This is a genomic window from Rhodoferax sp. LS1P39 (assembly GCF_056521425.1).
This window is the reverse complement of record NZ_JBWMAV010000015.1, coordinates 1-57407: the sequence shown is the minus strand read 5'-3', so window position 1 is coordinate 57407 and position 57407 is coordinate 1. Positions and strand designations below refer to the sequence as shown.

53 protein-coding genes (1 of these 53 running past the window's edge) are annotated in these 57407 nt (G+C 58.9%); 17 read left to right on the top strand and 36 right to left on the bottom strand.

The features are described 5' to 3' along the window. The 3 genes in view from AC097O_RS19965 to AC097O_RS19955 are tightly spaced (at most 18 nt apart) and all read left to right on the top strand, a layout consistent with a single transcriptional unit that may run on beyond the window. Positions 1–54, top strand: partial view of a DUF4178 domain-containing protein gene (locus AC097O_RS19965; protein WP_479594604.1) — the 3' end only. 1455 nt of this gene lie to the left of the window's left edge; 54 of the gene's 1509 nt are visible here — the last part of the coding sequence; its start codon lies off the left edge, out of view; its stop codon occupies positions 52–54. 18 nt (positions 55–72) lie between these two features. Then, positions 73–291, top strand: a complete 219-nt coding sequence (locus AC097O_RS19960; protein WP_315191573.1) for a DUF350 domain-containing protein — start codon at positions 73–75, stop codon at positions 289–291. Next, positions 291–1835, top strand: a complete 1545-nt coding sequence (locus AC097O_RS19955; RefSeq protein ID WP_479594603.1) for a polyamine aminopropyltransferase — start codon at positions 291–293, stop codon at positions 1833–1835. Before AC097O_RS19960 ends, AC097O_RS19955 begins: the two co-directional genes overlap by 1 nt. Here AC097O_RS19955 and AC097O_RS19950 read toward each other — a convergent pair. From AC097O_RS19950 to ygiD, 3 genes are read right to left on the bottom strand one after another with little or no spacing between them, the layout of a single operon-like run. After that, positions 1832–2743 carry a delta(1)-pyrroline-2-carboxylate reductase family protein gene (locus tag AC097O_RS19950; protein ID WP_479594602.1) on the bottom strand — a complete coding sequence of 304 codons (912 nt, stop codon included), beginning with the start codon at positions 2741–2743 and terminating at the stop codon, positions 1832–1834. The two genes, AC097O_RS19955 and AC097O_RS19950, sit on opposite strands and share 4 nt — an antisense overlap. Positions 2744–2751: 8 nt before the next feature. Beyond that, positions 2752–3762 (bottom strand): trans-3-hydroxy-L-proline dehydratase, encoded by a 1011-nt coding sequence (gene lhpH / locus AC097O_RS19945; protein ID WP_479594601.1) that lies wholly within the window; start codon positions 3760–3762, stop codon positions 2752–2754. A gap of 27 nt (positions 3763–3789) precedes the next feature. Further along, complete coding sequence (ygiD, locus tag AC097O_RS19940; protein ID WP_479594600.1) at positions 3790–4653, bottom strand: 4,5-DOPA-extradiol-dioxygenase; 864 nt, start codon at positions 4651–4653, stop codon at positions 3790–3792. A 140-nt stretch (positions 4654–4793) separates the two neighbouring features. Between ygiD and AC097O_RS19935 the strand changes: the two genes are divergently transcribed. From AC097O_RS19935 to AC097O_RS19920, 4 genes are all read left to right on the top strand, one after another. After that, the gene (locus AC097O_RS19935) at positions 4794–6416 is read left to right on the top strand and encodes a DUF4139 domain-containing protein (protein WP_479594599.1); all 1623 of its coding nucleotides are present in this window, start codon (positions 4794–4796) and stop codon (positions 6414–6416) included. Positions 6417–6453: 37 nt separating this feature from the next. Further along, positions 6454–7644 (top strand): DUF418 domain-containing protein, encoded by a 1191-nt coding sequence (locus AC097O_RS19930; protein ID WP_479594598.1) that lies wholly within the window; start codon positions 6454–6456, stop codon positions 7642–7644. Next, positions 7644–9218, top strand: a complete 1575-nt coding sequence (locus AC097O_RS19925) for an FAD-dependent oxidoreductase (RefSeq protein ID WP_479594597.1) — start codon at positions 7644–7646, stop codon at positions 9216–9218. Before AC097O_RS19930 ends, AC097O_RS19925 begins: the two co-directional genes overlap by 1 nt. 87 nt (positions 9219–9305) lie before the next feature. Further along, on the top strand, positions 9306–9734 hold the full coding sequence (locus tag AC097O_RS19920; RefSeq protein WP_479594596.1) for an Hsp20/alpha crystallin family protein: 429 nt from the start codon (positions 9306–9308) through the stop codon (positions 9732–9734). 39 nt (positions 9735–9773) lie between these two features. Here AC097O_RS19920 and AC097O_RS19915 read toward each other — a convergent pair whose 3' ends face one another. From AC097O_RS19915 to AC097O_RS19895, 5 genes are all read right to left on the bottom strand, one after another. Next, the gene (locus tag AC097O_RS19915; RefSeq protein ID WP_479594595.1) at positions 9774–11222 is read right to left on the bottom strand and encodes a subtype B tannase; all 1449 of its coding nucleotides are present in this window, start codon (positions 11220–11222) and stop codon (positions 9774–9776) included. Between the two features lie 16 nt (positions 11223–11238). Next, on the bottom strand, positions 11239–12120 hold the full coding sequence (locus AC097O_RS19910; protein WP_479594594.1) for a universal stress protein: 882 nt from the start codon (positions 12118–12120) through the stop codon (positions 11239–11241). Next, complete coding sequence (locus AC097O_RS19905) at positions 12117–13598, bottom strand: APC family permease (RefSeq protein WP_479594593.1); 1482 nt, start codon at positions 13596–13598, stop codon at positions 12117–12119. Before AC097O_RS19905 ends, AC097O_RS19910 begins: the two co-directional genes overlap by 4 nt. A gap of 250 nt (positions 13599–13848) precedes the next feature. Continuing rightward, positions 13849–15144 (bottom strand): gallate dioxygenase, encoded by a 1296-nt coding sequence (locus AC097O_RS19900; RefSeq protein ID WP_479594592.1) that lies wholly within the window; start codon positions 15142–15144, stop codon positions 13849–13851. A 38-nt stretch (positions 15145–15182) separates the two neighbouring features. Further along, positions 15183–16865, bottom strand: coding sequence for a subtype B tannase (locus AC097O_RS19895; RefSeq protein WP_479594591.1), 1683 nt, complete (start codon positions 16863–16865; stop codon positions 15183–15185). Between the two features lie 192 nt (positions 16866–17057). On the opposite strand from AC097O_RS19895, the gene AC097O_RS19890 reads away from it, so the two are divergent. The 7 genes from AC097O_RS19890 to AC097O_RS19860 all read left to right on the top strand — a co-directional run bounded on the left by AC097O_RS19890 (position 17058) and on the right by AC097O_RS19860 (position 23061). Continuing rightward, positions 17058–17966 carry a LysR family transcriptional regulator gene (locus AC097O_RS19890; RefSeq protein WP_479594590.1) on the top strand — a complete coding sequence of 303 codons (909 nt, stop codon included), beginning with the start codon at positions 17058–17060 and terminating at the stop codon, positions 17964–17966. 45 nt (positions 17967–18011) lie between these two features. Beyond that, positions 18012–18962 (top strand): prolyl aminopeptidase, encoded by a 951-nt coding sequence (gene pip, locus AC097O_RS19885; protein ID WP_479594589.1) that lies wholly within the window; start codon positions 18012–18014, stop codon positions 18960–18962. Between the two features lie 48 nt (positions 18963–19010). Beyond that, the gene (locus AC097O_RS19880; RefSeq protein ID WP_479594588.1) at positions 19011–19334 is read left to right on the top strand and encodes a TA system antitoxin ParD family protein; all 324 of its coding nucleotides are present in this window, start codon (positions 19011–19013) and stop codon (positions 19332–19334) included. 14 nt (positions 19335–19348) lie between these two features. Further along, entirely contained in the window at positions 19349–19966 is a 618-nt protein-coding gene (locus AC097O_RS19875; RefSeq protein WP_479594587.1) for an ATPase, read from the top strand. A gap of 170 nt (positions 19967–20136) precedes the next feature. After that, positions 20137–22407: a hypothetical protein gene (locus tag AC097O_RS19870; RefSeq protein WP_479594586.1), complete on the top strand. Its 2271-nt coding sequence runs from the start codon at positions 20137–20139 to the stop codon at positions 22405–22407. Positions 22408–22409: 2 nt separating this feature from the next. Next, positions 22410–22847, top strand: coding sequence for a DUF1360 domain-containing protein (locus tag AC097O_RS19865; RefSeq protein WP_479594585.1), 438 nt, complete (start codon positions 22410–22412; stop codon positions 22845–22847). Next, on the top strand, positions 22777–23061 hold the full coding sequence (locus tag AC097O_RS19860; RefSeq protein ID WP_479594584.1) for a hypothetical protein: 285 nt from the start codon (positions 22777–22779) through the stop codon (positions 23059–23061). The genes AC097O_RS19865 and AC097O_RS19860 overlap by 71 nt, the downstream gene beginning before the upstream one ends. Before the next feature lie 103 nt (positions 23062–23164). On the opposite strand, the gene hisF is transcribed toward AC097O_RS19860, so the two are convergent. The 8 genes from hisF to AC097O_RS19820 form a co-directional block, all read right to left on the bottom strand. After that, positions 23165–23944: an imidazole glycerol phosphate synthase subunit HisF gene (hisF, locus tag AC097O_RS19855; protein ID WP_479594583.1), complete on the bottom strand. Its 780-nt coding sequence runs from the start codon at positions 23942–23944 to the stop codon at positions 23165–23167. Positions 23945–23965: 21 nt separating this feature from the next. Beyond that, on the bottom strand, positions 23966–24808 hold the full coding sequence (locus tag AC097O_RS19850) for a D-hexose-6-phosphate mutarotase (RefSeq protein ID WP_479594582.1): 843 nt from the start codon (positions 24806–24808) through the stop codon (positions 23966–23968). Then, positions 24801–25544, bottom strand: a complete 744-nt coding sequence (gene hisA / locus AC097O_RS19845; RefSeq protein ID WP_479594581.1) for a 1-(5-phosphoribosyl)-5-[(5-phosphoribosylamino)methylideneamino]imidazole-4-carboxamide isomerase — start codon at positions 25542–25544, stop codon at positions 24801–24803. The genes AC097O_RS19850 and hisA overlap by 8 nt, the downstream gene beginning before the upstream one ends. A gap of 30 nt (positions 25545–25574) precedes the next feature. Further along, positions 25575–26237, bottom strand: coding sequence for an imidazole glycerol phosphate synthase subunit HisH (hisH, locus tag AC097O_RS19840; protein WP_315202605.1), 663 nt, complete (start codon positions 26235–26237; stop codon positions 25575–25577). Between the two features lie 60 nt (positions 26238–26297). Further along, positions 26298–26897 carry an imidazoleglycerol-phosphate dehydratase HisB gene (gene hisB, locus AC097O_RS19835; RefSeq protein ID WP_479594580.1) on the bottom strand — a complete coding sequence of 200 codons (600 nt, stop codon included), beginning with the start codon at positions 26895–26897 and terminating at the stop codon, positions 26298–26300. After that, positions 26894–27958 (bottom strand): histidinol-phosphate transaminase, encoded by a 1065-nt coding sequence (gene hisC / locus AC097O_RS19830; RefSeq protein WP_479594579.1) that lies wholly within the window; start codon positions 27956–27958, stop codon positions 26894–26896. Before hisC ends, hisB begins: the two co-directional genes overlap by 4 nt. Beyond that, positions 27955–28923: a bile acid:sodium symporter family protein gene (locus tag AC097O_RS19825; protein ID WP_479594578.1), complete on the bottom strand. Its 969-nt coding sequence runs from the start codon at positions 28921–28923 to the stop codon at positions 27955–27957. The genes hisC and AC097O_RS19825 overlap by 4 nt, the downstream gene beginning before the upstream one ends. Before the next feature lie 65 nt (positions 28924–28988). Continuing rightward, on the bottom strand, positions 28989–29492 hold the full coding sequence (locus tag AC097O_RS19820) for an Lrp/AsnC family transcriptional regulator (RefSeq protein ID WP_479594577.1): 504 nt from the start codon (positions 29490–29492) through the stop codon (positions 28989–28991). A 107-nt stretch (positions 29493–29599) separates the two neighbouring features. Between AC097O_RS19820 and AC097O_RS19815 the strand changes: the two genes are divergently transcribed. After that, the gene (locus AC097O_RS19815; protein ID WP_479594576.1) at positions 29600–30766 is read left to right on the top strand and encodes a M20 aminoacylase family protein; all 1167 of its coding nucleotides are present in this window, start codon (positions 29600–29602) and stop codon (positions 30764–30766) included. 21 nt (positions 30767–30787) lie between these two features. Then, entirely contained in the window at positions 30788–31999 is a 1212-nt protein-coding gene (locus tag AC097O_RS19810; protein ID WP_479594575.1) for a diaminopropionate ammonia-lyase, read from the top strand. Here the strand turns inward: AC097O_RS19810 and AC097O_RS19805 are convergent. Continuing rightward, the gene (locus tag AC097O_RS19805; RefSeq protein ID WP_479594574.1) at positions 31984–32787 is read right to left on the bottom strand and encodes an NUDIX hydrolase; all 804 of its coding nucleotides are present in this window, start codon (positions 32785–32787) and stop codon (positions 31984–31986) included. The two genes, AC097O_RS19810 and AC097O_RS19805, sit on opposite strands and share 16 nt — an antisense overlap. Next, positions 32784–33770 (bottom strand): quinone oxidoreductase family protein, encoded by a 987-nt coding sequence (locus tag AC097O_RS19800; protein WP_479594573.1) that lies wholly within the window; start codon positions 33768–33770, stop codon positions 32784–32786. The genes AC097O_RS19805 and AC097O_RS19800 overlap by 4 nt, the downstream gene beginning before the upstream one ends. 64 nt (positions 33771–33834) lie before the next feature. Between AC097O_RS19800 and AC097O_RS19795 the strand changes: the two genes are divergently transcribed. Beyond that, complete coding sequence (locus tag AC097O_RS19795; protein ID WP_479594572.1) at positions 33835–34734, top strand: DMT family transporter; 900 nt, start codon at positions 33835–33837, stop codon at positions 34732–34734. Between the two features lie 59 nt (positions 34735–34793). Here AC097O_RS19795 and AC097O_RS19790 read toward each other — a convergent pair whose 3' ends face one another. From AC097O_RS19790 to AC097O_RS19705, 18 genes are read right to left on the bottom strand one after another with little or no spacing between them, the layout of a single operon-like run. Further along, on the bottom strand, positions 34794–35759 hold the full coding sequence (locus AC097O_RS19790; RefSeq protein WP_479594571.1) for a polysaccharide deacetylase family protein: 966 nt from the start codon (positions 35757–35759) through the stop codon (positions 34794–34796). After that, positions 35752–37083 (bottom strand): putative O-glycosylation ligase, exosortase A system-associated, encoded by a 1332-nt coding sequence (locus AC097O_RS19785; protein ID WP_479589190.1) that lies wholly within the window; start codon positions 37081–37083, stop codon positions 35752–35754. Before AC097O_RS19785 ends, AC097O_RS19790 begins: the two co-directional genes overlap by 8 nt. A 20-nt stretch (positions 37084–37103) precedes the next feature. Further along, positions 37104–38444, bottom strand: coding sequence for a phenylacetate--CoA ligase family protein (locus tag AC097O_RS19780; RefSeq protein WP_479594570.1), 1341 nt, complete (start codon positions 38442–38444; stop codon positions 37104–37106). Between the two features lie 54 nt (positions 38445–38498). Then, positions 38499–39581 carry a glycosyltransferase family 4 protein gene (locus AC097O_RS19775; protein WP_479594569.1) on the bottom strand — a complete coding sequence of 361 codons (1083 nt, stop codon included), beginning with the start codon at positions 39579–39581 and terminating at the stop codon, positions 38499–38501. Next, entirely contained in the window at positions 39581–40795 is a 1215-nt protein-coding gene (locus AC097O_RS19770) for a TIGR04063 family PEP-CTERM/XrtA system glycosyltransferase (protein ID WP_479594568.1), read from the bottom strand. The genes AC097O_RS19775 and AC097O_RS19770 overlap by 1 nt, the downstream gene beginning before the upstream one ends. Further along, positions 40792–42726: an XrtA/PEP-CTERM system amidotransferase gene (locus AC097O_RS19765; RefSeq protein ID WP_479594567.1), complete on the bottom strand. Its 1935-nt coding sequence runs from the start codon at positions 42724–42726 to the stop codon at positions 40792–40794. The genes AC097O_RS19770 and AC097O_RS19765 overlap by 4 nt, the downstream gene beginning before the upstream one ends. A gap of 16 nt (positions 42727–42742) precedes the next feature. Continuing rightward, positions 42743–43903 (bottom strand): TIGR03088 family PEP-CTERM/XrtA system glycosyltransferase, encoded by a 1161-nt coding sequence (locus AC097O_RS19760; RefSeq protein ID WP_479594566.1) that lies wholly within the window; start codon positions 43901–43903, stop codon positions 42743–42745. 17 nt (positions 43904–43920) lie between these two features. Beyond that, a complete protein-coding gene (locus AC097O_RS19755) occupies positions 43921–45201 on the bottom strand; it encodes a nucleotide sugar dehydrogenase (RefSeq protein WP_479594565.1) in 1281 nt (426 codons plus the stop codon). A 35-nt stretch (positions 45202–45236) separates the two neighbouring features. Further along, on the bottom strand, positions 45237–46793 hold the full coding sequence (gene xrtA / locus AC097O_RS19750; RefSeq protein WP_479594564.1) for an exosortase A: 1557 nt from the start codon (positions 46791–46793) through the stop codon (positions 45237–45239). Between the two features lie 8 nt (positions 46794–46801). Further along, positions 46802–47992, bottom strand: coding sequence for a TIGR03087 family PEP-CTERM/XrtA system glycosyltransferase (locus AC097O_RS19745; RefSeq protein ID WP_479594563.1), 1191 nt, complete (start codon positions 47990–47992; stop codon positions 46802–46804). A gap of 25 nt (positions 47993–48017) precedes the next feature. Further along, positions 48018–49058 (bottom strand): FemAB family XrtA/PEP-CTERM system-associated protein, encoded by a 1041-nt coding sequence (locus AC097O_RS19740; protein WP_479594684.1) that lies wholly within the window; start codon positions 49056–49058, stop codon positions 48018–48020. A gap of 9 nt (positions 49059–49067) precedes the next feature. Next, positions 49068–49907, bottom strand: a complete 840-nt coding sequence (locus tag AC097O_RS19735) for an XrtA system polysaccharide deacetylase (protein ID WP_479594562.1) — start codon at positions 49905–49907, stop codon at positions 49068–49070. An 18-nt stretch (positions 49908–49925) separates the two neighbouring features. Continuing rightward, the gene (gene wecB, locus AC097O_RS19730; RefSeq protein WP_479594561.1) at positions 49926–51053 is read right to left on the bottom strand and encodes a non-hydrolyzing UDP-N-acetylglucosamine 2-epimerase; all 1128 of its coding nucleotides are present in this window, start codon (positions 51051–51053) and stop codon (positions 49926–49928) included. A gap of 12 nt (positions 51054–51065) precedes the next feature. Further along, positions 51066–52127: an XrtA/PEP-CTERM system-associated ATPase gene (locus AC097O_RS19725; RefSeq protein ID WP_479594560.1), complete on the bottom strand. Its 1062-nt coding sequence runs from the start codon at positions 52125–52127 to the stop codon at positions 51066–51068. A 3-nt stretch (positions 52128–52130) separates the two neighbouring features. Beyond that, on the bottom strand, positions 52131–53687 hold the full coding sequence (locus AC097O_RS19720; RefSeq protein WP_479594559.1) for a TIGR03016 family PEP-CTERM system-associated outer membrane protein: 1557 nt from the start codon (positions 53685–53687) through the stop codon (positions 52131–52133). A gap of 28 nt (positions 53688–53715) precedes the next feature. Continuing rightward, positions 53716–54636: an XrtA-associated tyrosine autokinase gene (locus tag AC097O_RS19715; protein WP_479594558.1), complete on the bottom strand. Its 921-nt coding sequence runs from the start codon at positions 54634–54636 to the stop codon at positions 53716–53718. A gap of 2 nt (positions 54637–54638) precedes the next feature. Next, entirely contained in the window at positions 54639–56216 is a 1578-nt protein-coding gene (locus AC097O_RS19710) for an XrtA system polysaccharide chain length determinant (RefSeq protein WP_479594557.1), read from the bottom strand. Positions 56217–56266: 50 nt separating this feature from the next. Continuing rightward, positions 56267–56860, bottom strand: coding sequence for an XrtA/PEP-CTERM system exopolysaccharide export protein (locus tag AC097O_RS19705; RefSeq protein WP_479594683.1), 594 nt, complete (start codon positions 56858–56860; stop codon positions 56267–56269). Positions 56861–57407 lie beyond the last annotated feature (547 nt).

The window sequence follows — 57407 nt, the reverse complement described above, 5'->3', positions numbered from 1 at the left end:
CGCAGCTCGGGGGGCTCGTACGGCGGGTTCTCCAGCGGTGGCGGCCATAAATAATTTTTGAAGGAGATCCCCATGGAAATCGAATGGTTGAAGGCCGGAGTCGTCATGGGCTCCATCGTGTACGCGCTCATCGGCGTGGCAATTTTTGGGCTGTGCTTTGTGCTGATGGACAAGCTCACGCCCTACAAGCTGTGGGAAGAAATCATTGAAAAGCAAAACCTGGCGCTGGCCTTGGTGGTGGCCGCCATGTCGCTGGGCATCTGCATCATCGTGGCGGCAGCTATCCACTGATGCGGACTGAGAACGCCGGGCCGCGCCCGGTCGAGGTGGCGCTGCTGGCCAGCGTGTTTGTGGTGTCGGCCTGCGGGCTGGTGTACGAGCTGGCCGCGGGGGCGCTGGCGTCTTACCTGCTGGGCGACTCGGTGCTGCAGTTCTCCACCATCATCGGCACGTACTTGTTTGCCATGGGCATTGGCTCGTATCTGTCGCGGTTTTTTGAGCGCCAGCTGCCCGCCCACTTTTTACGCATAGAACTGCTGGTAGCGCTTATCGGTGGGGCGCTACCAGCTCTTCTTTTTATAGCAAACGCCTATATGCCGGGGGCTTTTCGCCCGCTGCTGTACAGCCTGGTGGTGCTGGTGGGCACGCTGGTGGGGCTGGAGATTCCGCTGGTGATGCGCATCCTGCAGCGCAACGTGGCCCTGAAGGACCTGGTATCGCAGGTGCTGACCTTCGACTACCTGGGCGCGCTGGCGGTGTCGCTGGCGTTTCCGCTGCTGCTGGTGCCGCACCTGGGCCTGATCCGCACCGGGCTGCTGTTTGGCCTGATGAACGCCGCCGTGGCGCTGTGGGCGCTGTGGCTGTTTCGGCACGAGCTGCGCCAGTTCAGGGCCCATGTGCTGGCCTGCTTTTTCACACTGGCCGCGCTGGCCGCGGGCATGGCCGCCGCCGACCAAATCACCACCTGGGCCGAAGACAAGCTCTACCAGGACCGGGTGGTTTTTGCCAGCACCTCGCCCTACCAGCGCATCGTGCTCACCCACGGGCCGGGCGAGGGCAAGGCGGGCTACCGGCTGTTTTTGAACGGCAATCTGCAGTTTGCCCAGCGCGACGAATACCGCTACCACGAGGCCCTGGTGCACCCGGTGATGTCGGCCCAGGGTGCGCCCAAAAAAGTGGCGGTGCTGGGCGGTGGCGATGGCATGGCGGTGCGCGAAATCTTGAAATACCCCGGCGTGGAAAGCATCACACTGGTCGAGCTGGATCCGGCCATGACCACCCTGTTCAGCCAGCAGCCCGCCCTGGTGCAGCTCAACGGCGGCGCGCTACTGTCCCCCAAGGTGCACACCGTCAACACCGACGCGTTCAACTGGCTGCAAACCACCACCGAGACCTTCGACGTGATTGTGGTGGACTTCCCCGATCCCACCAACTTCGCCATCGGCAAGCTCTACACCAATTCGTTCTACAGCCTGCTCGACCAGCGCCTCTCGGCCAGTGGCTACGCCGTCATCCAGACCACCTCGCCCCTGGTGGCCCGCCGCAGCTTCTGGACCGTTGCGACCACCATCGAGTCCGTGGGCCTGACCGCCACGCCCTACCACGCCCACGTGCCCAGTTTTGGCGAATGGGGCTTCACCATCGCCAGCCGCCGCCCGTACCGCCTGCCCACCACCCTGCCCGATGGCCTGCGCTTTTTGAGCCCCCACAGCCTGCCCGCGCTGTTCGACTTCCCGCTGGACATGGCCCGCGTACCGACCGAGGTGAACCGCCTGTCGAACCAGGTGCTGGTGACGACGTACGAGGCGGAGTGGGGGCGGGTTGCCGCGCGTTAAATAAAACCGACCGCCACGCGTGCCGCGGCCAAATCCCAAGCCGCCTGGCCCACGGTTTTGAACACCGGGGCCAACTTGGATGGCGGCAAGGACGTGGCCAGCACCGATGCCAGGCAACGCACCTGGCTCCAGTCCACGCCCGCTTGCAGCAGGTCGCCCGCTTCGTGCCGTGCGCCGCCCAGGTCGTCCACCACGATCTGGCGGCTGTGCAGCAGCGCAGGGGGGAATTCCGCCATGTCCGGCTTGAAAGCCCCCACGCCGATGGCCAGGGTGTGGGCAGCGATGTGCGCGGGAATGACCGGGGTGCGCGAGGTGGTCAAGGCCAGCACCAGGTCGGTGGTGGGTAAGGCGCGGTCCAGATCGTCCACCACCTGCGCCTGTACCTGTGGATGGCGAAGCTGCAGCGCCGTGCAAAACGCCTGGGCCGATGCCAGGCTGCGGGCCGCCACCCAGAACTGGGCGATTCCCAGGTGCTCTACCAGCGCATCCGCATGGGCGGCCGCCTGGGCACCGGTGCCGATCAGCAGGGCGGAAGCGGGCTTGTGCTCCGCCAGCGTCTGGATGCCCAGCAACGTGACGGCAGCCGTGCGGCGGGCGGTCACGGTGGGGCCGTCCAGCAGGGCCAGGCGGCGGCCGGTGGCGGTGTCTATCACTACGACCTCGCCCTGGATCACCGGCAGGCTGTGCACGGCATTGCGCGGGTGCACGGTGACCAGCTTGGTGACGCTCAGGTCGTGCGCCACAGCGGGCATGGCCAGCAGCACACCGCCCTCGGCCATGGGCACCACCAGGCGCTCGGGGGCATTGATCTGCTGCTGCGCCAGCTCCTGTGCGGCCTGGGCCACGGCGGGCACCAGTTGGGCGTAGGGCAAGGCGCGGGCGGTCTGTTCGGCGTTGAGTATCTGCATAGCGGCTTTCAGCGTAAAAAGAATCCGGTGGGGAACGGGTCCAGCTCTTCCAGCACCCACTGGTGGTGGCCCATGATGTGGGCGCTGCCGGTGACTTCGGTGAGCGCGCCGTCAAAGTCGCCCACCTTCACCGCCTGCGTCACCTTGACCTCGAACTGGCTGCCCACGATGCTGCCATTTACATAGGTCTGCCCCAGCGGCAATTGCCCGCGCAAAAACAGTTGCGCCGCCCGTCCCGAAGTGCCGGTACCGGTGGGCGAGCGGTCGACCTCGCGGTCGGCAAACACGCAGACGTTGGACTGGTCTACCCCCTCGCAGTTTGGGGCGCTGTCGATGATGCTGCCGTAGAGCTGGTCCAGCCCCGGCTCCAGCGGGTGCTGGATCTTCACCTGGGCAATCACCGCCGCCTTGGTTTCGGCCCCCAACTGGATCAGCGAACGGACCAGTTCAGGCTTTACCGTCAGGCCCGCCTGCTCGGCATTCAGGTAATAGTAAAACGCCCCGCCAAACACGATGTCGCCGCGCACCCGGCCAAAGCTGGGCGTGTCCACCTCCAGGTCGCGCAGGTAGATAAAGGCCGGCACGTTCTTGAACGTGACCTTGCCCGCGCGCTGGCCGTCCCACTCCACAAAGGCTTCGATGAAGCCCGCCGGTGCGTCAAAACCGATGCGCGTCAGCGGACTGGTGCGCTGCACATAACCCAACTCCACCAGCACCTTACCCAGGGCAATGATGCCGTGGCCGCACATGTCGCTGTAGCCCTCGTTGTGGATGAAGATCACGCCAAAATCGGCACCGGGCGTGGTGGGCGGCAGCAGGTAGGCACCGTACATGTCGGCATGGCCGCGCGGCTCGTTCATCAAAAACTGGCGCAAGTCGTCGCGGTGGGTTTTGAGCCAGGCGCGTTTTTCCAGAATGCCGGTACCGGGCACGGCAGGCAGGCCGGAGGTCAGGATGCGCAGCGGCTCGCCACCGGTATGCGCGTCCACGGTCTGGACGGTACGGACAAGGTTCAACATGGCTTGGCTTAGGGTAAAGCCGCAAGCCTACCCGAACCGCACCGAGCGCATCGACAGCGAGGCCTCCTCAAAGCCCTGGAACGGGAAGCTGACCTTGTCGGCCTCGGTGCTGGCCCCCAGGGCGTACAGCAGGGGCACGTAGTGTTCAATGCTGGGATGGGCCATGCGCCACAGGGGGTGCTTGGCTTTGTCCTGCGCCAGCAGAGTGGGCATATCGCGCTGCAGCAAGGCCTCGGCGGCCATGCCGTCGAACTCTTGCGCCCAGTCATAGGCCTTGGCACCGGGGGCCTCGTTGGTCAGGCGCAGGTTGTGCACGATGTTGCCGCTGGCCAGAATCAGCACGCCTTCGGACCGCAGCGCCCTCAGCCCGGTTGCCAGGGCCACATGCTCATCCATACGGATGCGGGCGGGCATGGCGAGCTGGAGCACGGGGATGTCGGCTTTGGGATACAGATGGTGCAGCACCGTCCAGGCTCCGTGGTCCAGGCCGCGCTGGGTATCCACCGCCGCATTCGGCAGGCTGCGGGCAAGCTGTTGGGCCAGCGCGGGTTGGCCGGGGCTGGGGTAACGCACCTGGTACAGGGCTTGGGGGAATCCGCCAAAGTCGTAGATCGTCTCGGGCTGCGCGGTGGCGCTGAGCATCGGCTGCTCGGCCGCCCAGTGCGCCGACACCACCAGAATCGCCCGGGGCCGCGGAAGCTCGCGCCCCAGCTGCGCCAGGTGCCGGGTGAACGGCGTGTCGCGCAGTGCATTCATCGGCGAGCCGTGGCCGATAAACAGCACCGGCATCTTGCCGCGCGCGGGCGGCTGGGCAGCGGCTGCTGCGGCCTGGGCCAGGGGGTGGGCGGCGATCAAGGCCAGGGCGGTTTGGAAGAGGTGGCGGCGGGTCATGGCGGGGTGGGAGTGCGGCGGGGGGCGATAGTTCCGGGCGGTCGCTGCCTATACTGGCGAGCAGCCGCCTCCTAGCACCCGCACGCCATCCGGTATGCCGGGCAGATGCGCAGTCGGCCCCCTATAGCGCTCTACAAACTATGACCCTCCACGCCCATTTCCCTCATCGCCTCGGTGCCCTGTTAGGCCTGTCCCTGGCTTGCGCAGGCCTGCCGCTGGCGGCCCAGACGGCAATGGATACGCCCACCAGCAGCCGCATCACCGATGTCACCCTATACCCCGGCAGCGCCAAGGTCGAGCGGGTCGCCCGCGCGGCGGCGGGCAGCCACAAGCTGGTGTTTGCCTGCCTGCCCGGTGATCTGGAGGTGCAAAGCCTGGCGGTGGCGGCGGATGCCTCGGTGCAGGTGGGCGAGCTGTCGGTAGAGGTGCAAGACGGTGCGGCGCTGGGCTGCGCCACCAGCCCGCTGGATGCACGCATCCGCGAACTGGAGGATAAAAAGAGCCAGCTCGGTGCAGAAAACGATGCCCAGAACCTGGTGCAAAACTACCTCAAAACCCTCTCCAACCCCGAGTCCGCAGCGGGTGCCAACCGCGCCGCCACCGACCCCAGAACCATTGTGGCCGTGGCCGACGCATTGCGCCGCACCGGGCAAGACGGCCTGCTGCGCCAAGCCCAGATCCTGCGCCTGCAAGAGGACCTGGACCGCCAGCTCAAACCGCTGCTGGCCGAGCGCACCCGCAACCAGGAGGGCCTGGACCGGGTGCTGCGCGTGGCCGTCACGGTAAACACACCCGCCGATGCGCCGGTGCGCCTGAGCTACCAGATCCAGGGCCCCGGCTGGACCCCCAGCTACCGCGCCCTGCTCGATACCGCCACCCGCCAGGTGCGGCTGGAGCGGCAAGCGCTGGTGGCCCAGGCCACCGGGGAGAACTGGCAGGGCGTGCGCCTGCGCCTGTCCACCGGGCAACCGCGCCAGGGCACCACCGGCCCGGTGCCCCAGCCGTGGCAGATCGGCATCCAGCCGCCGCCACAGCCCCAGACCACCGGCATGCTTGCGCGGCCTATGGCTGCGGCGGCCCTAGTACCCATGGTGTACGCGAAAAAAGTCAACCCGCCCTTGTTCGATGTGGGTGTGTTCAACAATGCCTTCGCCACCGAATTCAGCGTGCCGCAGGCCATCGACGTACCCAGCAACGGCCAGCGGGTGGCGTTGGCACTGGGCCGGGTGGAGGCCACCGCCCAGTTGTTTGCCCGCACCACGCCCAGCCGCGATGCCAGCGCCTGGCTGGTGGCCGAGCTGGCGCTGCCCGAGGGCGTGTGGCCCACGGGGCCGTTGCAGTTGTACCGAGACGGCGCGTTTGTCGGCACCGACACCTTGCGCACCCCCGACAGCGGCCCGCTGACGCTGTCGCTGGGCCGCGACGAGCTGGTGCGGGTGCAGGTCGATCCGCAAAAGAACATGCAGGCCACCGCAGGCTTTGTGGGCAGCCGCGCCGTGCGCACCCAATCGCGCAGCTACAGCATTGAGAACCGCCACCGCAGCGCCGTGCAACTGCAGGTGCTGGAAGCCACCCCGGTCGCGGTGGACGAGAACGTCAGCATCAAAGCCACCCTGGATCCGCAGCCCACCACCACCGCCTGGCGCGACCAGCCCGGCGTAGCGCTCTGGAGCCAGCGCCTGGAGGCCGGTACCACCGCCCGCTTCAGCGCCGCCTACGAAGTCAGCTACCCCAAAGATGCCCGGCTCAGCGAGTCCCGGTAAGGCGGCAGACGGCTGGGCCCTGGGCTGCAGTGGCGGCATGGCGACAGCCGCCCGCAGCCTGCGCAACCCCTGGGCCGATGCCTTGCGGGCGCTGGCATTGCTGGGGGTTTTTATCGTCAACGCGGTAGGTTATGCCCAGGCCCCCGACTACCCCCAGCCCGTGGGTGGGCCGCTGCCTGCCGGTGCGCCCCTGGCGCTGGTGCTGCACGGCCTATTGGTAGGCCTGGTGCAGGGCAAGGCCTGGTCGGTGCTGTGCTTTTTGCTGGGCTTCAGCCTGGGCGATATGGCGCTGCGGCTGCGCGCTGCGGGCCACAACGTATGGCGGGGGCTGCGGGCGCGTTACCGCGCATTGCTGCTGGTCGGCGTGCTCCATGGCGCGCTGCTGTACTTTGGCGACATCCTCACCATGTATGCCCTGTGCGGCGGCTGGGCCGCCCGGTGGGCTTTGGTGCGGCCTGCCCGCTTGCTGCGCATCTGGCGGCACACCACGGTACTGGCCATAGCGATGCTGCTGGCCTTGGTCGGCAGCCTGTGGCTGGCGCAATACGCCCCCAGCGATGCACAACCCACGCCGATCGTGCTGATGCACGCGCCCACGCCGTGGGACTTCATGGTGGCCAATGCCGATGCCTATCTGTGGGCGCAAGTGGGCTCGGTGTTGTTTTTCCTGCCCATGCTGCTGTGGCTGACGGTGGCGGGCATGCTGGCGCGGCGGTTCGGGTTGCTGGGCAGGCGGCGCTATGCCCGCCAGTTCTGGCGCCGCCACCTGGGCCCCATGCACCTGGTGCTGGCCTTGGCGCTGAACCTGGGCCTGGCCCTGGCCACCGTGCGGCTGCATGCGCTGGGCCAGGCCGATACCACGCAGTTGGGCTTGGCCACGGTGCTGATGGGCCTGCCCGGCATCTGGCTGGCCGCTGCCGCTGTGGGCTGGTGCATGCGCTACCAGCACCGCCACCCGTCCCCACCGCGCTGGGTGACCTGGCTGGCCCCGGCGGGGCAGCAAACCCTGGCGATGTACCTGCTGCTGTCGCTGGCGCTGGTGCTGGGCCGCACCGCTTTGCAAAGCCTGGAAGGCGCCACCGCCCCCAGCCTGGCACTGGCGATAACGGCCTGGTGGGTAGCGGTGTGCGCGGCCCGCTGGGCCACCCGGCGCGGTCTGCGCGACCCGGTCAGCCGGTGGTTGTCGCAGCGCACGAAAACCGCCCTGTTGAAGCACGGCCCCCATTGATGCACCGCCGCCACTTCCTCGCCAGCACCACACTGCCCCTGCTGGGCTGCGCGCCCACCCATGACATCACCGGCGGCTTCACCGGCATCGCGTTGGAACGCGGCCATGGTTTGCGGGAGGCGCGCGCCTGGCCTGTACCCTCCACCACCCGCCGTACCGACGTGCTGGTTGCGGGCGGTGGCGTGGCCGGTTTGGCGGCGGCGCGGGCCTTGCGGCTGCAAGGCATTGAAGACTTCGCCCTGCTGGAACTGGAAGACCGCGCGGGCGGCAACAGCCGGGGCGGCGCGGTGGGCGGCATTACCTGCCCGCTGGGCGCGCACTACCTGCCGGTACCCGGCGACGATGCGCCGGATGTGCAAAACCTGCTGGAAGAACTGGGCGTGCGCCAGCGCGTGGCGGGGCGCTGGGTCTTTGACGAACGCCACCTGTGCCACAGCCCGCAAGAGCGGCTTTTTGTGCACGGCGCGTGGCAAGACGGCTTGCTGCCGGTGCAGGGCGTGGGCGCGGCCACCTTGGCGCAGTACCAGAAGTTTGCCGCGCTGGTGGCGCAACTTCGGCAACAGGCCCGCTGGACGATTCCTATGCCAAATCGGCCCCTAGCACCCATTCAACAAGCGCAAGCAGCTATCACTTTCGCAGCATACCTCGACCAGCACAGGCTGGATGACCCCCACCTGCGCTGGTACCTGGACTACTGCTGCCGCGACGACTACGGCGCGGGCACGGCCACCGTGTCGGCCTGGGCGGGCATCCACTACTTCGCCAGCCGCCACGGCTTCCACGCGCCGGGAGCCGACGGCGGCGAACGCGAGGGCGGCGTGCTCACCTGGCCCGAGGGCAACGGCTGGTTGACCCAGCGCCTGGCCGCGCCCTTGGCCGACCGGCTGCACACCGGCCAGGTGGTACTGCGCATCGCCGAGACCCGCCAGGGCGTGGAGGTGGACGTGTTCGACACCGCCACCCAGGCGGTGGTGCACTGGCAGGCCCGCCGGGCCATCATCGCCCTACCGGTGTTTGTGGCCGCGCGGGTGGTGCAGAACCCGCCAGACTTTTTGCGCCAGGCCGCCGCCCGCACCACCTACGCACCCTGGCTGGTAGCCAATATCCACATCGCCCAGCCGCTGTTTGATCGCCCCGGCCCGGCCCCCAGCTGGGACAACGTGCTCTACAACACAGCGGGCCTGGGCTACGTGGATGCCATGCACCAAAGCCTGCTGCCCGTGCCCGGGGCCACGGTGCTGACCTACTACCGGGCGCTGGGCGATGTGCCCAATGGCCGCCAACAACTGCTGGAAAAACCGTGGACCGCCTGGCGCGACGAGATCCTGGCCGAGCTGGCCACCGCCCACCCGGATCTGGCCGCCAAAGCCACCCGCATGGACATTACCCGCTATGGGCACGCCATGGCCATACCCACCCCAGCAGTTTCAAGCCAAATCGGCCTCCATCGCTTATTCCATCAGCGTGAGCAGCTACGAAAACCGCAGCGCCTGGCCTATGCACACAGCGACTGGGCGGGGTACTCGGTGTTTGAGGAAGCTTTTACGCTGGGGCACCGCGCAGGCAGCTCTTGAAATCTGTGGCGGCGGACATTAATTGGTGGATGCGGTGGCTTGCAGAGCGCGCCACCGGCTTATCAACCATTTATTCAGGAGAACGACATGAATGCCATGACAAGCCGCAGCAACAACCTGTTTGACGACTTTTTCACCGACCTGGCCCCCGGCTTCTTCATCCGCCCCCTGCACGGCGACCCGCTGCCCTCGCCCGCGCAGATCAAGGTCGATGTGCAAGAAGACGCGCAGGCCTACAACGTGGTGGCCGAGTTGCCCGGGGTCAAAAAAGAGGACATCCAGGTGTCGGTAGAGGGCAGCACCGTCACCCTGCGCGCCGAAATCAAGCAGGAAGACCAGCGCAAAGATGCCCGCACCCTGCGCAGCGAACGCACCTTTGGCGCAGTAGCCCGCAGCTTCCAGCTCCCGCAAGAGGTGGATGCCAGCCAGGCCCAGTGCCAGTACCTGGACGGCGTGCTGAGCGTGGCCCTGCCCAAAAAGGCCAGTAACAGCGTGCAGCGGCTGACGATCAACTGAGCATCCACCGATCGTTGGGGGCCGGGCTGGGTCAACCGGTTACGGCGCGGTGCTGATCCGCGCCATCCAGGCGAACAGCTCGGCCAGATCGTAGTCGCCGCTGTGGGGCACATCCCAGGGCAGCGCGAAGTCCACCGCGTAGCCCTGGTTCTGCAAGCGGGTAGCCAAAATCACCGGAATCGCCAGCGAGGTGTCGCGGTCTTTGGTGCCGTGGCGGATGCGCCAGTGGCGCGAGGTGCTGGCTGCGCCGATATAGGCCATGGCGTTCATCTGCTTCAACGTCTGCGCGTCGGCCTGGGTGGCCCCTGGCGCAGTGTTGCGCTGGGTGGCCAGGGTGGTGAAGTGTTGCTTGTCGATGCTGGCCGTGCCGAAGAGCTGGTTCTCACCACTGCCCAGGTCCAGCGCGTCGAAAGCGGGCGGCAGCTTCATGCGCCCGGCATAGCGCACATAGGCATCCCAGTCCAGGTCGCGCACCACCTTGTTCTGCACAGTCAGCCAGGCCAGGCTGGACAGGTCGGCTCCCTGGTTCAGAGCAGTCTGAGCGGATGCGATGACCAGCGACTTGACGTACGCCTGGAAGCTGTCCAGCGCCAGCAGCCCACCTTGCGGGCTGCGCAGCGCCAGGCTGTTGAGGTAGGCGGGGAACTGCGCTTTCAGCGCAGAAGACAGGCGGATCTGCTCGGCCCCCAGGCTGCCCGCCACCTCTTTGCGCTGCACCTGGAAGTCGAGCATGGAGATGTCGATCTTCTTGTAGTCATTCACCCCGTTGAACAGCCATTCGTAGGCGCTGTCGGCATGCTCCAGGTTGGTGATGGGACAGTAGGCCGAGACGGCGAAGATGTCGTCGCGCGCGTCCGCAGCGCCCAGGGCGGCCAGGTCGGCGGCGTAGTCGGGGCTGTTGCCGCTGGCCCCCAGCAGGGCCGACATCGCGCCGCCCGCGCTGGTGCCGTTGGAGATGATTTTTTCGGCATCGCCGGGCATGCGCGCATCGTTAAAACGCAGGTAGCGTACGGCGGCTTTCAGGTCAACGATGGCCGCCGGGGCCTTGCCGGTGGCAGAGGTGCGGCCCCGTGCGCCGGGCGAGGCGACCACATAGCCTTTGGAGAGGGCCACGGCGATGGTGCTGGCCCGCGCGCTCTCACCGGGTGGCCCGGCGCGGCCCGTCGCCGTGCCGGGCTTGGCGGGCATGTAGCCGCCAATCTGGTTGGGCAAAAAGATAGGTGCGGTCTGTGCCGTGAACGGGCCCACCGACTCGCCGTGGAAATAGGCCTCTGGCACGTAGATGTTGATGGCCTGGTACGCCGCCTCCACCGGGCGGGCCACGGTGGTGAGGTTCTCGTAGGCCCGCACAGTGAAGGCCTGGCCTTCCACCGTGAGCTGCTGGGTCTGGTAACGGTGAGGGTCGAATGGCATGGACGGGGTGGACGGCGGTGGCGTGCTGCACGCCACCAGCAGGCAGGCAGCCAGGACGGTAGTGGGAAAGCGCATGGTGTGCGGATTATGCTCAGCTCTGGCGCGGCAGCACCACCACGGGCACCGGGGCGGCGCGCAGAATTTTGGCGGCGTTGGAGCCCAAGAACACCCGTTGCAGCGGCCCCAGGCGGCTGGAGCCCAGCAGCAGCAACTCGCCGTCCAACCAGCCCACACCGGCCATGGCGGTGTCCCAGTCGGGGCCTACGCTGACCTCGGTTTGCACCGGGTAGCCGGTGACGGCAATTTGCCCGCGCACAATGTCCAGCCCGGCCTGGGCCTGCTCGACCCAGCCGGCCACCACCACGTCTTCGGCCCCGCCACCGGCCAGCGGCGGGAACATTTGCCGGTCGCGCACCGCAAAACTCACCAGCCGCAAGGGCACGCCCAAAGCCCCCGCCAGGCCCAGCGCATGCAGCACGGTGCTGCGGGCCGCGTCGCCGCCCGAATAGGCCACCGTGATGCGGCTGGGGCGGGCGGCCCCGGTGTAGTGGCTGGGGGCGATGGCCACCGGCACACTGGCCAGGTGCAGGATTTCCTCGCTCACCCCGCCCAGTGCGGCCCGGCCGATGGCGCTGCCGCTGCGGGCCGAGCCCAGCACCACCATGTGGGCCTGTTCGCGCTCGGCCAGCTGGGTCAGGCCCACCGTGGCCGAGCGGGCGCTCACCCGCTCAAAACGCAGGTGGGGAATATCGCCCAGCGCGGCCCGTGCCTGGGCCATGGCCGCAATGGCGTATTCGTTCAAGAACTTGCCGTACTCCTGGTCGACGTTGGCCAGCGACGGGTAACCCCACACCTCGGGGGTGACCACGCAGACCAGAATGGCGGTGTCACCCGCGCCCGCCAGGGTTTTGGCCAGCACCAGCGCCTCTTCGCCACGCGGGTCGGGGGTAAAGCCCACTACCAGCGTCTTCATGGACGGCCTCCGCGCAAGTTGGAGCGGCCTGCGGCCTGCGGGGCCTCTTGACCGCGCAGTTTGGAATGGCGCATGCCGTAGGCAAAGTAGCCCACCAGTGCCACCGCAATCCAGATGAAAAACACGGTGAACGTGGTGGCCGACAGGTCGCGGATGATGTACAGGCAGGCCGCAATGCTCAGGCCAGGAATCAGGTACGGGCCAAACGGCACGCGAAAGTTGCCACGCGGGTCGTCCAGGCCCTTGGCCCGCAGCACCGGCACGCTGGCCGACACCGCAATAAACGCCACCAGCGTGCCCATGCTCACCATGTCCCACAGGTAGGTGGAGTCCACAAAGCCCCCCACCAAGCCCACCAGAATGCAGACGATGACGGTGTTGTTCACCGGGGCCAGGGTGCGGTGGCTGACCTGCTGGAAGGTCTGCGGAATCAGGCCATCGCGGCTCACGGCAAACAAAATGCGCGTCTGGCCGTAAATGGTGACCAGTGTGACGCTGAACACCGAAATCACCGCCCCGGCGGCCAGCACGATGGACGGCCAGGTTGTGCCCGTGACCTGCTGCAGGATGAGCGACAAACCGGCCTCCTGGTCTTTGAACTGCGCCGCAGGCTGCGCCCCCAGCGCGGTAAATGCCACGGCGAGGTAGCCAATGGTCACCACCACCAGCGACAGCAAAATGCCCAGCGGCACGTTGCGCCGGGGGTTCTTGACCTCGCCGCCCGCCGTGGCCACCGTGTCCAGGCCCACGAACGAGAAAAACACCGTGCCCGCCGCTGCCGTCACGCCGTGCCAGCCGCTGTCGTTAAAAAACGGGGTGAAGTTCGCGCTGTTGTAGCCCGAGTAGGCGACGACGCAAAAGAACAGCAGCACCGCCAGCTTGGTGATCACCATCACCGCGTTGGCCGTGGCCGATTCTTTGGTACCCCGCAGCAGCAGAAAGCAGCACAAGACCACCAAAATGATGGGCGGCAGGTTGATGCGCCCGGCGTGGATCTCCAGCCCCTGCGGGCCGCTGACCAGCATGGGGCTGCGCAAGGCCTCGGGTATGGACACTCCGAAGGCGTTGCTTAAAAAGTTGTTCAGGTAACCCGACCAGCCGATCGAGGTGGCACTGGCCGCCAGCGCGTATTCCAGCATCAGACAAGCCGCCACGATGTACGCCACCAGCTCCCCCAGCGCCACGTAGGTATACGAATATGACGAGCCCGATGCAGGGATGGACGACGACAGTTCGGCGTAACACAGCGCCGTCAGGCCAGCGGTGATACCGGCCAGGATAAACGCCAGCATCACTGCAGGCCCGGCCTTGGGCACGGCTTCGGCCATCACAAAGAAGATGCCGGTGCCGATGGTGGCCCCCACACCCATCATGGCCAGCGAGAACAAACCCAGCGAGCGGTCCAGGCCGCCGCTGCCGTGGCCGGGGTCGTCTTTTTCAATGCCCTTGGTGCGCAGTAGTTGTTGCAAAAGTCCCATCGATGTGTCCCTCCATGGGCGGATGCAGGGGTGATTTACCCGGGCAGACCCGCTGAGCACTTCTGCAAGTTTTAGCCCCTCAGGCTTGCAGGAAGTGGGAAACATCGTATGGCCGTATACACATGTACTGCCCATGTATCAAAGTAACAAAGCGTTCCAGTTGCGCATCGGTGGTAGGTCTGGAAATTTATAAAAAATCAGCCTCCCGTGCTTATTCCTCCAGCACGAGAAGCTATAAAAAACAGAGCAATCAAGATGTTGCAGGTGTATCCCAGGATGGCGGCGCGGCACCACCACCGGCCACCGAGTACAGGGCGTTGGGAGCGTTGCGGGTTTGCTGGAATACCTCCAGCGTCTCGCCGCGCATGGCGGCATAGATGTGCAGGTTGGACACGCCCAGCACCGCACCCAGCTTCTCCAGCAGAAAGAAAATCACGCCGTAGTGGATCAGCCCGCGCCAGTCGCGCCGCTGCAGCAGACCGCATTCTTCCGCCGTCAGGCCCGCCTCGGCCATGCAGGCGGCAGCGTCGGCCAGAAAGCGCTGGCGCTGGGCGGGAACAACCAGGCCGTGCAGAAAAGTGTTCAGCCGAAAAGCCTTCACGCTGCGTTGCAGGTTGAAGGGGTAGGAGCCCTGCAGGCGCTCGGCCCCGGCCAGTTGCACGGCCATGGCCTGGCGGTGGCGCTCCACCTCGCCCGCAACCACCGGCCCGGCCAGGTTCTCGTACACCGCGGCGGCGATGCCGGTCATGGACGGCAGGTAGTAGGCCTGGTGCAGCTTGCGCACCTGGGACGACAGGGCGCCGCGCATGGTCAGCCACATCATCACCTCGGCCCCCTCCACACCGCCCAGCTCGGCCAGTTCGGCGTGGGTGAGCGAGGCCAGGCGCTCGGGGTCGTTCTCGAACAGCTCCAGAAACTGCATGTCCCAGGGCGTGTTGTTGAAGCCCGCGCGCTCGCCGTGCACCTGGTGCGACAGGCCACCCGTGGCCACGATGACCACGCGCAGGTCTTGCGGATAGCTCTCGATGGCGCGGCGCAAGGCCTGGCCCAGCTTGTAAAAGCGCCGGGCGCTGGGCACCGGGAACTGCAAAATCCCCATTTGCAGCGGCACGATGCGCACCGGCCAACCCTGCCCATGCTCCCACAGCACCGACAGCGGCGAAAAACAGCCGTGGTCCAGCGGCTTGCCCTGGAAGAACGACATGTCGAACTCCTCGGCCACCAGCGACTGGCCGATGTGCGCGGCCAGCGCGGGGTGGCCGTCTATGCCCGGCAGGTCGCGCGCGCCGCCGCCCTCGTCGGCAACCGCGTAGCGCTCGCCCACGCCCAGCGCGAAGGCCGAGTAGTGGTCCAGAAAAAACGAGGTGATGTGGTCGTTGTAGGTGACGATGGCCACATCCGGCTGGACATCCGCCAGCCATTGCTTGACCGGCTCCATCGCCTCGAAGATGGGGGCCCACACCGGGTCGGTTTGCTTGTCGCGGTCGACGGCAAAGCCGATGGTGGGGGTGTGCGAGACGGCGATGCCGCCGATGATGCGGGCCATGGAGGCTCCTTTGAAAGTCTTGCGCGGGAGTCAGGGAATCAGGGGTTGGCGGCCAGCTTGGCTTTGATCCAGGTAAAGGCTTCCTGCACGTCGTAGTTGCCGCTGTGGGGCACCAGGTAGGGGTACTTGAAGTCCACCTCTTTCACCGACGCGTCTTTTTTGATCGCGTAGTACAGCAGGGTCTGCATGGCGAACGCGGTGTCGCGGTCGATCATGCCGTGGCGCACATACCAGTACGGTGCGGTGTCGGCCGTGGTGTTGAGGTAGGCGATCGGGTTGATCAGCTTGAGCTGGGTGGCCAGTTTGTTGCTGGTGTTGGCCAGAGCCGCATCCCAGGCCAGGCCGGTGTCGTCCACGCCCGAGCCGTCGCCCTTCACGGCGTTGTTGGCCCAGCTCCAGGCGGTGAAGTTGGAGTAGCCGTAGTAGTCGGAGCCAAACAGGGTGGATTCGCCGCTGATGTTGGGGTTGCCAGTCACGCCCACCGGGTCGAAGGCCACCACGGTTTTGAGCGCGCGGATCTTGGTCACGAAGGCCAGGTACTTGGGGTAGTCGATGCTGGACACCGTGATACCCGATACGGTCAGCCAGTCGTTCAGGTACGCCACCCCGCCGATGGTGAAGTTCGCCCCCAGCGCGGGCACAGCTGTGCCCTTGGCAAGCTGGGCTTCGATTTCCTTTTTCAGGAAAGCCTGGGTGCTGTCGCGCATATTGGTGGCGGTCAGTGCCGAGCCGTCTTCGCGGGTCAGGCCCAGGCCGTTCAGGTAGGCCGCAAACGTACCGGCAATCGCGGTGGACGCGGCGGGTTGTGGGCCCGCCGAGTAGGCCACGCCGCCCAGGGCACCGGTGTTGGCATCGGTGCGGGTGGCGTTGTATTCCCACTCGTAGCCGGCATCGGCGTTGCCCAGGTTGTTGATCGGGCAATAGGCCACCGCCGCAAACACATCGTCCTTGAGGGTGCTGGTGGCCGTGCTGCCCGTGCCCTGGATGCCCGCTGCGCCGATATCGGCCAGATACGGCAGAAAGTCGGCGCTGTTGCCGCTGGCGGCCACAGCCGATGTCAGCCCGCCACCGCCGCTGGTGCCGGTGAGGATGATGCGGTTGGTATTGCCCGGCAGCAGGCTGTCGTTGAGCCGCAGGTAGCGGATGGCGGCCTTGGTATCGACCACCGGGGCCGGGGACTTGCCTGCCCAGCGGCCATCTTCGGCGCGCGCGCCCCGGCTGCGGGTGCCCAGGTTGACCACCACAAACCCGGCCTTCAGGGCCGCGCCAATGGCATCGGTGTCGCTGGTGCTCACCAACGCCCGGCCCTCGGTCACGGTGGTGGCCACGGCGCTGGTCATCCAGCCGGAGTTGTTGACCACCACGTAGATCGGCTTGGTCTGGTCGGCCACCAGGTCCTCGGCCACCGAGATGAACATGGTTTGGTACACATACGGGTCGGCCAGCGTGGTGGTGGTGGTCGAGCCGAACGACTGCTGGGTCAGCGCCATCTTGATGGGCTTGGCCACGTACACGCGGCGGTACTGGCGCACCTTCAACGCCACGCCGTCCAGCGTGAGGTTGACGGTGGTGTAGGTGCTGGCGTCGAACTTCAGCGCGGTGTCTTCGGCGCTGACCGCCGCTGCGTCATCGCCGCCACCGCAGCCGGCCAGCAGGCCGCCACTGGTAGCCATGAAGGGCATCGCAGCCATCAACGAGCGGCGTGTAAGTTTGAATGCCATGAATGTCTCCTCCACCCTGAGGGGTGTTTTTGTGGTGAAAAAATAGTGCGCTCAAAATCTGGATGCCAGGCCGACCATCGCGCCTGGAAAGGACTCTTTGCGGGGCGGATTGTGCGAAGCGCGCCGCGTTTTGGGGAGATGTTGATTTCAGGCCCGTGATAACCTGCCGTTATCGCAACCCAGGGGTCCACCATGAAGCTCGCCACCCTGCGCGCCCTGATCGCCACCATCGACGAAGGCAGCCTGCGCAGCGCCGCCCGCCGCCTGCAACTGTCGCAACCGGCCATGACCAAGATGGTCCGTGAACTGGAGCTGGAGCTGTCCACCACCCTGCTGGTGCGCACCTCCAAGGGCGTGGTGCCCACCGCCCAGGGCAAGGCCCTGTACGCCCGGGCGCTCACGGTGTGCAAGGAGCTGGGCACGGCGGTGGACGAGATCAGCCAGCTCGGCGGCCAGATGGTGGGCACGCTGCACATTGGCGCGGTGCCGCTGGCGGTGATGCTGCTGATCCCCGAAACCCTGCGCACCTTTGGCCGCGAGTTTCCCGACATCCAGCTGCGCGTGAGCGAAGAGCTCTACCAGGCCCAGATGCAACGCCTGCGCGCCGGGCATGTAGACATTGCGGTCAGCGGCATCCCCACGGGGCTGTCGTCGGGTGAATTCATTGTGGAGCCGCTACTGCAAACCAGCATGGTGGTGGTGGTGCGCCGGGGTAGCCCGCGGGCGCAGGCCACCTCGCTGAACGCACTGGCCACGGCCAAGTGGGTGTACACCGGCGCGTCCAACGACACCGGCTACGCCAAGCTGCTGTTCGAACACCACGGCCTGCAGGCACCGCCGGTGGGCGCGGTGGTCAACTCCACCCTGGCACTGCTGTCGCTGGTGGCCAGCGGCGATTTTGTGGGCCTGATGCCGCAGCAAATCGCCACCCACCCCATGGCCGCAGCGTTTCTGTCGGTGGTGCCGGTGGCCGAGGGCGGCCTGCCGCTCACCGTGGGTGCCATCGTGCGCAGCGACGCGGTGGTGTCTCCGGCCATCCGCCACTGCATTGCCCACCTGCACCGGGCTGCGCACCAAATTTCAAGCAAAATAAGCCTCTAGCGCCCATTCCATAAGCGCAAGCAGCTATTAAAACAGGAGTAACCCATGCCCCAGCCTTACCCGCCCATTGAGCCCTACCGCACCGGCACCCTGGCAGTGGACGATATCCACACCCTGTACTGGGAAGAATGCGGCAACCCCGAGGGCGTGCCGGTGCTGTTTTTGCACGGCGGGCCGGGCGCGGGCCTGTCGCCCAAGCACCGGCAGTTTTTTGACCCCGCCCACTACCGCATCGTGCTGTTCGACCAGCGTGGCGCGGGCCAATCCACCCCGCTGGGCGAGGTCCGCAACAACACCACGCAACTGCTGGTGCAAGACATCGAGCAACTGCGCCAGATGCTGGGCATTGCGCAGTGGCTGGTGTTTGGCGGCTCCTGGGGGTCCACCCTGGCGCTGGCGTATGGGCAAACCCACCCCGAGCGCTGCACCGGCTTTGTGCTGCGCGGCATCTTCCTGTGCACGCCGTCTGAGATCGACTGGTTCCTGAACGGCATCCGGCACTTCTTTCCCCAGGAGCATGCGGCGTTTGCGGCCCACATCCCCGAGGCCGAGCGCGGCGACCTGCTGGCGGCCTACGTGCAGCGCCTGTTCAGCGACGACCCCACCGAGAACCTGGCCGCCGCCCGCACCTGGAGCCGCTACGAGGGCAGTTGCCTGCACCTGCTGCCGCGCCCCGAGGTGGCCGAGCAATTTGGTGCCGACGCGGTGGCGCTGGGCGTGGGGCGGCTGGAAGCGCACTACATGCGCAACGGTGCGTTTTTTACCGACAACCAGCTCATCTGCAACGTAGACCGCATCCGCCACCTGCCCGCCGTCATCATCCAGGGCCGCTACGACGCGGTGTGCCCGCCCTGCTCGGCCTGGGCGCTGCACCAGGCCTGGCCGGAAGCATCGTTCCAGGTGGTGGAAGATGCAGGCCACGCCGCGTTTGAGCCTGGCATTGCCAGTGCGCTGGTGGCGGCGACGGAGCGGTTCAAGCGGGGTGAAGCCCTGTAAACACTTTGGCGCAATATGGCGCAAAATGCGCCAAATAGGAGATCCACCATGTCTACCGCCTTCGCGTCAGTCAAACTCCCCGCCACGCTGGTGCAGCAAGCCCGCGAGGCCGCCCAGCCACTGCGCCGCTCGGTGGCGGGCCAGATCGAATACTGGGCCACCCTGGGCCGTGTGGCCGAACATTCCGGCCTGACCGTGCAAGAGGCGCGCACCGCGATCGAAGGCTATGAGGCGGCGGCCCGCAAGGCGCGGCAGGCCCATACGGTGGCAGAGCTCACTAGCCGTTTGCTGGCAGCCGACACCAGCGGCTCGCTGGCGCAGCGGGTACGCGAAGTAGTGGCAGAGAACCGCGCACTGTCCCAGGAATCCTAGTTCTTCCACCGGCCATGCAGCCCGTTTTCCACCTGCTGGCCGGGCCCAACGGTGCGGGAAAATCCACGCTGTACCGGGCGCTGGTACGCGACGGCATCGTTGGCGCAGACCTGCCCTTCATCAACGCCGATATTTTTGAACGCGACCAACTACAACACATCAGTGACCCCCAAGAGCGCTCACTCGCCGCCCGCGAATGGGCCGATACCCGCCGCGCAAGCGCGCTGGAGGCCGGTATCTCCTTTGCCAGCGAAACCGTTTTCTCGCACGCATCCAAGCTGGCGTTGATAGAAGAGGCCGTGGCGTACGGCTACGTGGTAGCGCTGTATGTGGTGGCCCTGGACGACCCCCAACGCCTGTTGGCCCGTGTGCGCGGCAGGGTTGCCGAGGGCGGCCATGCCGTGCCGCCCGAGCGGGTTTTGGCCCGCTACCCGCGTACGCTGGAAAACTTGTGCCAGGCAGTTCGCCTCGCCACCGTGGCTTATCTTTTCGAGGCGCGGGATGTCGAGGAAGGTGGACCCCAATTGGTAGCGCTTTGCGAAGGTGAGCTGGTCAAGGCGCTGGTGGAGCCGCTGCCGCGCTGGGCCCAACAAGTGCTGACCCCACCAACCCATAACCCTGGCACACCGTAAAAAATTTCGAGCCCAATAGGCCGCCTGCGCCTATGGAATAAGCACAAGCAGCTACTAAAAACAGAGCAATCACCCCGCTGCTGCGTTTATCCCCAAATTGGTGGACACGGTTTTTGGCCTGGCTCCTATATTGAATCCAGCCCATAAAGGGTCCAATACAGGAGACCACCATGCCCGCTAACTCCACCCACGATGCTGCGTTGCGCGATACCGACCCGAACGATCCGAGCCCGGACAACCCCGAGTTCCAGCAGGTGCTGGAGGCCCTGGTGGGTGTCTACCGGCCCATCCTGGAAGAGGACCTGCAGCGCGCCAACGACCTGCAGGCCCTGGCCAAAGAGGCCAGCCAGCAAGAGCCCGACTGCGAGGCCGAGATCGCCATGGCGCAGCGCCTGTTCAGCCGTTTTGCCGATGAAAAAACCACCCTGGCCCTGCTGCCTGCGCAGGCCCGCGAACTGCTGGGCCCTACCGACAACTGGCGCTGGTGCCTGCTGCACATCCGCTGCTGCATCATCTTTGGCTGGCTGCTATGCCGCCGCCCGCGCAGCTTCCGGCTGTCGGCCTACTACCTGTACCGTTACTGGCTGTGCGTGCGCGAGGTGCTGGGCACACCGGTCACGCCCGGCAGGCTCAGCGCCACCGAGCGCAAGGACCTGGACACGCTGATCGCTGCCCTGGCCAAGGCCTACCGGCCCTACCTGTCGGACCAGCTGGCCACGGTGGACTTCACCGCAGGCCTGCCCGAGGCGATTGACGGCGGCCAGGTGGATTGCCAGGAGGGCGAGGAAGAAGCCGCCGCCGTGTTCGAGCGGCTGCTGACGGTGGACACCGCCCAGGCCCTGCTGGGGGCCGCCGCGTTCAAGGAGCACAGCGCCCAGCCCTGGTTCTGGTTCTGCCGCTGCTGGTGCCTGTGCGCCATCCGCTTTGGCTGCTGCCTGGCCCGTGCCCGCAGCCTGGTGGATGTAGCCCGCTGCGCGCGCAGCTACTGGCGCTGCCTGCGCGAATGTTTCCGCCCGCTGCAATGCGCCCTGACCGGGCCAGACGGCTGCGTGGCCGAAGAGGTCAACGCCTTGATTCCGGCCATGGTGGTGCCCATCACCGGCACGGCGGCAGGCCTGGGCTTTAGCCACTACGTGCTGGAATGGTCGCTGAACGGCGCGGTCTGGCATGCGGCCAACTTCGTCTACCCACCCGTGCCTCCGGGCAACACGGTGCAGGGCAGCAGCCCGGTGGTGGGCGGTCTGCTGGGCTACCTCAACACCACCTTGCTGAACGCGGGCACCTACTTTGTGCGGGTCACGGTGTTGGGCTCCAACCAGTCCACCATCCCCTGCCAGACGGTGTTTTCGGTGTTCAAAAAGGACGTGCGCATCCTCGGCATCGGCGGCAGCACCGCGCTGGACGCACCCTGGACCGACCCGGGCGCGCGCCTCATCGACAACCTGCCTGCGCTGTGTGGCCGCCCGGCGGGCACCTTCGAGGCCTCGTTTGGCACCTGCCTGGCGGTACTGGGCGCAGCCAGCATCGGCGGCTGCGACGACAGCCTGAAGATCAAGCGCTATACGCTGGACTACAAGGCCGGGTTCGAGCCCGACTGCACCACGCCGGGCTGGAGCAACTTCTGGTCGGTGGAGTTCAGCACGGCGGCGCAGTACCGGGCCATCAACATGCGCACCGACACCTCGGTGCTCACCGCCTACTGGACGGCCGATTGCCTGGTGCCGGTGCCCTTCCCACCCTGGTGCCTGTTGAACGACCCGCAGGCGCTGCTGTCGCCCTCGGGCTGGTCCAGCAACATCGGCGGCTGCCAGCTCAGCGGCCTCTACACCATCCGCCTGCTGGTGGAAGACACGCTGGGCGGCACCTACTGCGATACCCAGCGCGTCTGGCTGGACAACAAGCCGCTGAGTGCGCTGATCCGCATCGATGCCGTGCCGCAGTGCGCCGACCTGTTCGTCAGCCAGTTCGCCCAGCCACCAGACTGCAGCGTGCCGTGGAGCCTGCCGGTGTCGGGCATTGCCTACGACGAGTACATCGACGAGTTCTTGCCGCTGACCCGGCCGAACGACAACTTCGACTACTACGTGGTGTCGGTCACCAAGCAGGGCGGCTCGGGCATCAGCATCCCGGTGCCCGGCCCCGGCGGTGCCTGCTACCACGGCACCAGCCGGGTCGGCGACCCCGGCACCCGCTGCGGCGTGCCCACCGTGCCGCAGGTGATCGGCCTGTTGGCGATGTTTGACCTGCGCGCCATCGACCCGGCATGCAAAGCCTTCTTGCCCTACTTTGTGCCCGACGACTTTGCCACGCCGCGCGGTGCCTGCTGTGTCTACACCTTCAGCCTGACGGTGTACGACCGCACCGGGCGCCCCTGTGGCGTGAACTATGCGCAGGCCTCGTGGCCGGTGAAGATCTGCAACGACCTGCCCACCCCCAACTGAGCATGGACGCGCCCTGGTTTACCGCCGTGCTGGGCGCGCTGGCCACCTGGCGGCTGGCGCACCTGCTGGCGCATGAAGACGGCCCCTGGGATGCCGTGCTGCGCCTGCGCACCGCGGCGGGCCAGGGGGTGTGGGGCCAGATGCTGGACTGTTTTTACTGCCTGAGCCTGTGGGTGGCCGCGCCGGTGGCCCTGGCTGTGGCCCGCGACCCTGTGGAATGGCTGCTGGCCTGGCTGGGCCTGTCGGGCGCGGCCTGCCTGCTGGAACGGCTAGGGCCTGCCGCCCCGCCACCGGTTCTTGACCTGGAAGGAGATGATGATGAGCTGCTGCGGACAGAAACGCGAGGCGCTGGCGACGGCCCGCCTGGCGATGCCTCCGACCACACCCACGTTCCCACCGAACCACGCACCGACACCGGCCCGGTTCGCCTCGTTCGCTAAGCCACCGGCCCCGGCGACGGTATCGGTACCGAACGCAGCGCCGGTCGGCCTGGGCAGCCTGCGCCTGCGCTACCTGGCCCGCTCGGCGGTGCAGGTGCGCGGACCCAGCACGGGCCGCCTATACCCGTTTTCTGCCACCCAACCGGTGCAGCGGGTGGCCCGTGCCGACAGCGAAGCGCTGTTGCGCAGCGGGCACTTTCGCCTGGAAGCCTGAAGCCGGGTGGTCCGCACCAGAAGCCTGGAGATCACCCACCCCCGTCGCTATGTAATTTATAGCTTGTCACGCCCATGGAATGGGCGCGAAGGGTCGATTTGGCTTAAATCCGCACCGGAATACCGCGCTCAGCCATCCGCGCCTTGGCCTGGGCTACGGTGTATTCGCCGTAGTGGAAGATGCTGGCGGCCAGCACCGCGTCGGCACCGCCCAGGCTCACGCCGTCGGCCAGGTGGTCGAGGTTGCCGACACCGCCAGAGGCGATGACCGGCACGCTGATGGCGTCACTCACGGCGCGGGTCAGGGCCAGATCGAAGCCGGACTTGGTGCCATCGCGGTCCATGCTGGTGAGCAGGATTTCGCCCGCGCCGCGGCGCGCCATTTCGGTGGCCCAGGCGACGGCATCCAGGCCGGTGTTCTTGCGGCCACCGTGGCTGTACACGTCCCAGCCGGGGCCACGGGTGGCTGCGTCTTCCACACTGCGGCGCTTGGCATCGATGGCCACCACAATGGCCTGCGCGCCGTACTTGGCGGACGCGGCTTCGATCACATCGGGATTGCTGATGGCGGCAGAGTTGAAGCTGACCTTGTCGGCCCCCGAATTGAGCAGCCGCCGCACGTCTTCCACGGTGCGCACGCCGCCGCCCACGGTCAGCGGGATGAAAACCTGCGAGGCCACGGCTTCGATGATGTGCAGGATCAGGTCGCGGCCATCGCTGGTGGCGGTGATGTCGAGGAAGGTGAGCTCGTCCGCACCCTGGTCGTTGTAGCGCGCGGCGATTTCCACCGGGTCGCCCGCGTCGCGCAGTTCGACAAAGTTGATGCCTTTGACAACCCGGCCTCCGGTCACGTCCAGGCAGGGAATGATGCGTTTGGCCAGCATGGCAATGTCCAGAAAATGAGATTAGTCGGGGGTCACGACGATGAGGCGCTGCCAGCCGGTCCACTCGGCACCTGCGGCCAGGGTCACGGGCGTGTTGACGTGCGCGGCTTCCACGCAGACCATGTGCTTGAAGCCATCAAACGGCATGTCGGCTATTGCCGCGCATTTGGTCGGGCCGGGGTTCCACACCACGGTTTGGGCCAGCTCCGGGCTCTGGTCTATGCGCAGTTGCACGGGGCCATCCACCAGGGTCAGCGGCTCGGCGGCGGCTTGGTAGACGCGGTCGACCTCGCCTTCAAAAATCACCACATCGGTTTCCAGCCGGTCGGTCTGGGCCACGTCGTCCCAGTAGGGCTGACCGGCCAGGCCGCGCAGGTCCAGGCCGGGCAGATCCTGCACGCGCAGGTAGGTGTGCAGGGCCAGGGCGAAGTCCAGCGGCTGCTCGCCGGTGTTGTGTACGGTAAAGCCCAGCTCCAGCGCGCCCGGCGCCAGGTCGATGCGCAGGGTGGCGCTGAAGGCGTGGGGCCAGAGGGCCAGCGTGGCGGGGCTGCTGTGCAGTTGCAGCTCCAGCCAATCTTCGCCACCCGCCGATGCCGTCCAGGCCGACGTGCGCGCAAAGCCGTGCTTGGGCAAGGGGCCGCGCATGTTGAACTGCGGAAAGCACACCGGCACACCACCGCGGATGGCGGTGGCGCCGTCAAATACCGCTTCAGGGCTCAGGTACAGCCGCTCCACCCCGCCGCTGGTCCACGACAGCACGTGTGCGCCGTGCAGCGCCACCAGCACCGAGTCGCCATTGGCGTGGTGCAGGCGCAGGCAGGGTTGGTTCTGGAAGACTTCGGGGCGGGCCTGCAACTCAGACATCGCCGTAGTTGTCGGCGAGCACCTGGGCCGAGGTGAAATCCAGGTCGCCGGTGTAGATGGCACGGCCACAGATCACGCCTTCGATGCCTTCGTCTTCCACCTCCAGCAGGCGCTCGATGTCGGCGATATTGCTCAGGCCGCCCGAGGCAATGACGGGGGTGTGCAGGGCCTGGGCCAGCTTGACGGTGGCTTCGATGTTGATGCCCGAGAGCATGCCGTCGCGGCCGATGTCGGTGTAGATAAAGGATTCCACGCCGTAGTCCTGGAACTTCTTGGCCAGATCGACCACCTCGTGGCCGGTGAGCTTGCTCCAGCCGTCGGTGGCGACCTTGCCGTCCTTGGCATCCAGGCCGACGATGATGTGGCCGCCGAACGCGGTGCATGCGTCCTGCAAAAAGCCGGGGTTCTTGACCGCTGCGGTGCCGATGATGACGTAGCGCAGGCCCGCGTCGAGGTAGCGCTCGATGGTGTCCAGGTCGCGGATACCGCCGCCCAGCTGCACGTCGATCTCGCCGCCCACCTCTTTGAGGATCTTGCGGATGGCCATTTCGTTCTTGGGCTTGCCCGCAAACGCGCCGTTCAGGTCCACCAGATGCAGCCGCCGCGCACCCTTGTCCACCCAGCTACGGGCCATGGCGGCGGGATCCTCGCCAAAGGTGGTGGATTGGTCCATGTCGCCTTGTTTGAGGCGTACGCAGTGGCCGTCTTTCAGATCGATCGCAGGAATGAGAAGCATGGTGCCGTGAACAGCGGGTTGGTAAAAGAATTAAGGAGACCAGTGGAGGAAGTTGCGGTACAGGGCCAGGCCATGTTCGGCGCTCTTCTCTGGGTGGAATTGTGTCGCAAAAATATTATCACGTGCAATGGCTGCGCTAAACGCTGCGCCGTACTCCGTCAAGCCCGCGCTGTGGCGTGCATCCGACGGATCGGCGTAAAAGCTGTGCACGAAGTAGAAGTAGCTGTTGTCGGGCACCTCACCCCACACCGGGTGGCGCTGGCCGCCGTGGACTTGCTGGCGCACCTGGTTCCAGCCCATTTGCGGCACCTTGAAGCGGCTGCCGTCGGCCTGCAGGCGGCCTGCGAGGTCGAAACGGCGCACGGTGCCGGGGATCAGGCCCAGGCCGGGGGTGTCTTGCTCTTCGCTGTGGTCCAGCAGCATTTGCATGCCCACGCACACGCCCATCAGCGGCTTGTTGCGGGCGGCATCCAGCACGGCTTCTTTCAGGCCCGAGTCATGCAGCTCGCGCATGCAGTCGCGCATGGCCCCCTGGCCGGGTAGCACCACGCGCTCGGCAGCGAACACGTCTTCGGGGCGGGAGGTGACCACCACCTGGTAGCCACTGGCAGCGGCCACATGCATCACGGCTTGCGATACAGAGAACAGATTGCCCATGCCGTAGTCCACCACGGCGACGGTTTTATTTGCTATCAATTTGATTGCTGCTTGTGCAGGAGGAATGAGCGGTAGGGCCCGATTTTACTTAAAACTTTACAAAGAGCCTTTTGTCGATGGAATCATGCCCACCGAGCGCGGGTCCAGCTCCAGCGCGGACCGCAGGGCGCGGGCGAAGGCCTTGAACACGGTCTCGGCCTGGTGGTGGGCGTTCACGCCCTTCAGGTTGTCGATGTGCAGGGTCACAAACGCGTGGTTGGCAAAGCCCTGGAAGAACTCAAAAGTGAGCTGGCTGTCGAAGCCGCCGATCATGCCGCTGGTGAAGGGCACGTGCATTTCCAGGCCGGGGCGGCCCGAGAAGTCGATCACCACGCGGCTCAGCGCCTCGTCCAGCGGCACATAGGCGTGGCCATAGCGGCGGATGCCTTTCTTGTCGCCCACGGCCTTGTGCACCGCCTGGCCCAGGGTGATGCCCACGTCTTCCACGGTGTGGTGGCCGTCGATGTGCAGGTCGCCCACGCAGTGGATGTCCAGGTCGATCAGGCCGTGGCGGGCGATCTGGTCCAGCATGTGGTCGAAAAAGCCGATGCCGGTGTGCAGCGTGGACTTGCCGGTGCCGTCCAGGTTGAGCTTGACGGTGATTTGGGTTTCGGCCGTGTTGCGGCTGACTTCGGCGGTGCGTTGGATCGTGGTCATAAGGTGTGTTGGAAGGCGGCCAGCATGCGCAAATTCTCTTCGGCGGTGCCGATGGTGATGCGCACGCAATTGAGCAGCAAGGGGTGCATTTTAGAAACGTTCTTGACCAGCACGCCCTGGGCCTTCATGCCCTCGAAAGTTTTACTGGCATCGGGCACCCGCACCAGCAGCATATTCGCATCGCTAGGCCAGACTTTCACGCCCGGCAAAACTCCCAGTGCTGCGGAAATGATAGTGCGCTGTGCGCGTATTTCCTGGGCCTGGGCCGCAAACTCCTCTAAATGCGCCAAGGCGAACAGCGCACACTCGCAGTTCAGCACGCTGACGTTGTAGGGCGGGCGCACCTTGTCGATCTCGGCCACCAGCGCCTGCGGGCCGATTAAATAGCCCAGTCGCACACCCGCCAGGCCGAACTTGCTCAGCGTGCGCATCAGCAGCACGTGGGGGTGGCGCGTCAATCTGTCGAGGTAAGTTTTGCTGGAAAACGGCTGGTAGGCCTCGTCGATCACCACCAGGCCTGGGGCGGCTTCGATGATCTGCTCGATGGCGGCGTCATCCCACAGGTTGGCGGTGGGATTGTTCGGGTAGGCCAGGTAGACGATGGCGGGCTGGTGCTGCTCAATGGCAGCCAGCATGGCGGGTGTGTCCAGCTCGAAATCGGCGGTGAGCGGCACGCCTACAAAGTCCAGGCCCAGCAACTGCGCCGCCATGCCGTACATCACAAAGCCCGGCACCGGGGCCAGCACGGTGGCACCGGGGCGGCGGCAGGCGATGGCCAGCAGGTTGATGATTTCGTCCGAGCCATTGCCCAGAATCAGGCCGTAGCCCGCAGGCAGGCCGGTGTGGGCCGCCAACACCTGGCGCAAAAAGTCCACCCGGTTGTCGGGGTAGCGGTTTAAGGCCACTTCGCCCAGGCGCTGGCCCAGCGCGGCCTGCAGGGCGGGCGGCAGCCGGTGCGGGTTCTCCATGGCGTCCAGCTTGACCATGCCGGTGGCATCCTGCACCACGTAGGAGTGCATGGCGCGTACATCGGGGCGGAGGGTGTCTAAAGGGTTTCTCATGGGGCTCTTTTGGCATAGCGCTGCGCCAATACCGCGCAGACCATCAACTGGATTTGGTGGAAGATCATCAGCGGCAGCAGCATCACGCCCACTACCGGCGCGGCAAACAACACCTTGGCCATGGGCACGCCGCTTGCCAGGCTCTTTTTGGAGCCGCAAAAGACGATGGTGATCTGGTCTTCTTGCGAAAAGCCGAGCAGGCGGCCCAGCCGGGTGGTCAACACCAGCACCAGGGCCAGCAGCACGCAACTGGCCACCACCACGCCCAGCAGAATCGGCAGCGGCACCTGCTTCCACAGGCCCTCCATCACCGCCGCGCTGAACGCGGTGTAGACCACCAGCAGGATCGAGCCCTGGTCCACATATTTGAGCTTGGCCGCGTGCGTTTTCACAAAGCCGCCGACCCAGGGCTGCAGCAACTGGCCCAGCACAAACGGCAGCATCAGCTGCAGCATGATGCGGCCCACCGCCTCTAGCTCGCCCGCGCCCGACACGCCGCCCGGCACCACCAGCCAACCCACCAGCAGCGGTGTGATGAACACCCCGATCAGGCTGGACGCCGAGGCGCTGCACACGGCAGCCGACACATTGCCGCGCGCCATGGCGGTAAACGCAATCGCCGACTGCACCGTGGCGGGCAAGGTGCACAAAAACAGCATGCCCAACGCCAGATCGGGCGTGAGCATGAAACTGAAGACCGGCTTGAGCAGCAGCCCCAGCACCGGAAACAGCGCAAACGTGCAGCCCAGCACCAGCAGATGCAGCCGCCAGTGGCTGACACCGGCCACCACCGCCGCCCGCGACAGTTTGGCCCCGTGCAAAAAGAACAGCAGCGCAATCGCCGCCGTGGTGAGCCACTCAAACCCCTGCGCCACCATGCCCTGGGCAGGCCACAGGCTGGCCAGGGTGATCACGGCAATCAGGAGCAGGGTGAAGTCGTCGGGGAGGAAGCGGGGGCGGGTCATGGGGCAAAGAGGGGTTTGCTATTTTTACGATAGCTGCTTGCGCTGATGGAATGGGCGGTAGGCCCTTATTTTACGTTTGGATCCGAGGCGGCGCCGAGTACCGGCACATCGGCACCGTCCTTGTGCACGCTCATCACCACGCTGGTGGTGAAGCGGCGCACGAAGCGGTTGCCGAAAAACAGCCGCTGCGTCAGCGCCTCGAAATCCTGCATGTCACGCACCAGCAGAAACAGCACGAAGTCGGACGCGCCGGTGACGTAGTAGCTTTGCTGCACCCGCGGCTCGGCGGCCAGCAGCGCGCGGAACTGCGCCAACACGTCGGCCTGCTCCACGTCCAGCTCCACACCAACGATGCAGCGCATGCCAAAGCCCAGCTTTTCGGGCGAGAGCTGGCAGGTCTGGCGCAGGATGACCTTGTCGGCCAGCAGCCGCTTGGTGCGCCGCTGCACGCTGGTGGCAGACAGGCCAATCTCTGCACCCAGCACCTCGGCGGGCGTGGTGGCATCGCGCTGCAGCGCGTCCAGGATGCGCAAGTCTTTGTCGTCGAATGGATGATCAAATTTCTGCATGTTTTCTAAATTTTCGCAGAACTGCTGCAAATTGTGGCCCCACTACGCAGCCCACCGGCACGGGCTTTCTGAATAATTTGCACCATATTCAGCCACCCGGAGCCCCCATGCCACCCACCGAAGACCTGCCGCTGCAACTGCGCCACTGGCGCCGCCATTTGCACGCCATCCCCGAAACCGGCTTTGAAGAACGCCAGACCTCCGACTACGTGGCCCAGGTGCTGGGTGCGCTGGGCCTGGAGGTGCACCGGGGCATTGGCGGCACTGGCCTGGTGGCGAACCTCACCGTGGGCGATGGCCCCGGCGTGATCGGCCTGCGCGCCGAGATGGATGCGCTGAACATCACCGAGGCGGCGGTGGGCCGCGCGCACGCCTCCACCGTGCCCGGAAAAATGCACGCCTGCGGCCACGACGGCCACATGTCCATGGTGCTGGGTGCGGCGCAATTGCTGCGCGAGCGGCGGGACTTCAACGGCACGGTGCGTTTCATCTTCCAGCCCGCCGAAGAGCATGGCCGGGGTGCCAAGGCGATGATGGACGACGGCTTGTTCCAGCGCTTCCCGGTGGACGAAATCTACGGCCTGCACAACATGCCGGGCATGGCAGCGGGCCACATCGCCACCCGCAGCGGCGGCATCATGGCCAGCGAAGACAACTTCGTTATCCACATCCGGGGCCGGGGCACGCACGCCGCCCGGCCCCACATGGGCATAGACCCCATCGTCATCGGGGCCGAGATCGTGCTGGCGTTGCAAACCATTGTGTCGCGCAGCCTGGACCCGAGCGCCCAGGCCGTGCTGTCGTGCACCGAATTCATTACCGACGGCATCCGCAACGCCATCCCCGGCAACGTCACCATCAAGGGCGACACGCGCAGCTACGACCCCCAGGTACAGCAAATGCTGGCGCGGCGCATGCGCGAGATCTGCGAGGGCATTTGCCGCCTGCACGGGGCCGAGTGCAGTTTTGAATACACCCATGAATTCGCCCCCACGGTGAACTGGCCGCAGTGCGTGCCCACCGCCGTGGCCGCCGCCACCGCGGTAGTGGGTGCGGAGCGGGTGGATGCCAACGTGGCACCGATGATGATCTCGGAAGACTTTGGTGCTTTTTTGAAGGTGGTGCCGGGCGCGTTCGTGTTCCTCGGGAACGGGGCCGGTGGTGCAGAAGGGGGTACGCCGCTGCACAACGCCCACTACGACTTCAACGATGCCGTGCTGCCCACCGGTGCCTGCTACTTTGCCGAAATCATCCGCCTGCGCCTGCCGCGCTAACCCACCACCGAAAAACATCCCATGCTGATCCCCAACCCCCAAGCCCTGCGCGGCCCCTACCCCGCCGATCTGCGTGCGGTGATGCACATCGCCCAGGCACAAGACACCCGGTCGTGGTTGCAGCGCTGGTCACAACTGGCACCCCAGCCCACGCCGCTGTGGAGCCTGCCCGGCCTGGCGCGGCAACTGCAACTGGGCGGCCTGTCCATCAAGGACGAATCGAAGCGCTCGCCACTGGGTAGCTTCAAGGCCCTGGGCGCGCCCGCCGCGCTGGTGCGGCTGGTGCTGCGCCAGCACCCCGGCTGGCACGCCGACGCGGTGCTGCAAGGCCAGCATGCTGAAGGCTTGGCCGGGCTGGTGGTCATCAGCGCCACCGACGGCAACCATGGCCGGGCACTGGCCGCCGCCGCCCGCAGCGCGGGCCTGCGTTGCGTCATCGTCTTGCACAGCCAGGTGAGCGGTGAGCGCGAGCAGGCCATTGCCGCCTTCGGGGCCGAGATCGTGCGCGTGCCGGGCAACTACGACGCGTCGGTAGCCCACGCCGCCGCGCTGGCGCAGCGCCACGGCTGGCAGGTGGTGTCGGACACCTCGTATGCTGGATATGAAGACATTCCACGCGATGTGATGCAGGGCTATGGGGTCATCGCCGACGAGCTGATGCAGCAGCAGGAGCAGCCTTTCACGCACGTGCTGTTGCAAGGCGGCGTGGGCGGGCTGGCGGCGGGCATCGCGGCGTATTTCTGGGAGCGCTACGGCAGCCAACGGCCCTGCTTCATCGTGGTCGAGCCCGAACAGGCCGACTGCCTGCTGCAAAGCGCGGTGCACGGCAAGGCATCCAGCGCACGGGGCAGCGTGGACTCGGTGATGGCCGGGCTGGCCTGCGGCGAAACCTCGCCCCTGGCCTGGCGCTTTCTGGCCCCGTCGGTGGATGCCTTCCTGGCCATCCGCGATGACCAGGCGGTGGATGCCATGCAGGTGCTGGCCCAGGGTGGCGCAGGCGACGTGCCCATCGTCAGCGGCGAATCGGGGGCCGCGGGCTTTGCAGGCCTGCAAGCTTTGGCGCAATCCCCCGCGTGGCGGCAGCAACTGGGCCTGGATGCGCAGTCCCGCGTGCTGTGCATCAACACCGAAGGGGCCACCGCACCGGCCCTCTACCAGGCCCTGTGCGGCCAGCCCGCCGACGCGGTGCTGCAGGCGCAACAGGCCTGGCTGCAACGCTACAGCGCCAAATAGTCCGCCAATATCAGCGCCGCATCGTCGGTGAACGCGCCCTGCTCCAATTGCTGCGCCAATTCCGACGGCTCCAGCAAGGCAAAGCCTTGCACCTCGCCGTCCTGGTTCTGCGGCTCCAGGCCTGCTGGCACGGTGCAGGCATACCAGTGGATGTGCTCCACCACATAGCCCGCGCCGCCGCTGTCGGTGCTGGGGCGGCGGGTGGTCAACAGACCGCCGGGGCGCAGGGCCTGCAGCGCGGGCAGGCGCAGACCGGCTTCTTCCCAGGTTTCGCGCTCCAGGGCGGTGTCCAGATTGTCGGCGGCAGACACCATGCCGCCCACCAGGGTGTCCCACAGGCCGGGGTCGTTGGGTTTGTTGAAGGCGCGCTGCTGTACCCAGACGCGGCCATCCGGCGCAGCCCCCACCAGGTGCACGGCGCGGGTGGTGAGCCCGAAGGCGCGAACGACGGCCCGCTCTACGGTGGCGACCACCTGGCCGTCGGCACCGGCCACGGCCAGTTGCTCGTCGCGCCAGGTGGCGGCCAAGCCTGCGTCGCGCAGGGCCAGCGCCAGGTGCGCCAGGTTGTTGGTGGCGTCGCCCTGCAGTTGCCAGCCTGCCAAGCCGTTCTGCTCTACTTTCAAGAGCACCCTGTGCAGGTAGGGTAAGCGCAGGCGGTCGATTTTTTGTATAAATTCCAGCTCCACCGAGCCGACCTGCACCGGGCCCACCCACAGCGGCGCACGGGGGCACCGCGGCGGCTGGTCGGCATCGGCGCGCAACTGCGCCAACCAAGGCGGCACGCTCATAGCGTGAGGATGGTGCAACCGGTGGTTTTGCGGGCTTCCAGGTCGCGGTGGGCCTGTTGCACGTCGGCCAGGGCATAGCGTTGGCCAATGTGGATCTGCACCTGGCCGCTGGCCACCACGGCAAACAGGTCGTCGGCCATGGCCTGGGTACTTTCGCGGGTGGTGATGTGGCTGAACAGGGTGGCGCGCGTAAGGTACAGCGAGCCCTTGGGGCCGAGGATGCCGGGGGCAAAAGGTGCGACCGGGCCGGACGCATTGCCAAACGCTGCCATCAGGCCGAACGGGCGCAGGCAGTCCAGCGACTTGTCAAAAGTGTCTTTGCCCACCGAGTCGTAGACCACCTTGACACCCTGGCCGCCGGTGATTTCCTTGACCCGTGCGACAAAGTCTTCTGCTGCGTAATTGATAGCGTATGCCGCCCCATTGGCGAGCGCCAGGGCACATTTTTCCTCAGAACCTGCAGTGCCAATCAATTGCAAACCCAAAGCCTTGGCCCACTGGCTGGCGATCAGGCCCACGCCCCCGGCCGCGGCGTGGAACAGCACAAAGTCGCCGGGCTGCAAGCCGCCCTGGGGCAGGGTTTTCTTCAGCAGGTACTGCGCCGTCAGGCCCTTGAGCATCATGGCCGCGCCGGTGTCGAAGCTGATGGCATCGGGCAGCTTGCACACGCACAGGGCGGGCATCACGCGGCGCTCGCAGTAGCTGCCGGGGGGCGCGCTGGCGTAGGCGGCGCGGTCGCCCACTTGCAGGTGGGTCACGCCCTCGCCCACCGCCTCGACCACTCCGGCGGCCTCCATGCCCAGCTGCACCGGCAGGTTCTGCGGGTACAGGCCGCTGCGCTGGTACACGTCGATGAAGTTCAGGCCAATGGCGTGGTGGCGGATGCGGATCTGGCCCGGGCCGGGTTCGCCCACGTCCACCTCGGTGAGGGTCAGCACTTCGGGGCCACCGTGCTGGTGGATCTGGATGGCTTGGCTGCGCATGGGGAATTCTCCGAAAAATGGTTCGCCCGCATCCTGCCATGAAAGCCCAGGTAAAGTGCGCGGCATGCAAGAACGCCTTACTTTTCGGACTGCCCTGCTCCTGGCCTTTGGCCCGCTGATGTGGGCGGGCAATGCAGTGGTGGGCCGGGTGGTGCACACCCTGGTGCCGCCCATCACCCTGAACTTTCTGCGCTGGACGCTGGCGTTTGCGATTCTGCTGCCCTTGGGCGGCTGGGTTTTGAAGCGCGGCAGCGGGCTGTGGCCGCACTGGCGGCGGTTTGCGTTACTGGGGCTGCTGGGTGTGGGCCTATACAACGCGCTGCAGTACATGGCGCTGCAGACCTCCAGCCCGATCAACGTGACCCTGGTAGGGGCCAGCCTGCCGATGTGCATGCTGGTAGTGGGCGCGCTGTTTTTTGGGGCGCGCGTATCGCGCCAGCAGGTGCTGGGCGCGCTGCTGTCACTGGCCGGGGTGTTGCTAGTGCTGGGCCGGGGCGAGTGGCAGCAACTGCTGGCGCTGCGCCTGGTGCCGGGCGACATCTTCATGCTGCTGGCGACGGTGGCGTTTGCGTTTTACAGCTGGCTGCTGACGCTGCCCAAAGACCCACCCGCCATCCGCGCCGACTGGGCGGCATTTTTGCTGGCGCAAATTACCTTTGGCCTGCTGTGGTCGGGCAGCATGACGGCGGTGGAGTGGAGCCTGGGCGCAGCCCCCATCCAGTGGAGCTGGACGCTGATAGCTGCCCTGGTGTTTGTGGCCGTGGGCCCCGCGGTGCTGGCCTACCGTGCCTGGGGGGCCGGCATGCAGCGTGTGGGGCCGAACGTGGCCGGGGTATTCATCAACCTGACCCCGCTGTTTGCCACGGTGATGTCCACCGCCTTTCTGGGCGAATGGCCGCACCTGTACCACGGGCTGGCGTTTGGGCTGATTGTGGGCGGGATTCTGGTGTCGGCGCGGCGCTGACGCTACATATTCCGTAGCTGCTCACGCTTATTGAATAAGCGGTGGCGGGCTAAAAGGTATCAGGTTTTCCAGAGGTTGCCCGCAAAGCGCGCGCCAAAGCGCAGTTTGCTGCGGTCCCACGGCGTGAAGCGCGGGATCTGGAACACGTCCGTGCCCGCACGTGACGCGCCCCAGGTGGTGGACACGGCAGCATCAAAGCCCAGGTCGCGCACGATTTGCACGCTCTCGGGCGAGTAGTCGGTGCCGGGCTTGCCGTTGGGGTAGGCAAACAGGCCGACACGCTCGCCCAGCAGCTGCTCCAGGCGCAGACGGCTCTCGGCGATCTCGGCCCGCGCGGTTTCGGCGCTGAGGGTGGCCAGAATGGGGTGGGTGCGGGTGTGGGCCCCGATCTGCATGCCCGCCTGGCGCAGTTCGCGCACCTGCGTTGACGTCATCATCAGGTCGGTGGGCGGCTGCACCTCGGCGCAGTCGGCGATCTGCAGCGTTAGCGCGTGGCGCTGGGCCACGGGCAGGTATTTGATCTGGCCGATGATGGCACCGATGGCGCTGCGCTTGTCGGCGGGGCTGGCAATGGTGTGCAGGCCCAGGTCGCCGCTTCCGTCTGGCTTGGCGATGCTGCGCAGGTCCAGCTGGGCCGCACGGCAGCCGCGCACCGATTCGATCACGGTGTCGTTCCACATACGGCCGCCGTCCAGGAAATCGGTGGCGATGAAGAAGGTGGCGCAGAGGCCGTGGCGCGCCAGGATGGGCTGGGCCTGGGTGCGGTTGTCGGCGTATCCGTCGTCAAAGGTGATGGCCACGGCCCGTTCGGGCAGGGTGCCGTTTTGCAGCTGCCGGGCGGCCTGGTCCAGCGGCAGCACATTGCACCAGGATTTCATCCAGCTGCAAATGGCATCGAAGGTGGTGGCATCCACCTCGCCGGGAAAGATGGGGTCGGGCTCAGGCAGCACACGGTGGAAGATGAGCACCGACAGGCGGCCCCGCGCACCTGCGGGCGACAGGGGCTTGAGCAGGGTTTTAAACATAGCGTTTGACCGGCTTGGCAGGCAGGGGTATCACAGGGCGGGCCAGGCCCGGGATGTTTTTCCAGCCGGGCACATAGGCCGGTTCGCGCAGCCAGCCTTTGGTTTGCACCCACACGCGGGTCAACACCACCATCACCATGACGTTGTAGGGCAGATCGAAGTACGCCAGGCTAAGGAAGGCCCCGCCGACGGCATAGCCCATCAGACAGACCTGGCACATCGCCCCCAGGTCGACGCACCACGCCGCCTCGGGGATGTTGCCGCAGCGGGTGCGCAGCCAGCCCGCCGAACGCCAGGTGGCAATCCACAGGGTCAAGAACAGAAACAGGCCGACAAACCCGTGGTTGCCCAGGACCTGGAAGTAAATACTGTGCGCCGCGTGGACCTTCTCAGGTGTCGGCGAGTACAAGGCAAACAGCTCGGGGCGGGCGGCGTTAAAACCCACTCCAAGCGGATAGTGAAATGCGATGTTCCAGGCATTCCACCAAGCGGAAATGCGGCCCATGGAGGATTCGTCCTCCTGGTATTCGCCAATCGACTCCATGCGACCCATCCAGGCATCGGGCATGAAGGCCACCAGCAGCGGCACCGCCAGAAACAGCACCAGGCCCACGGTCAGCTTGTTCTTGCCGTTCCACCACAGAAACGCCACCATGGCCCCCATCGCCAGCATTGCGCCGCGCGAATAGCTGCCCAGCGATGCCACCGCGCACATCAGCATGGTGACGCTCATGGCGTGGCGGCCCCAGCGGTTGGTGAGCTGCAGCTGCAAAAAGCGCAGCAAGGGAATGGCCATCACCAGCGACAGCGCAAACTCGTTGTTGTCTTCGATGAACGAGCCCGGCGGGCCCCAGACCCGGAAGTTGCCACCGGTCATCAGGGTAAACAGGCCGCCCTTGGCACCCAGCATGGCCAGAGAACCGGCCGACATCCAGGTCAGGGCCAGGATGTGCTTCTTGTTATGCAGCAGCATCAGGGCGACCAGGACCATGGCATCCACCTTCATGACCTTGTTCCATTGCCAGTAGTCATCCCCCGGATCGATCCCGAACAAGGTCGACAGGGAAATCCACACCATGAACATCGCAAACACGGTGACCGCCGTCCCCTTGAAGGGAGAGCTGCGCTCTTTGGTCGTCAGCAAGCCAATGATGGTGGCCCCGAAGGCAATCGCGGCGACCGGCGCGTTGTAGGCAAAACCGAAGGCATAGCGGTGGGGGTTCATGATGCTCAGCCAGACCCAGAGCATGACGCCGATCCAGGGCCGCTTCAGTGCGGCAAAGGCACCCGCAAACACGATCGACATGATCAAAAGGTCACGCATGGGAGGGGCTACCTGGTTGGTTAAACAGCATGGCTGATGATGTAGCGAAATTTACCCGACTTCTCGGCGGCAATCGACTCCACCAGTTCCACCTCGACCGCTACGCTGGCCCCCAGGCGGCGCTGGAAACCGGCAATGATCTGGCCCACCATGGGCGGCTCGAAGCCGGGGCCTGTGACCAGCAACACGCGGGTTTTCTCGCGCGACTCCTGCACCACCTTGAACGACTGCACCCCGGCCAGGTCGCGCAGGATGTAGATCAGAGACAGGCCGTGCATGACCGTGCCGTCGGCAGCGATCACAAAGTCGGTGCTGCGGCCCTGGATTTCTTTCAGCACCGGCAGGCCCCGGCCACAGCTGCACGGTGCACTATCGAGTACACCAATGTCACCGGTGCGATAGCGGATGAACGGAAAGTCGTTGGTCGCCAGGTGGGTGACCACGATCTCACCCGCCACGCCGGGTGGCTGCACCTCGCCCGCTTCGTTGACGATCTCCACCACCAGGTCGTCGGCGGTGATGTGCATGCTGCCCGCCGGGCATTCGTGGGCAATAAAGCCCGCGTCGCGCCCGCCATAGCCGTTGGCCACTGGGCAGCCAAACGCCTGGCTGATGGTGGCGCGCTGGTTGTCGTACAGACGCTCGGAGGTGACGAAGGCCACCTTGATGCCCAGGTCGTCCATGGCCACGCCGCGTTTTTGCGCATGCTGGGCAATGTGCGTCAGTGCAGAGGGGTAGCCAAACAGCATCTTGGGGCGGGTGCTGCGGATGGTGGCGATGAAGCCGTCGAGCTTGCCCTCGGACATCTCGAACGCGGGCAGCAGCTGGGTGCGCAGCATCTGGTCGCGCAGGTGTTTGATGCGGTCTTGCCCACCGAGCTCGATGGGCGAGCCCCAGACCACGATTTCCGGGTCGCCAATGTCCACGCCCCACCAGCGGGTGGCCCGCCATTTGGCCGCCACGTCATGGCTGACGCGCTTTTTGCCGATGAAGAACACCAGCGGTTCGCCCGAGGAGCCGCCGGTATTGAACCGGGCCAGGCCCTGGGCGTGGGCATGGCGCAACGCGTCGGTGTTCGCTTTGATGACGGATTTGGTGAGGAACGGCAGGCGGGCCAGGTCAGCCACCGACTGCACCTGCGCGGGGTCGAAGCCGGTGCGCGCAAACAGGTCCCGGTAGTACGGCACGTGCTGGCCCACATCGGCCAGCAAGGCGCGCAGCTGCTGCAACTGGTAGGCCGCAATCTGCGCCGGGGGCCACCACTGGGCGGTTTCCATGTGGCGGCGCGTGGCCACCGTGCTGTGGCTCTTGAGCCGCTCGTGCAGCGGAAATAGCAAACCGGAGACTAAAGAGGTGTACATGTCAATACTACAAAATGTATAGCTGCTTACGCCGATGGAATAAGCGGTAGAGGGCTATTTTGCTTGAATCGCCTGCCGGTAGTGCCCGGCCAGCAAGGGTGCCACCTGGCTCCAGGTGTAGCGTTGCACCTCGGCCAGACCCGCCTGCTGCAGGCGCGCCCACAAGCCTGCATCGCCCAGCAGCCGCAGGCAGGCCGCCGCCATGGCCTCTGGTTTGGCCGGTGGCACCAGCAAGGCCGTCACGCCGTCTTGCACCATGTAGGGTACGCCGCCCACATCGGTACTGACCACGGGTACGCCGCTGGCCATGGACTCAAGTACCGAGTTGGGCATGTTGTCGGCCAGGCTGGGATTAAGCATGATATCGGCCTCGCGGTACAGCGCGGCCATGGCATCGCGGTCCAGCCGCCCGGTGAAATGCACACAGGTCTGCAAGCCCAGATCCACCACCAATTGGCGCAGTGCGGCCTCTTGCGGGCCGCTGCCCGCGATGGTCAGCCGCGCCTGGGGCCATTGCGCCTGCACCGTCTGGAAGGCGCGGATGGCGGTGGTGTTGTCGTACAGCGGCTCCAGGTTGCGGGCCACCACCAGGTGCGCCGATTGCGCGGCCTTGCCGCCACGCGGATGGAAACGGGCCAGGTCGATGATGTTGGGCACGATGGCCGCCTGCATGCCGAAGCGGGCAAACACCTCCTGCAGAAAAGCCGACGGCACCAGCAAACCGGCGGTGGCGGCCATGGATTTGCGCACCACAGCCTGCGCACCTTGCAGGAATTGCGCGGCCTCGCCGCCCCGGTAGTTGACCACCACGGGCACGCCGCGCAGGCGCGCAATCCAGATGGCGGGCGCAGCAAACAGATGCCAGGACCAGCCCGAGTTGGCCATGATGTGCAGCACATCGCTGCGGCCTGCAGCACGCCATAGCGCCCAAAGGTAAGGCAACAAACGAAACACCGCCCGCACGCCCGGCACGCGCCCGGCCCACAGGGGGCGGTACGGCGCATTGGTTTGTACCAGGGTGACCTGGGCCTGGGCAGAACGCAGCAGCTCGGCCAGTTGCCGGGTCTGGTTGGCCATGCCGCCCGCAGGCGGTGGCAAGGGGCCGACCAGGCCGACCCGGATACCGGCAAACGCCATCAGGCCACGCTGCCCGTCAAGCTGCTGTAGGGGCGACGGTAATGGGCGATGCTGGCTGTCCAATTGCGTTCGGATTCGACGAACTTACGGCCTGCTGCACGCAGTTGGGGCCAACGCTCGGGGGTGGCCAGCAAATCCACAATCGCCTGGGCCAGCGCAGGCGCACTGCCTGCCTTGAACAGCATGCCGGTTTCGCCGTGGCGGATGAGTTCCTTGTGGCCGCCCACGTCGGACGCTACCAGCACCCGGCCTTGCGCCATGGCTTCCAGGGGTTTGAGGGGTGTGACCAGCTCGGTCAGGCGCATGGAATGGCGCGGGTAGGCCAGCACGTCCACCAGGTCGTAATAGCGCTGCACTTCGGCATGCGGCACGCGGCCGGTGAAGATGACTTTGTCCTGGATACCCAGGGCCAAAGCCTGGGCTTTGAGGGCATCGTCTTGCGGGCCACCGCCCACCAGCAGCAACCGCACCTGTGGTTCCTTGGCCAAAATCTGGGGCAAGGCGGCCAACAGCAGATCCAGGCCTTCATAGGCGTAGAACGAACCAATGAAACCCACCACCTTGCAGTCGGTCAGGCCCAGGCGGGCTTTCAGCGCCATATCGGGCACACCGCCCACGTCGAACGAGTCGACATCTACCGCGTTGGGAATCACCGTGACCTTGGACTCGGGGATGCCCCGCGCCACGATGTCTGAGCGCAGGCCTTCGCAGATGGTGAAGATGTGGCTGGCCAGCTTGAAGGCCCGGGTTTCCAGGCGGCGCGTGAGCCGGTAGCGCAGGCTGCCCTCGGCGGTGGTGCCGTGGTCTACCGCCGCATCTTCCCAAAACGCCCGCACCTCGTACACCACGGGGATGCCCAGGCGCTTGCCCACCCGCAGGGCGGGCATGGCGTTGAGCACCGGGGAATGGGCGTGCAGGATGTCGGGGCGCACCTGTTCGGCCACTTCCTGCAGCCGCCGCTCCACCTGGCGCATCATGGCCCATTCACCCAGCCCGGGTAGCGCACTGCCCTCCCCTGCCGCCGCGGGTGTGCGGTAGAAATGCCAGCCATCTACATCCTCTTCCAGCGCATTGCCGTGGGTGTGTTTGGGGGTGGTGAGGTGGAAGGTTTCCCAACCCAGCTTGCGCTGTTCACGCAGGATGGACAGGGTGCGAAAGGTGTAACCACTGTGCAGGGGAATGGAATGGTCCAGCACATGCAAGATGCGCGTCATACCGCCACAGCCTCCGCAGGTGTGGGCATGTGCACTTCGGGCTGCATCACGTTGCGCAAAAATGCCTCGAACATCAGCAGGGTCCACAAGGGCGCGCTGTAGTCGCGGGCACCCGAATCATGCGCGTCCACCAGATGCTCCAGGTACTGGCGGTTGAACCAGCCGGTTTCCGCGAGGCGCGGGCCCAGCACCGCATCGCGCACGCGCTGGCGCAAGGGGCCGCGGAACCAGCGTGCCAAGGGTACCGAGAAGCCCATTTTGGGGCGGTACAAAATATCGTGCGGCAAGCGCGGCTCCATGGATTTCTTGAGCAAATACTTGCCTTCTTGGCCCTGGATCTTGAGCGAGGACGGCAAAGTCGCCATCCACTCGACCAGCTCGTGGTCCATCAGGGGTTCGCGCACCTCCAGCGAATGGGCCATGCTGGCGCGGTCTACTTTGGTGTTGATGTCGCCGACCAAGTAGGTTTTCAGGTCCAGGTATTGGATCAGGGCCAAGGGGTCGTCGGTATGGGCCTGGCTGGCGTGGTAATCGAATACCTCTTGGGCGTTGTATCCGGCCAGCTCGGTTTTAAAGCGCGGGCTGAACAACTGGTCGCGCATGGGGCCACGCAAGATCGACACCGAATGGAAATAAGCTTCCACCGAGCTACGGGCCATGCCCTCGAACGTGGTTTTGGCGCGGAACATGCGAGGTGCCCAGTCAGCCTTGGGGTAGATGCGGCCCAGGGTCTTGAACAAGGGCTGGCGTAGCGCCGCTGGCATAGAGGAGCGCATCTTCTCCTCCATCAAATGCATGCGGTAGCGGCGATAGCCACCAAATGTCTCGTCACCACCGTCACCCGATAACGCCACCGTGACATGCTTTCGCGCCAACTCGCACACCCGGTAGGTGGGAATGGCTGAGCTGTCGGCATAAGGCTCGTCGTACAAACGGGCCAGGGTGTCGATCAGATCAAAGTCGTCGCTCTTGACCATCTCCACATGGTGGTTGGTGTGGTAGCGGTCGGCCACGGTTTGGGCAAAGGCGGCCTCGTTGAAAGCCGGGTCGTCGAAAGCGATGGAGCAGGTGTTGACCGGCTCATTTGATATCTCAGCCATCTCGGCGACCACCGCGCTGGAGTCCACGCCGCCCGACAAAAATGCACCGAGTGGTACTTCGGCAATCATGCGCAGCCGCACCGACTCCTTTAGCTTTTCATCCAATGTCGCACATGCCTCATCCGCGCCGATCTTGCTGTCCAGCGTAAAGCGCACATCCCAGTACTGCTCTGGCTCCGGCAACTGCTGGCCTCGGCGGATGGTGAGGGTGTGCGCCGGAGACAACTTCTTAGCCTGCCGGAAAATCGTGCGCGGTTCGGCCACATAGCCCAGCGCGAAATACTCCTCCACCGCCAGCGGATCCATGTCGCGCTTCAGGCCACCATGGGCCAAGAGCGATTTCAGCTCCGAGCCAAAGACCAGCATACCGTCATCCAGCACCGCGTAGTACATGGGCTTGACGGCCAAGCGGTCACGCGCCATGAAGAAGGTTTGTTGGTTACGGTCCCATAACGCAAAAGCAAACATGCCACGGAAGCGCTGGACGCAGTCCTTGCCCCAGGCTTCCCACGCATGGACGATCACCTCGGTGTCGCTGCGGGTGTGGAAAACATGCCCAAGGGCTTGCAGCTCCGGGATCAGCTGCTGGTAGTTGTAAATTTCACCGTTGAACACCACCACCACCGAACCGTCTTCATTGAACAGCGGCTGCTGACCGGTCGCCAGGTCAATGATAGAAAGGCGACGGTGCCCGAAACCTACGCCAGGCTCCAGGTACAGACCACCTTCCACAGGACCGCGATGGCGTTGGGACTCGTTCATGCGGTGCAATACAGCGCGGTCAATATCGCGCCCGCTGCGGGTATCAAAAATGCCGACAATTCCACACATGGTATTTATCTGTTGGTTATTTGTTGGTGGGAGCTAGTGGCACAGCGTTTTCGCTTATGCCCAAAAGTCGATCGTACAGGCCTTGGTAAGTACCAACCATGGCATCAAGGCTAAATTTATCCAGAATGCGTTGCCGACCCGCGCGGCCCATCTTCTGCGCCAATTCTGGTGAACGCGCCAATCGCACCAAGCTGCAGGCAATAGCGTCAACATCGCCAGCAGGCACAATTTGCCCGGTAACCCCGTCGATTACCAAATCGGCATTGCCACCCACGTCGGTAGCGATCACAGGCAAGCCACAAGCCATAGCCTCTAGTATCGTATTGGAAATACCCTCTGCCAGCGATGGCAATACAAAGCAATCAAGCCCTCGCATGATCTCAGGCACATCATTACGCTCACCAGGTAGCCAAGCGAGTTGCGACAGGCCAGCCGTATCCAACAGCATCTGGCATGGTTCCCGCAATGGTCCATCACCGACCAACGCCAGACGCAGGCACGTTTTCAGTTCTGGCGATATCTCCAATGCACGTATGAAAGCGCGGGTTAAAGTTACTTGGTCTTTGACGGTCTGCATACGCCCGACCGTCCCGACGACCCACAAGCCTATGTCCACGAACGGACATCCAGGGATCACAGAACGTCCGACAACATCCGCAGGCGAAAAACGTGAGGAATCCACTCCGTTATAAACCTGCGTTATCCGTTTGGTGGAAATATGAACTTTGTCTGTCAAATAAGACGCCAAGTCACGCGACAGCGCCAAATAATGGGTAACAAACGGTGCATAAACACGGCGCATCCATTGGTATTTTTTACTATTACCGTCAAAATCACCTACATCGCGACCATGCTCTCCATGGATACGGACAGAAACACCAGAAGCCCATGCAGGAATCAATACTTCAAGGGCTGCGAGGTTTCTGGTATGAACAATGGCAGGACGCAATTTCTTGAATAAACGAAACAACCTGGGATACAGCCAAAATGCATGACCAGATGGTTTATTAAGAGCATAAAAGACGACATCATCGCGTTTAACTCGTTTTTTAAATTCGGTAACGTCGGTTAGTGCAACTACGACATGACGATACTTTTCAAAACTCATGTTGTTAATCAAATTAACAACTCCATTCTCCAATCCACCCATGTCAAAGCGATACACAACATGCACCACCAAAAAACGGCTATCTGTTAGAGCCTCCACAGCTTATAACCAGCAGCCTCAATCGCAACGCGATCGAACGAAGACTTCACATCAATAAAAGCGCCGCCTTTGACGAGCTTTTTGCCAAAATCCTCCATAGACAACGCAGCATATTCGCTGTGAGCAACAGCAGCCACAATAGCATCAGCACGAGGCAGCTCATCCCAAGTCAGCAAACGAACACCATATTCGTGCATTGCTTCCTCCGCTTCAGCCTGGGGATCTGTAACAAACACTTCGACGCCGTAAGACTTAAGCTCTTTTATAATGTCAATAACCTTGGAGTTTCTCAAATCACCACAGTTCTCTTTAAAAGTGAGTCCCAACATATTGACCCGCGCTCCTTTTATATAGCTGCCAGAAGCAATCATATGCTTGATAGTTTGTTCAGCAATAAACTTCCCCATACTGTCATTGATACGCCGTCCAGCCAATATCACTTCTGGCTGGTAGCCAAGCATAGCGGCCTTATGAGTCAGGTAGTAAGGATCAACACCAATACAGTGACCGCCTACAAGGCCAGGTTTGAACTTCAAGAAATTCCACTTAGTTCCAGCAGCCTCCAAAACCTCCGTGGTATCAATACCAATTTTGTCAAAAATAATCGCCAACTCATTCATTAAAGCAATATTTAGATCTCTTTGGGTATTTTCAATGACTTTTGCGGCCTCAGCAGCCTTGATCGAGGATGCACGATGAACTCCAGGCACAATAATTTTTTCATAAAGTTGAGCCACTTTCTCCAATGTGTCAGGCGTATCACCTGATACAACTTTCAAAATTTTAGTCAATGTATGCTCTTTATCACCAGGATTAATCCGTTCTGGGGAGTATCCAATAAAAAAGTCTTGTTTCCACTTCATACCCGACTCCCGCTCCAAAACGGGGATACACACCTCTTCGGTTGCGCCTGGATAAACGGTCGATTCATACACAACAATAGTGCCAGCCTTTATATGGCGACCGACGCTCGTACTGGCACCAATCAATGGGCGAAAATCAGGAATATGAGCGTCATCAACAGGTGTAGGAACAGCTACTACCACAATATCCGCCTCAGCAAGCATCGTGGCATCATACGTATATACCGCGTGAGAAGCAGACAACATCTCCGCATTAGATAACTCACGAGAAGGATCAATACCTTTTAAACAAGAATCAACTTTAGATATAGATATATCAAAACCGATAGTCCTAAAATGTTTACCAAACTCTATGACCAATGGCAAACCGACATACCCCAAACCAATAACAGCAACAACAGTCATTTAAATTCCTTAAAACATTAAATAATCAAAAAATCCTACTCAGAGCGAGTCGCTTCCAGCATAACTTTAATTTCACTATAATTATCTTCTAAAAATTTTTCCATCGATTTTTTAGCTAACTCGTCATCATCATCTTGGGCATATAAAAGAATAATAGCAGAATCGTCTCCATTCCCAAACAAACGCTGTATCGCACCGTAAACTTTGGCCTTATAGTCGTTATCAGTAAATACCCCATTTACCCAGTAGAATTGCCATGCTTGCAGACGACTATTCCCAATCTGATCGCGACCACCTAAGCCGCGAAGATTCGTTACGCGAACAGGTAAGGGATCTACCGTACCGTGCAAGACATAATTTCCACTACCGGTTTGAAGCCATTCTTTACTTTTCGTATTAACAATAGAATTTTCAGAACTTACCAGTTTATTATTATAGTTTTGATTTCTATAATACGCAATATATAATCCAACAAGCAACGAATTTTTCTCATAAGTGCCATCTATATTCTTAATTGAACCTTGAAAACTGGGTTTCAAAATTTTTATTTTTCCGTCAACTCGACTCCAAGTAGAGGAAAATTTCTTTGGCGTAGAAATAATAGGCAATGATAATCTATTATCAATTAGAGTAAATTTACTCCATCCAATAGGAATACCCATCGCAATCGCAATCAACAAGGCATTTATCCAAAAATAAGATGGGCGAGAACCTTTACCTATAACGTCATTGCTAGCGTAGTTTTCATCGGAACTCTCATTCTCTGCCCAGCGCCCTCCGATTAAAAACATCAATAAAATAACAACGCCAAAAAAAACCCAACCATAAATAAGATGGTCAAACCCCACAGCAAGCTTATTTTCAGAAAAATGCCCGAGCATAACAATAAAATAGGCGCGCATCCAATTTGCTAAAACAGGAATAACAATAGAAACGCCAATGAATATAAGACGACGATTTAATGATTGATAGTTAAGATAGGCGTAAAGCGTCCCGATCATGACTGAAGAAATTAAGTACCGAACACCACTACAGGCCTCGACCACTGACCAATTACCAGACGATATTACAAACTGCAGACCTTCTTGATATACAGGAACACCACTTAAACGAATTGCAATGACAGTAAACTTTGCCGTCCACTCCATAAGTAATGGGAGTAAAAATTCACCCAATGGCACTGCAAAAAACAAGAAAAATAAAGGAAAAACAATAACCGATGTCACGGACCACCCAAAAACCGCGAAAACTAACAAAACAACAAGCGCGATGGATGCCAATTGAGTAACAGAATTAATAGCAACCAGATCACCCAAAATCCATATTATTGCCACAGCAATAATAAAAACCAGACCAAAATAGTTTGGCTTTGGTACCCGAGCAAAAAGATAATTTCTTTTACGCCAAATCAGCCAGATGACAATGGGCAGAACCAAAAAACCATGAGTAAAGGTTTCGGATCTAGCCCATATAGAAACCATTCCAGAAAATGTATCCCAGAATAGAAATAATATCCACGACAAAACAATGAAAAAAGAAAATATCGCGTTAAGCCAAATTTTTCTATTAGAATCTGGCGAATTAATAATCATAAAGTAGCCTAGGCCTCATCAAAATTTAAGTATTTATCAATTTTTTTCAAATGCGAACTCCAGGCATATTTCTCTTTTACATTGACCCGTGCAGCCCTGCCAATTGCAACAGATTGTTGTTTATTATTTATTAAAAATTCTATTTTTTCAAAAAACTCAAGCGAGGTCTCTGCGGCTAATACATTAATACCATCCGTCGAATCTATGGCTTGAACGCATTCTACAGATGCAACAACCGGTTTTTCCATCGACATAGCTTCAAGTATTTTATTTTGAACGCCACGTGCAATTCTTAACGGAGCAACCACGATTGTGCAGAACTGCAAGTACGGTCTAACATCTACAACCGTACCAGTAACAGATATCGACTTAGAACGCAGATCTAGAACTGCTTGAGATGGATTACGACCAACAATGTGAAATCGGTAATTAGAATTATTCTTACTAAGCAAAGAAAACACATTATCAACAAACCAAATCACAGCATCAATATTTGGCCAATAATCCATTGCTCCAGTAAAAACAATAGAAATACAGTTTTCATCATCTTTATCAAAAGGAGATTTTAATGTATAGTTTGGGGTAAAAAAATCCAAATCGACACCGTTATTTATTGCACTTGTCTTAAATGAACTTTCGGGTGCAATAGTAGAAAATAGATTTCTTTCCTTTTCCGTCACAAAAAAAGAATGTGATGCTTTCAATGCCAAAAAACGCTCATACTTTAAAAGACACCTACCTTCTCTTCGATATAACCAAGACATAGGAAAATACTTTTGATCCGAATACTCAGCCCATTTCCGAGAATCAACGTCAACAAAGTCAACTAACATACGGGCGTAAAAATCGCTAGGCACAAACTGCGCCATCACCGAAGAAAATACAACAATTGCATCAATTCTATTATTTTTAATAATTTCATCTACCCAAACTTGAAAAGTTCGACTATGGTAATAATTAAGTGTCAATGCGCTTTTATTAAAAAGTCCAACTAAACTTCGGGGTATTGAACGGCCTCTACTTAATCTCTCAAAATATAACGACGCACACAAACCCTGTACGACAGTTAAATATTTCTCATCCAAAGGATCATCAATAAAGGTACCCAAATAAATATTATTTCCAACAGAAAGATGTTTTAATAAATTATAAGACCGTACCTTATCTCCTTTATTGGGAGGATAAGGAAGTCTATGCACCAGATAAAGTATATTACGCAAAAAATTAACCCAAACTCTTAACAATAAAAGGGCCTACTGCATTCGCAACAGAAACAGGCAATCTCTTCCAAGCCGAAATAAAAATAGAATATTTTTTATTTAATGGATTATTCTGAGGAATTGAATCCCTTTTATATAGACAATATTCATAACTCAAGGACTTAGGCTCAAATCCCCAATTTTTCTTAAATGCATAAGATCCGGTATTAATTTTACTTCTACCATAATCAAATGTATTTAATCCGAGCTCACACGCTCTACGCAATAGTTCCCAATACTTAAAATCATTAGCAGCCAGATCACGTGCAGAAACACTATCACCAGCATAATATGGAAGAACTTCATCGCGGAAATAAAAACTCATTACACTACTAACTGGAAGACCATCTACAGTAGACACTATTAACACTTCACAATCAGTGCCAAACTCTTCCTTTAAAGCTGAAAAATATTTTTTCGGCATCGCTGGCGTACCGTGGCGATGAACATTATCAGCGTATAAGCTAAAAAATCTATCCACATTAAAATCAAGATCGCTGCACAAACCATTTTTAATACCCTTGCGGATCATGGCGCGTTGTTTACGTGGTATTGCTAATAAATTCTCTCCTTCAGTGGGAAGAATAGATTTTCGAAAAGTTACATAAATATCTTGAGCAGGCCAATCTGCATTCCGTTGAACTAAATTCCGAAATTCAAGATGATCGACATTCAGGCTTTTCGCCAAGTCCTGCGCAGCAAGCTCTAAAGTATTTCCGATCTCATCGTTAACCGCGACAACTCCACCGTATACCGCAAAAGGTAAACTAATAAGAGAATTTCCAAACAAAATGCTTTTAACATGTGCCAGTGGAAGAATTCCTTGAATAATGCCAGCTGATTCAACGTATAAAAAATACGTTGGATGATTAAACACACTATTTATTACCTTCTGCCAACCAGCACGATGAAAGAAAGTTGCGTTAACGTTAGAAAAAACAAATTTATCCCACAAATTAATGGTATCAGAATCATTGACTTTTAATCGCTTAACCTCTATCTTCATATTCATAAATTACACTGAAAAAACCTTATCAATTCGATCCCATTTAAAATCGGAAAGCAATTTTATTAGCTTCCCCTCCATCCCTTTTATGTTTATATAATGCCTAAATCTAGTTTTTATATTTATATTTTTAATCTTAGGCTGATCATTGTCTAATTCCCAAGGATGAAAGTAGAAGACGGCCGACTGCCTATCGGCAGATAAAACTCTACCAATCATTAATTTTGATAAAGAATATGGCAATAATCTAAAATATCCTCCACCACTAGACGGGAAATTCCTTCCAAACAAACGTAAAGTAGTAATTGGAATTTCTATCAATCCTTCACGCACAGGATAAGAAAATCTTGGTGATTCGGGCAGACCATAATGATCATGTTTTATTGGGTAAATACTAGAACTATACTTGTAACCTGAAGACAGCAAGCAATCAAAAACCCATAAATTATTTTCTGTAACAGAAAAACTCGGTGCCCTATACCCTTTAATTTGAACTCCTGATATATCCTCTAAAATTTTTTTTGAGGACTGTATATCTGATAAAAAATCATTCTTAGATAAATCAGAGGCGCGCTCGTGCCCATATCCATGACTAGCTAATTCATGCCCTTCCTGAGTGATTTTTCTTACCATTTGAGGAAATCGCTCTGCAATCCATCCTAATGTAAAAAAAGTGGCCTTTGTGCCACTATTATCTAATAAACTTATAATCTTTTCAATATTTTTCTCAACGCGACAATCATGCAAATCCCAATCGCTTCTTTTAATATAAGGTGAAAATGCTGAGACCTGAAAATAATCTTCTACATCAACAGTAAAAGCGTTAGTGATAATATTATTATGATACATGCTGGATACAACTTGAGATTACAACATTAGCCATGTTTTTAAGTCGTCGGCAATTCGCTCCGCTGCTGACCCATCCCAGTATTCAGGCACACGTCCAGACTTACCTCTTCCGATCAATATTTCATCAACATTCGATAAAATCAACTCACGATTTCGACCAACAATGGTATTTGTACCTTGGTCTACTGTAATTGGCCGCTCTGTATTTTCTCTTAGCGTTAAACAGGGCACCCCCAGGGCGGTAGATTCCTCCTGGAGTCCCCCTGAATCAGTAAGAATTACAGCGGCGCTTGACATCAATCCAAGCATTTCAAGGTAACCTTGAGGTGGCATAAATACTATATTTTTCACATCAAAAATATAGTTAAGCTTAAATTTTTCAATATTATTTTTTGTGCGAGGATGAAGAGCAAATATTAAAGGCAATTTATTAGAAACCTCAACCAGTACATCTAATAGATATTGGAGATTATCCAGTTGATCCACATTTGATGGTCGATGTAGTGTTACCACCGCATACTTTCTCAAACTACTTAATATAGATGAATTAACATTAGCAGATTTCAATACATCCAAAACATTGGGCGCACTTTTTCGGCCATATATTAAAGAATCAATCATGACATTCCCGACAAAACAAATTTGTTCGGAAGAAATTCCTTCTCTATTTAAATTACCTTCAGCAGATCTTTCGGTTGTATAGAGGCGATCGGCGATTTGATCAGTTAAAACTCTATTAATCTCTTCCGGCATTTTTTTGTCATAACTGCGCAGACCGGCCTCTACGTGGGCTACAAGAACACCTTTTTTAACCGCCACTAATGTGCATGCTATCGTTGAATTAACATCACCAACAACTATCACACAATATGGATTGTAAACATCTAAAATTGGCTCAAATTTTCGCATTACTTCTGCGGTTTGGACCGCATGCGTTGCAGAGCCAACTTCAAGATTTATGTCTGGCCGTGGCAACTGCAAGTCATCGAATAATCGATCACTCATATCCTTGTCGTAATGTTGTCCAGTATGAACAAGAAGGACTGCGGTATTAGGTAGTTTTATTGATATGGCTCGCAAAATGGGAGCCATTTTCATGAAATTTGGGCGAGCACCAACTACGCAAATGATGTAACGAATAGACATGTATTTATATTATTAATTTTTAATAGATAAAAGAATGCTTTTTAATATCAATAATATCTCCGTGTTATTTTTCTCTAAACGAAGCATACTATTTTCCACCCGCTCTAATTTATCGCTTAAATTTGAGTTTTCTATTTCATTTATTTTTTTAATGGAAAAATTCTCGCAATCGGAAAAATTATTCAAACTATCACGACCATTGTAAAGACTAGAATTTTCGTTGAAAATACTATCGGATGAGGTTTTTTCAATTGATACATGACCAGATTCTTCTAGAATTTCACGAGATACTGCTTTAACATCATTTTCGTCAAATCTATCTTTGTTCTCTAGAAATCCAAGTAGCAAAAGTCGGTCACAAATTGAATTAATGCGCCTAGGTATCCCTCCGCTTGCATCAAAAAGTGCCTCAAATGCTTCGGTAGCAAAACTAGGCCTATTTGTCCATCCAGCACATTTCAATCTGTGTTCAATATATCCTTGAGTCTCTTCGGTATCCATAGGACCAATGTGACATGCGGCAATAACCCGCTGTCGTAACTGTTGCATACTTGGATTTTGCAATATATCTCTGAACTCAGGTTGTCCGATCAGAAAACTTTGCAGTAGTGATTGTTTTCCAAACTGAAAATTTGATAGCATTCTTAATTCTTCAACCGCACGCGGTGTGAGATTCTGAGCTTCATCAATTATTAATAAACAACGTTTACCCAAGCTAGTTTGGCTGACAAAAAAAGCTTCTAGAGCTAATAAAATGTCAGCTTTAGAAGAATCGTTTGTACGTACTCCAAACGCAGCACCAACCATACGTAAAGTATCTTCTGCGTCTAACTGAGTGGTTACCAGATTACCGGCAACGACTTTATCTGCATCTAAACTATCTAACAGACTTCGAACTATAGTCGTTTTACCAGCGCCAACCTCACCAGTAATAATAATGAAACCTTCATTTCTTAGCACACCATATTCTAGATATGCTTTTGCTCTTCTATGCTGTTTACTTGCAAAGTAAAACAATGGGTCAGGATTTAGTTGAAATGGCTTGGTGCTAAGCCCATAGAAATCTTCATACATAACTTAAAACTGCATTGTTAAATTACCTGTGACCGCCGCCTCGCTATATGGAAACGATCCACTGGTCGAGACAGATCGCCTCGCACTCAAAGTTAAATATGCTTTCACTCCCATCCGCGTTGAAGCACTAATACTAGCGGATCTAACTTCTGATTTTTGAGAGTCTAATTGCCCATTTGTTCTTTGAATCGAAATTTGATTGCTAATCGTGGCGTTAGAAGTTAATCTATGTGTATAAGCAACACTAAAGCCACTTTGATGTATGGAACTAGAGTTACCGAAATCATCGGCAACAAAAGATGAAGTGCTTACACTCTTGCCTGTACTCTTAGAGGCAGTAAAGGTAATAGTATCCCGAAGACCAAGAAGCGCAAAAGAGATATTTTGCGCTCTCTGTAGTGAAGTTCCGGATGTTAAATATCCATTCAATGCCGTTGAGTTTGGATTGATACCATATGTCTGCAGATAATTATCAACGAGTTGGGCTCTTTTTATTGGGTCTGGCTCAATTGAAGAGAATTGATTAAATAATAACTCATAGTTATTACCCAGACTTGAAGAATTTTTTCCATTTGACATAGAGACGCTTTTGACATCACTCACCCGCCAACTTGTACGAGGTGTTCTGTGTTCAAAATTCAAACTATGCATTTTTCCTAAGGGATTATTTTCCAAATTAGCTGAAATTTTTGTCATCTCAGACACAGTCCAGTTTAATCCCATGCCAGAAGTCCAGGAGTCAGTTTTTGCGGCTGATGTATAGTTTTGAGATTCACGACCACCTGAAACAGAAACCATTAAACTATTAATGACAGGATAATTCAGAGAAATTTTTAAACTATCTACTTTGGTGTCTAGAGTGTTAATTCTAGAAACTACTTGACGATTTAGACCTAATGTCCATGATATTCTTCCAAAAAAATCATCTCCATTTAAACTAATTGATGATGTTTTTGTATCGGATGAAAAATTATTGGCGCTTTTAGCTCGAGTAGTGGCTAAACTGTATCTTGCCTCATAGTCGAAATAATTAGATACTTTGCCACGATAGTAGGGGGCCAAACTATATGTAGAAACTTCAGTTTTATTTGAATTTATATTATTAAAATCGCTATTTTGAATCGAAAAAGCAGATATTGTTCGTTGGCTTATAGTTCCTGAGATATCTAGAAATCCATGTCTATCTATCGCTTCAACATTAATTGATGAATTCAGTGAATTTTGGGTTGAATTTTTACCTTGGTCATCGCTGCGATTAATAAAATTCAGAGAGTAATTCAAGTATCCCTTAATTTTTCCAGATCCACTCCGGATATTTATTCCCGGGCTAACTTCAGTAATCCATCCTGATTTTTTATTTCCATTTTCCAGAGTCAAATTATTAGTCCAAGTCTCGTTTAATGAAAAACTTGGTGACATATGAAAAAGCCCCCCTAAACTTAAAGGTGCGGATAGGGTTGCTTGGGCATTTGAATTTATTGCAAAACAAGATACTACAACAAAAAAAAATGGAAATTTTTTATATTTAAATAAACATGAATTGTTGAAATATAGCTTCATACTAATAATGAAATAAAATATAGGTCACTCATTGTTCATATCCATAACCGTATCCATAACCGCCATACCCACCTTGCAAATTATTTTTAGCTTGATTTAGAACCATCATTTTGACTGGGCATGCCTCGATCGAAGACAGAGCATGTTGAATATCGACTTGAAGAGTTTTTTCCGCGTGCACCACCATTACTATTTGTCCCATGTGCGTTGCTAAAACTCTTGACTCAGTAGTCAATAGGAGTGGCGGGGAGTCAAATATAATAATTCTATCTGAATATCTATTTGCAATATTTTTAATTAATTGACTCATGGCATCACTAGCCAATAATTCTGTGGCACGTAGGTGCGGAGTTCCACTAGGCAACAAAGTTAATTTATCAATATTTGTTTTTAATAGAACACTAGATAAATCATCAACATCACCCACAAGCAAATCAAGCAATCCCGGACTAGCCGGCAACCCTAACATACGCAGTACCGAAGGGCGCGCAACATCGGCATCAACAAGCATTACCGTATTATCTAACTCTGTTGCGATACTCATCGCCAAATTAATTGCAGAAAAGCTTTTTCCTTCTCCCGCTAATGCGCTAGTAACCATTATCAAGTTGCCATTTTCTATTAACGAGGCTCCCTTACCCATGGCATTGCTGATGAGAGGGCGTTTTATGACACGATACTGATCAGCAATTTGAGATCTTGGTGCATTAGGACTAACGATACCTGCCCCAGCTAACGCGTCTAAATCTAAATCAACTTTTCTTGAATAAGATAATGGTTTTGTAGTGCTTTCAAGAATTTTATTATTTTTTAAAACCGAAGAACTCTCGACGTTTGATTTTTCAATAGAAATTTCATCTGGGTTAACATTGTCAAAATCTTTTGAGATAACTCCAGCTTGACGCAGCTGCTCAAGACGGCGGGTTGCCTGTTCAATTAAGCTATTCATTTTTAACCTATTTGTCCAGATATAAATGCTAATGCAGAAATTAACAAAATGAACGCGATAATTAATGCAATTAAAAATCCAAAAAATTTACGAAGATCAGATCTCTCTTTACGCTTTGCGGTATCACTCAACACCAAAGTAACCACACCCAAAAGTGGGAGGTCAATTACGTTGCGTAAAGTCCTTGCATCATGAAACACAGGTCTTAATTGACTTGCGGCAAATGCAGTAAAACCCCCAGTCCCCAAGGCAGCAACTAAGGCTAACAGTAAAAGGAGTAACCGATTGGGGGCCACAGGTTTAGGGGAAACTCTGGGCGGATCAATCAATCGAAAATCAGCAACGCCAGCAGCAGATTCTAAATCACCGGATAAAGATGCTGATTCACGTCTACTGACTAAATCTTCATAATTTTTTTTGTTAATTGCATAATCTCGATTCAACTGAGCATATTCAGCTTCTGTTTGGGGTGCGGTCTTTAAAAATTCACGAGCTTTTTCATATCGTGACGTGTACTCAGAGACTCTAGCCCGTAGTGCCGCGACTTGCACCTCTGAAGTTGCTAGCAGTCGGCTCATTTCTTGTGAAGCCAGTGTATTATTTGTAGAATTTAACGGACTTAACATCGCCGATTTTCGTAATTCTTGAATTTCTTTCTTTTTCTGATCTTCTAATTCTTTAATTAATCTCCGTGTACCTATAACATCGGGATGTTGATCAGTAAATCGCTGAAGTAAACTGTCTAAATTTCTCTTCTGTACTTCTATACGTGAATCAATTTCAGGAGTGGCTAAAGACTGAGCCGATTCTTGCATCAAACTTTTAGATGAAATATTTGCATTTTCAGATTTTTCACTTTGCAATTGAATTTTTGACGCATCTCGTGCATTTTCTGCTTCACGTAACTCAAGTTTCGCTTGATTCAGTTGAGTACTTATTTCACTTAATTTCCCCGCTATGTCAGTTCCACCGTTTGCTGTTTGTACATCGATGTTACGGAGTTTGAATTCTTTTAGTCTAGCTTCAGCTGATTCTAATTTTGATTCATATGTTTTTATTTGTTCATTTATGAATTTTTTAGCAGCGTCAGTATCTTTTCGACTGTCACCTAAACTTGATTCAACAAATATTGAGACAAGCGACTGAACGACACGTTTCGCCCGATCAGGATTTTGATCTTGATATGAAAGTGTGTACAAATTATCCCTTGCAGTACTTTTTATCTGTAATGAATTCATTAGTTGATCAATTAATCCTTCCTGTGTTCCTTTAGATACAGTTCCAAGATCAAGATCAGCCATACGGATTAACTTTTCTACATTGGGTCTGGTGATTAGTGTTCGACTTAACATTCCGACTTGCTGATCTACATTCGGCTGAACGGCCAACCCTGACATCAATGGTTTAAGGATAGACTGTGTGTCGACATAGATACGTGCTGACGCTTCATATTTATCAGGCACTCGTAATACTATTCCCGCCCCAATCACACCGACAAGCCATGCAACAAGAAGACCCAACCAACGATGCTTCCAAGAACCTCTTGCGAAAGTTAGTAACTGACTAATTAACTCATCCATTATTTAAATATTCTTAAATTTAACTAATTATTTATAATTTGAAATTTAGATTAAAACCATCCCTGCGGAATTATCAAAATATCGCCAGGCTTCATTTCTACATTGCTCGAAAAATCGCCTCTTTTAACCAGGTCTTTTAAGCGTACTGAATACCGCTTATCTCCTTCAGAGGTTCGTAATATTGTTGCATTGTTTCCATCCGCGAAATCTGTTAGCCCACCTACAGAAATCATCACATCCAACACTGTCATTTTACTTTTGTACGGTAGCGTTTGTGGCTTTGCCGCTTCACCTACTACACGAATCTGCTCACTGTATGGCCCTACGAAGCTGGTTACCATCACGGTTACCACTGGATCGCGAACAAATTTTCCGAGTATTACTTCAATTTCTCGTGCCACTTGAACAGATGTTTTCCCCTGTACTTCCAATTCATCCACCAACGGTGTAGTTAATTTTCCGTCTGGCCGCACGGGAACCGACATCGAAAGCTCAGGATTACGCCATACAGTAATACTTAATGCATCGCCCGGACCAATAATATAGTTGTAGTCATTCGTGATTGCGCTTGTTGGTGCAGCAGGATACCCAGGTGTAAAAATTGAGCATGATGCCATCAACCCACAAAGTATACCAATAGACATTTTGCGAGCCACAAATGGAAGATATTTACATTTTTTTTTCAAAATTTTCCCCATAATCATAAAATTTTCTATTTATACCCGTTACAAATATAGCGCATTTTTTATGTGCACAGCCACCAAATATGTCACATCTTCAGCATTTATTTAGAGCCTAACATGCAATACTAGAAATTAAAATTATTACCATATTACTCCTAACACAGGAGTGATATTATTTATTCTTTTGCGTAAAAATAAATAAAATATATCAGTCACAATATGAGCCATTTCTTTATAACCTCCATCGAGGATTGCATTAGTTGCATCGACATTTTTTACGCAATTCTCTAGCGAAATTTGGGGGAGGTATGCCTTCTTCTTCCGTCGGACATTTATTGGATGTAGTGTAGGTTGGGTCAAGTTACCCTCCTGCATGAAGGCCAGAAAGATCTCCAGCCGGCGAAAGGTAATATCGTCTCCGACGCGGATGGCCATGCCTAGGGAGCAGCCTTGTCAGCTTCGCTGGTGAACGCGTCGGCAAAGAAGGCCTCTGGCGGCAGCCCGGCCT

Bases quoted from the DNA above. Each gene is read 5' to 3' on its own strand.
- AC097O_RS19880 (WP_479594588.1), top strand. From the start codon at position 19,011: ATGTCTACCGCCTTCGCGTCAGTCAAACTCCCCGCCACGCTGGTGCAG.
- AC097O_RS19735 (WP_479594562.1), bottom strand. From the start codon at position 49,907: ATGTATCATAATAATATTATCACTAACGCTTTTACTGTTGATGTAGAA.
- AC097O_RS19860 (WP_479594584.1), top strand. From the start codon at position 22,777: ATGCCTCCGACCACACCCACGTTCCCACCGAACCACGCACCGACACCG.
- AC097O_RS19915 (WP_479594595.1), bottom strand. From the start codon at position 11,222: ATGCGCTTTCCCACTACCGTCCTGGCTGCCTGCCTGCTGGTGGCGTGC.
- AC097O_RS19725 (WP_479594560.1), bottom strand. From the start codon at position 52,127: ATGTATGAAGATTTCTATGGGCTTAGCACCAAGCCATTTCAACTAAAT.
- xrtA (WP_479594564.1), bottom strand. From the start codon at position 46,793: ATGATTATTAATTCGCCAGATTCTAATAGAAAAATTTGGCTTAACGCG.
- AC097O_RS19720 (WP_479594559.1), bottom strand. From the start codon at position 53,687: ATGAAGCTATATTTCAACAATTCATGTTTATTTAAATATAAAAAATTT.
- AC097O_RS19770 (WP_479594568.1), bottom strand. From the start codon at position 40,795: ATGACGCGCATCTTGCATGTGCTGGACCATTCCATTCCCCTGCACAGT.
- AC097O_RS19790 (WP_479594571.1), bottom strand. From the start codon at position 35,759: ATGTTTAAAACCCTGCTCAAGCCCCTGTCGCCCGCAGGTGCGCGGGGC.
- AC097O_RS19905 (WP_479594593.1), bottom strand. From the start codon at position 13,598: ATGGGACTTTTGCAACAACTACTGCGCACCAAGGGCATTGAAAAAGAC.
- AC097O_RS19910 (WP_479594594.1), bottom strand. From the start codon at position 12,120: ATGAAGACGCTGGTAGTGGGCTTTACCCCCGACCCGCGTGGCGAAGAG.
- ygiD (WP_479594600.1), bottom strand. From the start codon at position 4,653: ATGACCCGCCGCCACCTCTTCCAAACCGCCCTGGCCTTGATCGCCGCC.
- AC097O_RS19755 (WP_479594565.1), bottom strand. From the start codon at position 45,201: ATGACTGTTGTTGCTGTTATTGGTTTGGGGTATGTCGGTTTGCCATTG.
- AC097O_RS19810 (WP_479594575.1), top strand. From the start codon at position 30,788: ATGCTGATCCCCAACCCCCAAGCCCTGCGCGGCCCCTACCCCGCCGAT.
- hisC (WP_479594579.1), bottom strand. From the start codon at position 27,958: ATGAGAAACCCTTTAGACACCCTCCGCCCCGATGTACGCGCCATGCAC.
- AC097O_RS19870 (WP_479594586.1), top strand. From the start codon at position 20,137: ATGCCCGCTAACTCCACCCACGATGCTGCGTTGCGCGATACCGACCCG.
- lhpH (WP_479594601.1), bottom strand. From the start codon at position 3,762: ATGTTGAACCTTGTCCGTACCGTCCAGACCGTGGACGCGCATACCGGT.
- AC097O_RS19955 (WP_479594603.1), top strand. From the start codon at position 291: ATGCGGACTGAGAACGCCGGGCCGCGCCCGGTCGAGGTGGCGCTGCTG.
- pip (WP_479594589.1), top strand. From the start codon at position 18,012: ATGCCCCAGCCTTACCCGCCCATTGAGCCCTACCGCACCGGCACCCTG.
- AC097O_RS19895 (WP_479594591.1), bottom strand. From the start codon at position 16,865: ATGGCATTCAAACTTACACGCCGCTCGTTGATGGCTGCGATGCCCTTC.
- AC097O_RS19775 (WP_479594569.1), bottom strand. From the start codon at position 39,581: ATGGCGTTTGCCGGTATCCGGGTCGGCCTGGTCGGCCCCTTGCCACCG.
- AC097O_RS19890 (WP_479594590.1), top strand. From the start codon at position 17,058: ATGAAGCTCGCCACCCTGCGCGCCCTGATCGCCACCATCGACGAAGGC.
- AC097O_RS19710 (WP_479594557.1), bottom strand. From the start codon at position 56,216: ATGGATGAGTTAATTAGTCAGTTACTAACTTTCGCAAGAGGTTCTTGG.
- AC097O_RS19950 (WP_479594602.1), bottom strand. From the start codon at position 2,743: ATGCAGATACTCAACGCCGAACAGACCGCCCGCGCCTTGCCCTACGCC.
- AC097O_RS19795 (WP_479594572.1), top strand. From the start codon at position 33,835: ATGCAAGAACGCCTTACTTTTCGGACTGCCCTGCTCCTGGCCTTTGGC.
- hisF (WP_479594583.1), bottom strand. From the start codon at position 23,944: ATGCTGGCCAAACGCATCATTCCCTGCCTGGACGTGACCGGAGGCCGG.
- AC097O_RS19705 (WP_479594683.1), bottom strand. From the start codon at position 56,860: ATGTCTATTGGTATACTTTGTGGGTTGATGGCATCATGCTCAATTTTT.
- AC097O_RS19825 (WP_479594578.1), bottom strand. From the start codon at position 28,923: ATGACCCGCCCCCGCTTCCTCCCCGACGACTTCACCCTGCTCCTGATT.
- AC097O_RS19715 (WP_479594558.1), bottom strand. From the start codon at position 54,636: ATGAATAGCTTAATTGAACAGGCAACCCGCCGTCTTGAGCAGCTGCGT.
- AC097O_RS19900 (WP_479594592.1), bottom strand. From the start codon at position 15,144: ATGGCCCGCATCATCGGCGGCATCGCCGTCTCGCACACCCCCACCATC.
- hisB (WP_479594580.1), bottom strand. From the start codon at position 26,897: ATGACCACGATCCAACGCACCGCCGAAGTCAGCCGCAACACGGCCGAA.
- AC097O_RS19960 (WP_315191573.1), top strand. From the start codon at position 73: ATGGAAATCGAATGGTTGAAGGCCGGAGTCGTCATGGGCTCCATCGTG.
- AC097O_RS19920 (WP_479594596.1), top strand. From the start codon at position 9,306: ATGAATGCCATGACAAGCCGCAGCAACAACCTGTTTGACGACTTTTTC.
- AC097O_RS19935 (WP_479594599.1), top strand. From the start codon at position 4,794: ATGACCCTCCACGCCCATTTCCCTCATCGCCTCGGTGCCCTGTTAGGC.
- AC097O_RS19850 (WP_479594582.1), bottom strand. From the start codon at position 24,808: ATGTCTGAGTTGCAGGCCCGCCCCGAAGTCTTCCAGAACCAACCCTGC.
- AC097O_RS19780 (WP_479594570.1), bottom strand. From the start codon at position 38,444: ATGTACACCTCTTTAGTCTCCGGTTTGCTATTTCCGCTGCACGAGCGG.
- AC097O_RS19930 (WP_479594598.1), top strand. From the start codon at position 6,454: ATGGCGACAGCCGCCCGCAGCCTGCGCAACCCCTGGGCCGATGCCTTG.
- hisA (WP_479594581.1), bottom strand. From the start codon at position 25,544: ATGCTTCTCATTCCTGCGATCGATCTGAAAGACGGCCACTGCGTACGC.
- AC097O_RS19875 (WP_479594587.1), top strand. From the start codon at position 19,349: ATGCAGCCCGTTTTCCACCTGCTGGCCGGGCCCAACGGTGCGGGAAAA.
- AC097O_RS19785 (WP_479589190.1), bottom strand. From the start codon at position 37,083: ATGCGTGACCTTTTGATCATGTCGATCGTGTTTGCGGGTGCCTTTGCC.
- AC097O_RS19740 (WP_479594684.1), bottom strand. From the start codon at position 49,058: ATGAAGATAGAGGTTAAGCGATTAAAAGTCAATGATTCTGATACCATT.
- AC097O_RS19800 (WP_479594573.1), bottom strand. From the start codon at position 33,770: ATGCGCAGCCAAGCCATCCAGATCCACCAGCACGGTGGCCCCGAAGTG.
- AC097O_RS19815 (WP_479594576.1), top strand. From the start codon at position 29,600: ATGCCACCCACCGAAGACCTGCCGCTGCAACTGCGCCACTGGCGCCGC.
- AC097O_RS19925 (WP_479594597.1), top strand. From the start codon at position 7,644: ATGCACCGCCGCCACTTCCTCGCCAGCACCACACTGCCCCTGCTGGGC.
- wecB (WP_479594561.1), bottom strand. From the start codon at position 51,053: ATGTCTATTCGTTACATCATTTGCGTAGTTGGTGCTCGCCCAAATTTC.
- AC097O_RS19820 (WP_479594577.1), bottom strand. From the start codon at position 29,492: ATGCAGAAATTTGATCATCCATTCGACGACAAAGACTTGCGCATCCTG.
- AC097O_RS19765 (WP_479594567.1), bottom strand. From the start codon at position 42,726: ATGTGTGGAATTGTCGGCATTTTTGATACCCGCAGCGGGCGCGATATT.
- AC097O_RS19865 (WP_479594585.1), top strand. From the start codon at position 22,410: ATGGACGCGCCCTGGTTTACCGCCGTGCTGGGCGCGCTGGCCACCTGG.
- AC097O_RS19805 (WP_479594574.1), bottom strand. From the start codon at position 32,787: ATGAGCGTGCCGCCTTGGTTGGCGCAGTTGCGCGCCGATGCCGACCAG.